The organism is Dermacoccus sp. Tok2021 (assembly GCF_019895135.1).
GTDB lineage: Bacteria > Actinomycetota > Actinomycetes > Actinomycetales > Dermatophilaceae > Dermacoccus > Dermacoccus abyssi.
The window spans coordinates 57672-115342 of record NZ_JAGTHU010000001.1 but is presented as its reverse complement, the minus strand read 5'-3'; the positions used below and the strand labels follow the sequence as shown (position 1 = coordinate 115342).

Sequence of the window (57671 nt, the reverse complement as noted above, 5' to 3'; positions counted from 1 at the left end):
GCTCCTCGTCGACCGAGCTGTCCTCGATGCTGTTGCCGTTGACGACGTAGTTGTCGAGATCGGCGACGAACTGCTGCTTGGCCTCGGACAGCAGGATGCGGTCCTGCGGGCGCTTCGGGCCGGCGATCGACGGGACGACCGTCGACAGATCCAGCTCGAGCTCCTCGGAGAAGCGCAGCTCGACGCTCGGGTCGAGCCACATGCCCTGCTCCTTGGCGTACGCCTCGGCGAGGGCGACCTGCTCGTCGCTGCGGCCCGTGAGGCGCAGGTAGTCGAGCGTGACGTCGTCGATCGGGAAGATCGCACAGGTGGAGCCGAACTCGGGGCTCATGTTGCCGATCGTGGCGCGGTTCGCGAGCGGGATGGAGGCGACGCCCTCACCGTGGAACTCGACGAACTTGCCGACGACACCGTGCTCGCGCAGCATCTGCGTGATCGTGAGGACGACGTCCGTGGCGGTGACGCCCGAGGGGATCTCACCGGTGATCTTGAAGCCGACGACGCGCGGGATGAGCATCGAGACGGACTGGCCGAGCATCGCGGCCTCGGCCTCGATACCGCCGACGCCCCAACCGAGGACGCCGAGGCCGTTCTCCATCGTGGTGTGGCTGTCGGTACCGATGCAGGTGTCGGGGTAGGCCACGCCCTCGCGCTCCATGACGACGCGCGCCAGGTGCTCGATGTTGACCTGGTGGACGATACCGGTGCCCGGGGGGACGACCTTGAAGTCGTCGAAGGCGCCCTGGCCCCAGCGCAGGAACTGGTAACGCTCGTTGTTGCGCTCGTACTCGAGCTCGACGTTCTTCTCGAACGCGTCGTTCGTGCCGAAGGCGTCGATCTGGACCGAGTGGTCGATGACGAGCTCGGCCGGCGAGAGCGGGTTGACCTTGTTCGTGTCACCGCCGAGTTCACCGGCGGCCTCACGCATCGTGGCGAGGTCGACGACACAGGGAACACCGGTGAAGTCCTGCATGATCACGCGCGCGGGCGTGAACTGGATCTCGGTGTCCGGGTCGGCCTTCTCGTTCCAGCCACCGAGAGCGGAGATCTGCTCCTTGGTGACGTTCGCGCCGTCTTCGGTGCGCAGCAGGTTCTCGAGGAGAACCTTGAGGCTGTACGGCAGGGTCTCGTGGCCCTCGACCGTGTTGATGCGGTAGATCTCGTAGCTGTTCGAGCCAACCTCAAGGGTGCCCTTTGCTCCGAAGCTGTCCGTGCTCTGACTCACGCCGACTCCTTCGTCTGTTGCCTGGGAGCGCGCCCCTCGGGCCCGCGTCCCGCGTCATTTATCTTGACGTCAAGATAACTTAATCACACGCTGGGAACGCCCCTCAGCAAAGGCAAACCTAACTTTGCCACCTGCCCTTGCCGAGGCCGTTCTCCTGCCTTGATCGTAGGTCGCCGAGCCCGTCATGTCGCCCCAGTGGGCGAGCCCGATGTCGACGATCTCAGGATGCGTTCGCCTCACCGCGGGGTCGCAGCACCGCGATGCACTCGACGTGCTGCGTCATGGGGAACGCGTCGAAGCCGCGAAGAGCGTCGACGTCGTAGCCGCGTTCGGCGAAGTAGCCGAGGTCACGCGCGAGCGCGGCCGGGTCACACGCGACGTAGGTGACGACGCGGGGCGCGAGGTCGGCGATCGTCGCCACGACGTCGCGGCCCGCACCTGCACGGGGCGGGTCGAGGACGACGACGTCGGCGCCGGTTCCGAGGTTGGCCTTCGCCACGTCGGACGCAAGGAGGTCGACGTGGCGGGCTCCGCCCATGTTCGTGCGGGCGTACTCGATCGCCTCGGCATCCGCCTCGACGCCGAGCACCGAACCGCTCGGGCCCACGAGGTCGGCGAGGGCGCGCGTGAACAGGCCGACGCCGCAGTACAGGTCGACGGCCCGCTCCCCCTCCTGCGGGTCGGTGGCGTCGAGGACGACGTCGAGGAACGTGGAGGCAGCCGCCGGGTGCACCTGCCAGAACCCACGGGCGCTGACGTCGAACTCGGCGCTGCCGTGGGCGGTGTCGACAATCTCGCGCACCGCGGGGGTCTTCTCGCCCTTGGGCTGCGGCAGCTCGATGCCGACGATGTCGCCGACGGAGGGGCGCACGAGGTCGAGGCCCGCGACCGAGGAGTCGAAGCGGTCACGCAGCGCCGCGGTGAAACCCTCGTCCGAGACGACGCAGTCGTCGATCTCGACGAGCCGGTGTGAGCGGTGTTCGCGCAGGCCCGCAACACCGCCGTCGACGGCGAGTTCGAGGCGGGTGCGCCAGCGCAGCCCGTCGGGGTGGCCGGGCAGTTCCTCGACGGTGAAGTCGGGGGCCACCTCGTCGAGGTCGATCTTGGCGATGCGCTGCAATTGCTCACGCACCACACGCGTCTTGAGCGCGCGCTGCGCGGGCAGTGCGACGTGCTGCCAGTCGCAGCCGCCACACATGCCGGGGCCAGAGAACGGGCACGGCGCGGGGACGCGATCGGGCGAGTCGTCGAGCACCTCGACGGCGTCGGCGCGCAGGAACTTCGACTCGCTCGTGCCCTCGGTGATGCGGGCGACGACGCGTTCGCCGGGCAGCGTGTGCCGGACGAAGACGACGCGGCCCTCGTGGCGGGCGACGCAGTGTCCGCCGTGCGCGACGCCCTCGACGGCCAGTTCCAGCCGCTCGCCCTCCATCGGACGGCCCTTGCGGGCCTTGCGACGGTTCATTCCAGAGCGGCGACCGGGTGCAGAACGTGACGTTGCCATGTCGTTCACCCTCCCCCGGATGCCCCGGAACACGCAACGCAGCAGGCCCTCACCTTCGATAGGGTCGCCTCGTGCACTACGTCATCATGGGCTGCGGCCGCGTCGGTTCCTCCCTCGCGCGCACGCTCGAGGACACCGGCCACAGCGTCGCCATCGTCGACCGCGACGAATCCGCCTTCCGCCGCCTGCCGAGCTCGTTCCTCGGACGCCGCATCGTCGGGGTCGGCTTCGACCGCGAGACGCTCGTCGCCGCCGGCATCGAAGAGGCGTTCGCGTTCGCCGCCGTCTCCAGCGGTGACAACTCGAACATCCTCTCGGCCCGCGTGGCACGCGAGACGTACGGCGTCGAGCGCGTCGTCGCCCGCATCTACGACCCGGGCCGCGCCGAGATCTACCAGCGCCTCGGCATCCCCACGGTCGCCACCGTTCGCTGGACCGCCGACCAGGTGTTGCGGCGCATCGCGCCGCAGGAGAGCACCGCGGTGCACCACGATCAGTCGGGCACCCTGGCCATCCTCGAGATCCCCGTCCACACCGCGTGGATCGGGCACGCCTACGACGAACTCGAGCAGGTCACCGCCTCGCGCGTCGCGTACGTCTCGCGCCTGAGCACCGGCATCCTGCCCCGCGCCGGCCTCGTCCACCAGGAGGGCGACATCGTGCACTTCGTCGTCGAATCGGCCCGCCGGGAGCTCGTCGAGGCGTTGCTCTCGCAGGGCCCTCACACCGACCTCACGAACCCGCTCGCGCGCGAGCACTGAGAGGCACGTCATGCGCATCGTCGTCGTCGGGGCCGGAAGCGTCGGCCGATCCATCACCCGCGAACTGCTGAGCAACGAACACAGCCTGCTCGTCATCGACAAGTACGCCCGCGAGGAGCGCGTCAAGGCCATCCCGGACGCCACGTGGCTCCTCGCAGACGCGTGCGAGGTGGCCACGCTCGAGGAGGCACAGCTCGAGCACGCCGACGTCGTCGTCTGCGCCACGGGTGACGACAAGGTCAACCTCGTCGTCTCCCTGCTCGCGAAGACGGAGTTCGGCGTGCCGCGTACCGTGGCCCGCGTCAACAACCCGCGCAACGAGTGGATGTTCGACGAGGGCTGGGGCGTCGACGTCGCCGTCTCCACCCCGCGCCTCATGACGGCGCTCGTCGAGGAGGCCGTCAGCGTCGGCGACCTCGTGCGCCTCTTCGAGTTCCAGCAGGGCAAGGCCACGATGGTGGAGCTCACGCTCCCCCTCGACTCCCCCTACTGCGGCAGTAGCGTCGCCGATCTCGCCCTTCCGCCGGAGTGCGTGCTCGTCGGCATCATCCGCGACCAACTGCCGATGGCGCCGGTGCCCGAGGAGAGCCTCCAGGCACTCGACGAACTGCTCTTCCTCGCCACGCGTGACGCCGAGCGCACCCTCGCGGCGAAGCTCACGGGACGGCGTCGCGACGAGGTGCAGACGGTCCTGAGCGACCGCAACTTCTGAGGTCGCTCAGCACTGCGGGCGAGCGGCGTCAGGCGCCGTGCTCGCGCGCCTCGTGCTCGAGACGTTCGTGGCCTTCGCGGTCGTCGTGCAGTAGCGCGTCGTGGGTGTCCAGCGGGGTCTCACCGCGCAGGAGCAACAGCGCCATGAGGGCGAGGGCGGCGAGGTACAGCGGCCAACCGAGCGCGATCTTGGCGACGCCGAGCATCGTCACCTGGTCGGCCAGGTAGAGCGGCAGCATGACGGCCAGGCGCACGGCGAACAGGGCCGCGAACACCCACGTCAGGCGCGTGCAGACCTTCACCATGGCGCGGCTGCGCTGCCACGCGGTGGGGTCGTCCTTGAGGTTCGGGTCGCCGCCCGCCACGATGAAGCCGACGAGCGGCCAGCGCACGACGATCGACGCGATGCTGATGGCGAGCATGACGCCCGCCTGGATGAGACCGGGCAGGAAGACGTCGGACGCATTGCCGGAACGCTTCGCGAGAAACGCAGCGAAGGCCGTGGCGAACGCCGCAGCGACGACGAACTTCACCGTCTGACGCTGCACGAGGCGCAGCACGAGCGCGACGACGAGCACGACCGCCGCGGCAATGAGCGCTTGGTTGAGGTTCTTCGTCGCGGTCCACACCGCGACAAACGCGACCGTCGGCAATGCCGCCTCGAGCGATCCGCGCCACCCGCCGACCGCGACGGCGAGGCGCTCGCGGATGACGGCCTCGACCGTGTTCGCCGGGGGCTGGTGGTTCTCGGTCACTGGGATTCCTCGTTCTCGAGCAGGAGCTCGTAGGCGGGGTTGAAGATCGTGGGCCGGTTCTTCACGGTCGTCAGGAGCCCTTCGACGGCGAGCGCGGCGCCGACGTGAATACCGACGACCTCACGGCGACCGAGCATGACGAGGGACGCGGGCTGGACCGAGGTGTCGAACGGGTCGAGATCGACAACGAGGTCGGGCACACTCTCGGAGCGCGGCCTGACGGTGACCTCGCTGACGCGCCCCTCGATCCTCACCCGGCGTCGAGCAGGCGCGAGGGCGTAGCGGGAGGCCTCTCGTGCTCGCTGGGCCGCGGCCTCTTCCTCCCCCGACGGGCCGGGGAGGAAACGGGCACGCAGCTTCGCGAGCATCTGCTCCATCAGCGCGTCTCGGTAATCTCCGGGCCACGCTCCAGCGGGCTGACGGCGGGATCGCTCTCACCGGCGGACTGCTCCTGCTCGCGCACCTGGGCGAGCAGCTCCGGCGGCAGGGTGAGTTCGAGCAGTTCGCGCGGCGCGCGTGCCTCACCGCCGCGTCGCACGACGACGGTGCGCACGAACTCCATGGCGCGCTCCGCGGCGTCGTCGTCGAGGGCCGCGTGGCCCGACAGCACGGCGCGCAGGAACCAGCGCGGGCCGTCGACGCCGATGAAGCGTGCCGGCGAGAAGGTGGTGCGGCCGTCGGGGCCCTGGCTGGGCATGCGCACGTGTAGCTCGGTGCCGAGGTCGCCGTCGACCTCGTCGGCCGTGCCGCCACCGGCGAGGATCGACTCGGCGATCTCGCGGCGGATGCCGTACCAGATGCCGCTCGTCTTGGGCGCGGCGAAAACCTGCAGCTGAACCGCAGAGGCACCGCCCTCACCGATGACGGCGGTCATGCCGGTGAGCACCTGCGTGCTCTCGTCGACGTCGAGGCGAAGCTCGACGTCCTCACCGGGCGCGAGCAGCAGCGCACCGAAGTCGATGCGATCGCCCTCGGGGGCGTCGTCGACGTCGAACGGGCCGTTGGAGAGGTCGACGTCCTCACGCGGGCGCAGGCGCGAACGGCGGCGGCGCTCCTCGGGGGTGAGCTCCTCGGACGTCACGTCCGCCGACTCGGTGGCCGTCTCGTCGGTGTCCTCGCTGAGGTCGACCTTCTCGTCGCCCTCGACCTGCGAGGCTGCGTCGTCCTTCTTACGTCGGAACATGGCCATGATCAGTCAGTCTCCTTCTCGGCGCGAGCCTGCGTGGCCGCGAATCCGCCGGTCGAACCGTGCCCACCGGCGCCACGCGACGAGTCGTCGAGGTCGTCGACGACGACGAACGTCGCCTTCTCCACCCGCTGCACGACGAGTTGCGCGATGCGGTCTCCCCTGGAGACGGTGAACGACTCGCGGCTGTCGGTGTTGACGAGGTTGACCTGGATCTCGCCTCGGTAGCCGGCGTCGACGACACCGGGCGCGTTGACGATGGTGATGCCGTGGCGAGCGGCCAACCCCGATCGGGGGTGGACGAAGCCGGCGCATCCCTCAGGAATCGCGACGGCGATACCCGTGGGAACGAGCGCGCGGTGACCGGGCGCGAGCGTCAGGCCGACGCGTGCCCGCAGATCCGCACCGGCGTCACCCGCGTGGGCGTACGTCGGCACCTCCAGCCCCGGATCGAGGCGTCGGATGGGGACGGTGAGATGTCCGTCGTCGTCGCTGCTCGGTGCGTTGTCCATGCCTCAGGCGCAGTCGCGGCAGACCGGAAGGCCGCCGTCCTCTTCAGCGAGCTGGCTGCGGTGGTGAACGAGGAAGCACTTGCTGCAGGTGAACTCGTCCTCCTGGCGCGGCAGAACGCGCACGGAGAGCTCCTCACCCGACAGATCGGCGCCGGGAAGCTCGAAGCCTTCGGCGTGCTCGGTCTCGTCGACGTCGACGCTGCTCGAGGACTTGTCGACCCGACGGGACTTCAGTTCCTCGATCGAGTCTTCGCTGACGTCGTCTTCGTTCTTGCGCGGGGCATCGTAGTCAGTTGCCATCAGTACTCTTTCTTCGATGAGTGTGCGGCGTCGCGCTTGTGGCGCTCACCGCTGATCCCCCGCTGCAACGCGCGGATGACCCGATTTGTGCCCGCATACTAGCGCGCCTCGGGGAAAAGGCAATCCGTGAGGTCGGCAAAGATGCCGGGAGCCGTCGCGATCGCCATCGCCTTGCCCATCTCGCCGCCCGGTGCGCCCCCGATCGAAGCGCCTGCTTCGGTGGCGATGACCTGCCCCGCAGCCTGGTCCCAGGCGTTGATTCCGGACTCGTAGTAACCGTCGAGCCGGCCCGACGCGACGAAGCACAGGTCGAGTGCCGCGGACCCGCCGCGTCGGATGTCGCGCACCTTCGGCAGCAGCTGCGCCACGGCAGCGCCCTGCTCTTCACGCTTGGCCGCTTCGTACCCGAAACCGGTGCCGACGAGAGCGAGCTCGAGACGCTCGCAGTCGCTGACGACGAGGGGTTCGCGTCGTCCGTCGGCCGTGACGAGGTGGGCACCCTGGCCGTGGGCCGCGGCGTAGGTCTCCCCCAGCAACGGTGCGCTGACGGCGCCCGCAACGGGCAGCCAGGCGCCCTCACGCGTCGTGTCGCCGATGCAGACAGCCACGGACACCGCGAAGAACGGGTGACCGTAGAGGTAGTTGACGGTGCCGTCGATGGGGTCGACGACCCACGTCAGACCCGAGGTGCCCTCGCTCGCGCCGCCCTCCTCACCGAGGATCGCGTCGTCGGGACGCTCGGCGTCGATGCGCTCGCGCAGCAACTGCTCGCTGCGCTGGTCCATGACGGTGACGACGTCGACCTCGCTCGACTTCGTCGCTTCGACCCCGAGGGAACGCGGGCGTTCCGTCACGACGAGGCGCGCGGCGTCGTCAGCCATGGCCGTGGCGAGATCGCGCAGACGAGTGAGCTCCTCGGCGTTCAGCCACTCGGGCAGGGCGAGCGGTGCGTCGGTGTCGCGTTCCATCGGGTTCTCCTTCGCGCAGGTGCGCTTTGAGGGTACGGCCTCAGTCGCGACCGCAGAGAGCGGGCTTGGCGGCGCGCAGGTTGGGGCAGCAGCCCGGGGCGCAGATCGACGGCATGGCCTCGCCCGGCCACGCGGGGCGCTCGGGCGACTCGTCACGGGCCTCGGCCGCGCGCTCCTCGACGAGGTCGACGAGGCCGTGCACGAACTCGTCGTCCGTGCCCACGGTCGGCACGCGGCGCATGACGAGCCCGAGGCGTTCGGCGGTTTCGGCGGCCTCGGTATCGAGGTCGTAGACGACCTCCACGTGGTCGGAGACGAAGCCGATCGGCGCGACGACGACGTGCGTCACGCCGCGCTCCGCGAGGTGCTCGAGGTGGTCGTTGATGTCGGGCTCGAGCCACGGCTGCGACGGCGCGCCGGAACGCGAGCAGTAGACGAGCGCGCCCTCGAGGTCACGCGAGAGCGTTGCGTTCGCCTCCGAGAGGATGGCGGCGCCCAGCTCGTCGTGCTGCTGCCAGTAGAGGTTGCCGTCACCGTCGCCGGGGCCGGAGGTGTCGTCCATGCCGAGCGGAATCGAGTGCGTGACGAAGACGACCTGCACCTGCTCGTCGGGCACCCCGGCGAACTCACGCAGGGCGTCGGTGACGAGGCGGACGTTTGCCCGTGCGAAGGACGGGTGGGTGGCGAACTGGCGGATCTTGTCGATCTCGAAGCCCGTGAGGCCCTCGTCCTCGAGGGTGTTGACCGCGGCCGCGAGGTCCTCGCGGTACTGACGGCACGAGCTGTAGGAGGCGTACGCGCTCGTCGTCACGGTGACGATGCGGCGCATGCCCTCGCCGTGGGCGTCGCGCAGGGTGTCGGTGAGGAAGGGCTCGCTGTTGCGGTTGCCCCACAGGATCGGCGTCGTGATGTCACGACGGTCGAGTTCGGCGCGCAGCGCGGCGATGAGGGCCCGGTTCTGGTCGTTGATCGGGCTGCGCCCGCCGAGCTCCTCGTAGTGGTGGGCCACCTCGGCGAGACGCTCGTCGGGGATGCCGCGCCCGGCCGTCACGCGGCGCAGGAACGGCATGATCTCGTCGGGCTTCTCGGGTCCGCCGAACGACGCGAGCAGGACGGCGTCGTACGGTTCGAGCGGGTTGGCGTCGGTCATGACCGGTCTCCAGTTCGAAGGGGCTGAGGGGCATTGAGGTCGAGCACCACGGCGATCATGCGCAGGGCGAAGGCGACGAAGACGCAGCCCCAGAGCACGGGCACCGTGTAGTACGGCGTCTCGTGCGCGATGACGACGAGCGAACTGCCGAGCAGGGCCGGCACGACATAGAGCTCGCGGCGCAGCACCTCGGGCACCTGCCCGACGATGACGTCGCGCATGAGGCCGCCACCGATGGCGGTGAGGACGCCGACGAAGATCGCCGTCGTCGCACCGGCGCCGTAGGCGAGGGCCTTGATCGAGCCTGCGACGCAGAACAGCGCGAGGCCGGCGGCGTCGAGGAGGCGCACGAGTCGAGCGATACGGCTCATCTCGGGGTGGAGCGTGAACGCACACAGGCCCGCGAGGACGCAGACGCCCATGAGGCGCCAGTCGTTGACGCCGACGGGCGGCGTCTGACCGATGAGCAGATCGCGCAGCACACCGCCGCCGAGTCCGGCCATTCCGGAGAGGATGACGACGCCGAGGATGTCGAGCCTCTTGCGTACGGCGACGAGCCCACCGGAGAGCGCGAAGACGAACACGCCGATGAGGTCGAGGAGGAGCTGCAGAGAGCCGCTTTGCGTGAGCACCATGGCAGCGACACGTTACCGCGGGCGGCGCGCCGTCCCTGCATCAGGCGGGCGATAATGGCACAGTAGCGGCTACACAACTGGTAACGGATGGAGTTGCGTCGTGCAGGAATTGCGTTTGATCGGGGTCTCGGAGGACGGCAGCGGCCTCCTTCTCGCCGACGACGACGGGGGTCGCTTCACCCTTCCCATCACCGACGAACTGCGCACCACGATCCGACGTGACCGCCGCGAGCCGGCGTCCGCCGACGGCCAGGCGAAGGCCGAGAACCCGCTGCGTCCGCGCGACGTGCAGGGCCTCATCCGCGGCGGGGTGCCGCTCGAGGAGATCGCCGAGCGTGCCGGGTGGACGCTCGAGAAGGTGCAGCGCTACGAAGGCCCGATCCGCGCCGAGCGCGACTACGTCTCCGGTCTGGCGCAGGGTGTTCAGCTGTACGGGCGCGGTGAGACGACGACGCTGCGTGAGCGCGCCGACCGTCGTCTCGCCGAGCGCGGCGTCGAGGCCGAGCGCGTCGTGTGGGACAGCTGGAAGAACGACGACGCCCACTGGACCGTCACCGTGCGCTTCCCCGCCGGTGGTCGCCAGCGTGAGGCCACGTGGCTGTTCGACCCGGTGAACCGCGCACTGCGCACCGTCGACGACGAGGCCCGTTGGCTCGGTGGCGACGAGATCGCCGCCGCTGACGAGGAGGCTCCCGAGCGTCAGAAGGCCGTCGCACGCAAGAAGGCCGGCGGTTCCGCTCGCGCCGCACGCCCTGCGTCCGTCTACGACGTCGAGGCCGAGGGCGGTCTCGAAGATGCACAGGCTCCTCACCTCGGTGCGACGCTCGGCTCAAGCGACGACGCCGGAAAGCCCGCCGACCTCACCGCCTCTATGCGTGCGCGCCAGGCGAGCCGCAGCCGGTCGAAGGGTTCGGGTCGCTCGAACGCGTCGCGCCCGACGGCGCTGCCGAACGTCACGAGCGGCTCCCCCGACGTCACGCGCGTCGAGCGTCTCGACCTCGGCACGACGCCTCCCCCGGCGCCGAGCCACCCGCGTCCGGAGGAACTGCACGCTCGTTCCGACAGCGACGCCGACAACGCGAACACGAACGCGAACGCTGAGAAGAACGACGACACCTCGCGTCGTGCGACGGCCGGTGTGACGGCGCTGCCGACGCGCAAGACGGCCGATGCGCCGACCGCTGACGAGCCCGACGTCGATGTCCACGCTGCCGACGAATCCGACGATGTGGCGGCCGAGAAGTCGACGTCAACGGGTTCGCGTCGCCGCAAGAGCCGCCGTTCCCGCGCCAACCTCGAGCAGGCGTCCGTGCGCGCGGCGTTGCACGACGACGACGCCGAGCAGGACGAGTCGCTCTTCGGCGAGCTGCCCGGCTTCCACGACGGTGGCGACGTTCACCAGCTGCACGACGTCGAGGACGACGCGTTCGACGAGGCCAACCTCGACGAAGCCGACGACGTTGCCGAGGCCGACGTCGAGGACGCAGTCGACGACGGCGCTGAGACGAAGGCCGCAGGCTCCGCGGCGGCCGACGACGAGGTCGTTCAGGAGGAGTCGCTCTTCGACGAGGCCGACGAACCCGCTGAGGCTTCGGCTCCCGCGAAGAAGAGCACCCAGAAGCGCACCTCGGTGCCCGAGCGTGCGAGCCATTCGCGCAAGAGCAGCCGCCCGAGCGTTCCGAGCTGGGACGACATCATGTTCGGTGGCCGCGGCCCCAAGAAGTGACTTTCAGGGCTGAGCCTCTGCGCCAGACCTGACGGACAGGAGAACGCCCGACCTCGCGCCCCGTGCGCTGAGGTCGGGCGTTCGGCGTTCGCGTGGAGGTTTACCGAGCGGTGTCTGTCGGCGTGAAGGTTCGGTAGCTCGTCGTTGCGAGGCGTCAGCGGTCGCGGCGATCCCAGCCGTCGTGGCCATCCCACTGCGGCCGGTAGGACGACGATCGGCGCTCCTGCTCGGGCATGCGGCGCGTGCGATCGTCGCGCGGCTCCCCGGTGTTTCGGGAATCCGACGTCGGCACCGGAAGCGTCCGGCGGTTCTCCTGCCACGCGTCGTAAGTGTCATATCCGTCGCGGGATCTGCCGCCGAACTCGTCGTACCGGTCGTCGTCCTGGTCGTACCGATCATCGTCGCGATAGCGCTCGCCTCGCAGGCTTTCTGCCGGCTCGTCGCGGCGCCAGCGCCGCGTGCGCGGAGTTGTCGGCAGGTCGTCGGGGGCTCGGGTGAAGGCGTCGTCCGAGGTCTCCGTCACGGTGTCGGCGAAGGCGCCACCGCGTCGGGCGCCACGACCGTCATCGTCCTCGCTGGTACCGCGACGGCGCGGCCACGTCGGCCCGCGTCCGGCGTTCCACAGCATGACGAGCACGGCCCACCCGACGAGGAGGACGGCGGCGGAGTAGAGGCCGATCGTCGCGTCGGTCGGCACGACGCAGGCGTAGATGCCACCGATGACCCAGGCGAGCTGGAGCACCGTCTCGGAGCGCGCGAAGGCGCTCGTGCGCACGGCCTCGGCGAGGTGATCCTGGATGAGCGAGTCGACGGCGAGCTTGCCCAACTGCTGACCGAGACCGGCCACGAGGCCGACGACGATGGCCGTCACGAGGGTGAAGTGCACCGCACAGACCACCATGGCCACTGCGTCGGCCAACAGCGAGCCCACGACGACGGTGCGCGGCGCGAAGTTCTTGACGAGCGAACCGAGCACCGTGCCGAGCGCGTTACCCAGCGCTGCGGCGCCGACGACGAGCGCCAGCAGCGTCGTGGCGCGATCCTCCCAGCCAGGTAGCGGGTGGGTCTTCATGAGGAAGGCCATGAACATCGTGAGGAAGCCGCTGATCCAGCGCAGACCGACGTTGGCGCGCAGCGCGGAGACGATGACGCTCGGCAGGCGCACCTGGGCGCGTCCGGAGCGCAGTGAGTCGGTGCGTTCGGAATCGATGTCAGGCGGCAACAGAATGGCGAGCACCGTGCCGACGACGAAGAGCAGGAACGCGGCACGGAAGGCCCACGTCGCGCCGAACAGGGCCGCGGCTCCACCCGCGAGCGGACCGCCGATCGTCGCTCCCGCCACGCCGGCGAGGCTCATGCGGCTGTTGGCCTTGACGAGCGTCATGCCGTACGGGAGCAGCCGTGGCGTGGCCGATGATCGAGTGACGAGGTAGGCCTTGCTCGAGACGAGGATGGCCAGGGCCGTAGGGAACTGCCAGGTGGAGCCCTTCTCGATGGCGTCGGCGAGCACCCAGCAGAGGAAGCCGCGCAGCGCGAGTGTGCCGCCCATGGCCCAGCGGCGCCCGTGCCGGTAGCGGTCGAGCAGAGGGCCAATGAGCGGCGCGACGATGGCGAACGGCAGCATTGTGAGCACGAGGAACAGCGCGACGTGATCCTTCGCCTCGCCGGGCTGCGCGGAGACGAACAGCGTGCCGGCGAGGCCGACCATGACGGCGGCGTCGCCGGCGTTGGAGAGGGCGTGCACCTCGATGAGGCGCCCGAGGCCACTCTCCCCCGCGCCCTGGGCGTTGCTCGCCCGCCGGGCGGCGCGCAGCGTCGTCTTCGTAGCACCCGCGCTCAGGCGGTAGGCGCCGCGTGCTGCACGCCCGCCCATGACTCCGGCACTGCGCAGGCGTTCGGCGCGTCCGCGGTGGGGCGCTGCCCCGACGCGCTCGCGCCGCTCCTCTCGCTCGTGCCGTTCGTTCATCGCGCTCGCCTCAGCCGGCCGCGCCGCGGGACTGATCGGTGAAGGTCGAGGGCGGCACGGGGCACACGTCGAGGTCGAAGGGCATCTGCTCGGCGCCGATGGCGCGGGCGGCGTGCGACGTCATCCGACGCATGAAGTGACGACGGCACAGCACCTCGTACTCCACCAGCGGCGTCTCGGTCTGGTCGCCGGTGTCACCGACGACGACCTGCTCGCCTTCGACCACCATCGTGCCGTCGACGACGCGGGCGTTGTGGGTGGCGCGCTTGCCGCACCAGCACAGGGCCTCGACCTGGAGCAGTTGCGTGCGGTCGGCGAGTTCGAACAGGCGCCGCGAGCCGGGGAACAGCAGCGTCTTGAAGTCCGCAGTGATGCCGAACGCGAAGACGTCGACGTCGAGTTCGTCGACGACGCGCGCGAGTTGGTCGATCTGCTCGGGCAGGTAGAACTGCACCTCGTCGGCGATGACGTAGTCGAGGCCCCCGAGCGTCACGCCCGCGGAGACGGCGAGATCCCACAGGTCGACCTCGTTGCTCACCTCGATGGCCTCGTGACGCAGGCCGAGGCGCGAGGAGATGACGGCCTCACCGGCGCGGTCGTGCTGGGTCAGCACGATGCCGCGCTGCCCGCGGGCCGCGTGGTTGTGATCCATCTGCAGCGCGAGGGTGGACTTACCGCAGTCCATCGTGCCGGTGAAGAAAACGAGCTCAGCCACGGGCAGTCACCTTAGCGCGGCGGGAGGTGGAGGAAGGGCACGTCGAGTTCCTGCGGCGTCATGGCGCCGTGCTGACCGATGAGGGCGAGCACCTGATGGCTCATGACGCGCGAGTCGACGTAGCCACGGGCCGCGCGCATCGAGACGACGACGTCGCCGAAGCGTCCCGCCGTGCCGGCGTCGAGAGCGCCGACCCAGCCGAGGTCGCTCAGTTCCTCGCGGGTGAGCACGTGGCCGTCGCTGCCGACCTCCTTGCGCCAGGCGGCGAGGACGTCGTCACGCGCGCCGGGCTCGACGTAGAGGTGCAGCGCGCGCATCTCGCCGCCAACGGTGCGCACGCCGTCGCGCAGGTAGGGGGTTTTGGCGATGTCGACGCGGGCGTCGAGCGGCACGTCGACCATGCCGTGGTCGGCCGTCAGCGTGAGGGACGTGCCGACCGGACGCTGGGAGGCGAAGCGCTCGAAACCGCGGTCGAACGCTTCGAGCTCGGCGGCCCACTGCGGCGAATCGATGCCGTGCACGTGGCCGGCCTTGTCGATCTCGCCCCAGTAGAGGTAGACGAGACGATGGCCACGCCGGACGGCGGCGAGCGCTGCGTCGATGCGGTCCTCGAGCGCCTCGGCGCCGTAGAACACCGCGCCGCGCAGGGCGGCATTCGTCAGGCCGGAGCCTTCGAAGTAGTCGGGTCCGATCATCGCCGGGCGCAGGTCGGCCTGGTCGGCGCGTTCGAAGACGGTGGCGTTCGGCTGCCAGACGCGCGGCTCGGGGCCGCGCTGCCACGTCAGCTCGTTGAAGAGCATGCCGGTGGCCGGGTCGACGACCTGGTAGCCGGCGAGCCCGTGCGCACCCGGCGGCAAGCCCGTGCCGAACGTGCCCATGGAGGTGGCGGTCGTCGTCGGGAAGCCTGCCGCGAGCGTCTGGACGTGGTCGAGGTGCTCGTGGAGGAACGGCGCGTGTGCGCTGCGCTTGCGCAGGAGCCGCGCGCCGAGTCCGTCGGCGAGCACGACGATGCCCGCCTTCGCCTGCGGCAGCTTGCGTCCCTCCCCCTCGAACGCGGCGGGCGCGAGCGTGCGCGCAACCGACGGCAGAACGGACGCAAGGCCTTCGGTGTCGTACCGGGGTGCCTTCATGGAGTGGGCCCGGTCAGCGTCGGCCGACGACGGCCGACAGGGCGTTGGCGAAGCTCATGGCCTGGTTGAGGCTGCCTTCACCCTCGGCGTCGGCGGAGATACGCAGGCTGATGTCATCGCCGGTGATCGTGCCGTCGTAGCCGTGGTCGGCGTCGCACTGCGGGTCGCCGCACGTGGCGGGCAGCAGATCGACGCGGCTCACGGTCCCCCACCCGACGGTGAGCGTCACCTCGCGCCCGAGCGTGCCCGGGCGGTAGGTCTCGGCGTCGGCGACGACGTGCGTCAGCGTCACGCCGCGCACGAACGACAGGGCCACGGCCTCCGACGTCGCGGTGACGGCCGAGTGCCCCGAGCCGTGCCCGTGGGTGCGCGGGTCGGCGTGGTCGTCGGCGTGCGCGATGACGAGCTTGTGCGGGGTGAGCGCGAGAACCGTGATGTGGCGGTGGAATTCGTCCTGGTCGAACGTCGTCTCGAGGTGCACGAGGTGGTGACGCACCTCGTCACCGGCGAGCGCCGTGGTGACGACGTCGCCGACGAGAGCCGGGAAGTAACCGGCCTTCTCGATGTCGCGGACGAGGTCGGCGGGCAGGGTGGCAGACATGCGTGCCATCATCCCACCTTCGTCGCCCCCGGCGCGTGTCGGTCGCTCGAACCTCACGTCATGGCCCGGCGCCCGGAATCCTGGCGCAGCGAGTGCGGCGCCAGCGTGATGCGGGCGCCCAGAACGTCGAGGCCGGTGGGGTTGGTGCTCACCGGGTTGAGTTCGAGGTGGGCGATCTCGGGGTTCTCGTCGGCGAGGATCGCGACGCGCGAGACGAGATCTTCGATGGCGGCGCGATCGGCGGCGGTGCCGTGGCTGCCGTCGAGCAGCGGCCACGCCTTAATGGAGCTGACGAGGTCGGAGACGTCGCTCGTCGTCAGCGGAGGGATGCGGTAGCCGACGTCGTCGAGCAGGTCGGTGGGCGGGCCGCTGACGGAGAACGTGACGACGGGGCCGAAGAGCGGGTCCTCCGAGCTCGTCACGACGCAGCCGATGCCCGGCGTCGCCATCGACTGGACGACGAACTGGTCGGCCCCGAACTGGGTGAGGCGTTCCTCGAGCGCTTCGAAGGCCTCGACGACGGCGAGCGGCGAGCGCAGGTCGGCGCGCAGGGAGCTCGCCACCTGGTGGCGCACCTCCGGAGCGATCGACTTCACGACGACGGGGAAGCCGAGCTTCTCGGCTGCAGCGACGGCTTCCTTCGAGGTGCGCACCGGAATCGACTGCCACACGGAGATGCCGGCGAGACCGAGGAACTCGGCGACCTCGTCACCGGTGAGGTCGCGGCCCTCGGGCTGCTCGGTCATGACGCGGCGCACCATGGCGCGCACGCCCTTGCGGTCGATGCCCTCCGGCGCGAGGGGCTCACCGCGGTCGCGCTGGAGCCAGCCAGCGTAGTTCGTCACGGCGGCCAGGGCGCGGATGCCGTCCTCGGGCATGGGGTACGACGGCGTGACGACGCGCTCGCCGTCAGGGCTCGTGGCGGTGAGGGCCTCGGATGCACCGTGGATGCCGAGGAAGGTGGTGATGCACGGCTTGTCGTAGCAGGCGCTCACCTCCGCGACGGCGCGCGCCACCTCGGTGCCGCCGCAGATGAGCGGCGGGATGAACGAGGCGATGACGGTGTCCACCGATTCGTCCTCGAAGGCTGCGACGAGGGCGTCACGGAAGCTCTCGACATCAGCATCGGGCGCGAGGGCGACAGGGCCGCGCGTCACCTCGAGCTTCCAGCTCAGTGCGGCGTCACCGCAGAGCGCGCCGAGGGCGTCGGAGTTCGTCACGACGGCGACGCGGCGGCCCTTGGGCAGCGGCTGGTTGATGACGAGCTGGGCGACGTCGAACAGCTGGTGGACGTTGCCGACGCGGATGACGCCGCTCTGGCGCAGCATCTCGCGGAACGCGGCCGGGCTCGTGCGGGTCTCGCGGACGCGGTGGCCCGGGGGCACACCGAACGCCGAGACCTCGGGCTTGACGACGATGACGGGCTTGCGCAGCGCGAGCTGACGGGCGATGCGCGTGAACTTGCGCGGGTTACCGACCGACTCGAGGTAGAGGCCGACGGCGTGGGTTTCGTCGTCATCGATCCAGTACTGCATGAGGTCGTTGCCGGAGACGTCGATGCGGTTGCCGGCGGAGGCGAAGTCCGAAAGTCCGAGGCCACGACGCCCGGCGCTGGCGAGAACCGCGATGCCGAGCGCGCCGCTCTGGGCGAAGAGGCCGAGGTGACCGGCGGGCGGCATCTCGTAGGCGATGGAGGCGTTGAGGCGCGTGTCGGCGCGGGTGTTGATGAGGCCGAAGCTGCTCGGGCCGACGACGCGCATGCCCTGGCTACGGGCGAGGCTGAGCAGTTCGGCCTGACGCTCGGCGCCCTCGGCGGAGCCGGTCTCGGCGAACCCGGAGGAGACGACGAGCAGCGCCTTGACGCCAGCCGGGCCGCACTCGCGCACGACGTCGAGCACCTGCGCGGCAGGCACGGCGATGATCGCAAGATCGACGCGGCCCTCGATGTCGCCGAGGCTGCGCACGGTGCGGTAGCCGTCGATCTCCTCGACGCTGGGGTGGACGACGTCGACGCGACCGGTGAACCCACCCTCACGCAGGTTGGCGAGCACGCGCCCACCGACCGACGGGCCCTTGCTCGAGACGCCGATGACGGCGACGGACGACGGGTTGAGCAGGGCGCGCACCGACTGCGATTCGCTGCGCTGCTCGCGCGCGAGGCGCACAGCCTGCGACTTCTCGTTCGGTTCGATCTCGAACCGCACGGAGATGACGCCGTCGTCGAAGTTGCGCTTGACGTCGTAGCCGGCCTCGGTGAAGACCTGGATCATCTTGCGGTTCTGCGGCAGCACGTCGGCCACGAACTCGGCGACGCCGTTCTCGGCGCCGATGGCGGCGAGGTGTTCGAGCATGACGGAGCCGACGCCGCGGCCCTGGAAACTGTCGGCGATGTTGAACGCGACCTCCGCCGAGGGAGCATCCGGCCCACCGAGGCGGTCGTAGCGGCCGATGCCGATGATGTCGTCACCCACGAGACCGACGAGGGCGACGCGCTCGACGTGGTCGACGTGGGTGAAGCGCGTGACGTCACGGTCACTCAGGCGCTTGATGGGGGCGAAGAAGCGCAGGTAGATGGACTCTTCGCTCTGGGCCGCGTGAAAGCGGTGAAGGCGTTCCGCGTCGTCAGGGCCGATGGGGCGCACGTGCGCCACGGAGCCGTCACGCAGGACGACGTCGGCCTCCCACTCGCGCGGGTAATCGGCTGACGCGGACTCCACCTCATCGCTCATGACTTCATTCAACCACCGTGGCCTGCGACGGACGTGTGAGTCCAGCGGCCTCCTCGATCGCTCGATCGCCACAGCTCGCCGTCGGTGCGTGAGAGGGCGAGGAACTCCTGGCCGAGGGTGCGCACATCATCCATGCCACCGGTGGGCGCGTCGTCGCCGCCGCTCGATTCGCTCCAGCTGCGGCCACCGTCGGAGGAGACGCGCAGCGGGTTGTCGTCGGAGGTGCGCGTCGTGGCGTCGGCGGCAGTACGCGGGCCGCCGGAGGCCGCGACGATGTGTTCGCCGTCGGACGTGGCCAGCGAGATGCCGCCCTGGGTGGGCAGCGACAGGTTGCCGGTGCCGAGAAGTTGCCAGGTGCCACCGCCGTCGGTGCTCGTGACGGTGGTGAAGCTCGTCGTCTTGGCGGAGACGGCCTCGTCGCAGACGGCGACAAGACGGTTGGTGCCGTTGCCCGCGATGGCGCTGAACGGCTTTCCGCTGCAGGCTGATCCGGGGTTGAGCGGGGCGAGGCTGTCGCCGGCCAGACGCCAGGCACCGGGAGCGTCCCCGCTGCCGGGTTCGTTGCCGGCGAGGACGATGAGGCTGTCGCCACCGACGACGAGGTCCGCGGCGTCGATCTGGCTCGTGGGCGTCGCGGCGGCGATCGTCTGGGCCAACCGCGGGGTGTCTCCGCCGCCGAGGCGGGAGATCTCGAGACGCCCCGAGCAGGTGCCCTGGATGCAGCCCGACGCCGTGAGCGCGAGGGTTTGTTCGTCGTGGACGACGACGTCGAGGACGGTGCTGCCGGGGTGGTCGACGTGGGTGAAGGTGCGTCCGCCGTCGCGCGTGACCCACAGGTCGCCGCCGTAGACGTAGCCCGTGGTCGGCGAGGTGAAGAGCACTTCGCTCAGGGCACCGGCGGGCTGGACGCGCGGCTGCGTGGCCCCGGTCGCCGCGGACGTGTCAGCGGAGCTGAAGGTGTGCATCTGCGTCCACGTCTTGCCGTCGTCGGTGGAACGCACGAGGGCGGGGCACGGCGTGCCCGAGCAGTCGCCTTCCCCGAGGCCGAAGAGGGTGTCGTCACCTGCGTTGGTCACCGACCAGAGGACGAACTTCTCATCGACCGCCGAGATGGTCTGCTCGCCTTCGACTTCCGCGGCGCCACCGGGCGCCGGGGGCTGAGCCTGTTGGGCATCGGCGACGGTCTCCCCCTGGGCGACGCCGGTGGGCGCGAAGGGGTCGCGCACGATGGTCCACGCGCCGATGAGGCAGAGCCCGATGGCGCCGAAGGCTGCCAATTGGGCGATCCACGAACGTTGCGGTGCGAGACCACGCAGCCAGCGGGGCACGCGGCGTTCACGCGCGGGGGTGCGCGGGGCCTGCTCGCTCGGCGGTGTCACGGGGAAAGGGTATCGAGCCGCGGGGGGGGGCCCCCCCCCCCCCCCCCCCCCCCCCGGGGCGCCCCCCCCCCCCCCCCCCCCCCCCCCCCCCCCCGGGGCGGGGGGGCCCCGCTCCTCGTTCGTGCGTGAGGCGATCAGCTGTTCGGCTTCTCCACGACGACCGAGTTCATGATCTTGTCGGCGAAGGTCTGACGCTTGGTGTCCCACAGCGGCCACAGGTAGCCGATGTTGCACGGAAGCGAGTCGAGGAAGTGTGCGAGCCCACGCACGAACGTCATGCCGGCGCCGAGGGGCTGACCGGTCTGCTCCGAGAGGAGCGTGATACCGGTCCACTTCTTGCCGAGGCTCTGGCCCGTCTTGCCCTGACGGAACACAAGGTTCCAGATGGAGAACGCGAAAACCACGAGATAGCACAGCATCCCGAGAGCCAAGGCGCCCGTGCTCGGGCTGCCCGTGGTGGTCGTGTTGCCGTACACGTCGGTGGAGGGTTCGAGGTCGCTCATCGACGTGCCCATCGCAATGGCGGCGATGATGATGAACGGCATCATGATCAGGGTGTCGAGGAGGTACGCGAGGACGCGCTTGCCCCAGTGCGCGTAGGGCATCGGGGCCTGGGCCATGGCACCGAACTGCTGCTGGCCGTAGCCAGGCTGCGCGCCGTACGCGGGCTGGCCGTACTGCTGGCCGCCCTGGCCGTACGCGTCGTGCCCTTGCTGGCCGTACTGCTGCTGGCCGTATGGCTGCTGCCCGTAGTGCTGGTTGCCCTGCTGACCGTACGCGTCGTGTCCCGGCTGCTGGCCGTGAGGCTGCTGCCCGTACTGACCGCCGTTGTTCTGGCCGTGCGCATTGGCGTTGAACTGGTCTCCGAGGCCGCCCGGACCGTGCGGATCGTTGGTGCTCACTGTTCCTCCACCCTTGTGGTTCGTCATGTCCTGGCGCACACGCTAGCCCGTTCGGGCTGGCCTTGGCCGAAGGCGTACCGCACTAGGACGCACGGATCAGGGGTTGAGATCCATCTGCATCGGTGTCGTGTCGGGCGCGATGACGTTCTTCTCGTCCGGCTTCGTGGGAAGGATGTGCTTCACGTAGTCGACGACGGCCTGTTCGATCGTCACGTCGTGGCGCTGTCGCTCCGACATGTACCAGCGGTGCTCGAGCACCTCGTGGAAGATCTCGGCGGGCTCGAGTTTGCCGCGCATCTCGGGCGGTACGGAGCGCGTGACGGGCTCGTAGATCGTGGCCAGCCAGTCGCGGGCGACGGCCTCCTCGTCGTCGTTCTGACGGTTCTTGCTCGCGGTGAAGCTCACGAGGTCGTTGAGCAGGCGACGCGCCTGGTTCTCGCCGACCTCGAGGCCCGTGAGGTGGCGCAGACGGCGTGAGTGGTAGCCGGCTTCCACGATCTGCGGTTTGATCTGCATCGTCGTGCCGTCGATGTCGGTGGTGATGTCGAGTTCACCGACGTCGAAGCCGAGCTCGTTGAGAGCCCGGATGCGTTCCTCGACACGCCAAGCCTCGCTGGCGTCGAAGCGTTCTGTGTCGGTGATCGCCCGCCAGAGCTCGTGATAGCGCTCGACGATGGTGTTGCTCACCTCGATGGGGTCCATGTCCTCCGGAAGCATGCCGCCGGCTTGGAGATCCATGAGTTCGCCGGCGATGTTGACGCGGGCGATGTCGAGGTCGTGCTCACGCTGACCGTCGGAGAGCTGATCGCGCAGTTCGCCGGTCTCGGCGTCGACGAGGTACGCGGCGAACTCACCGGCGTCGCGGCGGAAGAGGGCGTTCGACAAGGAGACGTCGCCCCACCAGAAACCGACGAGGTGCACCTTGACGAGCAGCACGGCGAGGGAGTCGATGAGCCGTGTGGCGGCGTCGGGGCGCAGCGTCTGGCTGATCATCGCCCGGTAGGGCATGGAGAACTGCAGGTGACGGGTGAGCAGGCAGGCGTCGAGGGGAGAGCCGTCGGGGGCGGTTCGGCCGGTGACGACGGCGATGGCTTCCACACACGGCAGGTGCAGGCGGCGCAGCTGCTTGAGCATGTTGTACTCGCGCAACGCGATGTCGCTCTTGATCTCCTTGACGGCCAACACGCGGCCGTCGACGCGGGCGAAGCGCACGATGTGACGCGAGATGCCGCGGGGGAGGGCAGCCAGACGGTCGGCGGGCCACGCCTCGAGCGGGGTGCTCCACGGCAGACTGAACAGCGCCGGGTAGGGCCGTGAGGCCTTGATGTCGAGTGCCACCGCGTCATTCTCCCATCTGGCATAGGTGTGCCGGTTCCGCGCGCTCCGCGTGTCCACCAGCCGAGCTCCGAACGCGCGTGAGGGGCGCCGCAGGCTGCGGCGCCCCTCACCTCGTGCAGTGCGGTTCAGTCGTTGACGCGCTCGCCCGTCTCGACGTCGAAGAGGTGGATGTGGTCGGTCTTCGGCGCGAAGAAGATCGTGTCGCCCTTCTTCGGGGGACGGCGGCCGTCGACGCGAGCCATGACCTGGTACTCCTCGCCGTCTGCCTGCGTCTTGCCGTAGACGTATGCGTCGGCGCCGAGCTCCTCGACCATGACGACGTCGACCTTGAGCCCTTCGTCGGCCGGCGCGAGAACCTCGGGTCGAATGCCGAGCGTGACGCGGTTGGCCTTCGGGTTGGCGCTCGCCGGCATCGGGATGCTGCTCGTGCCGAGAAGCACCTTGCCGTCCTTGATCGGCACCTCGAAGAGGTTCATGGCAGGCGAGCCGATGAAGCCGGCGACGAAGACGTTGGCCGGGCGGTCGTACATGTTGCGCGGGGTGTCGCACTGCTGCAGCAGGCCGTCCTTGAGGACGGCGACTCGGTCACCCATCGTCATGGCCTCGACCTGGTCATGCGTGACGTAGACCGTCGTGACGCCGAGGCGACGCTGCAGGTCCGCGATCTGCGTACGCGTCTGCACGCGCAGCTTGGCGTCGAGGTTCGACAGCGGCTCGTCCATGAGGAACACCTGCGGCTGACGGACGATGGCGCGGCCCATGGCGACACGCTGACGCTGACCACCCGAGAGGTCCTTCGGCTTGCGCTCGAGGAACTGGGTGAGGTCGAGGATCTGGGCGGCCTCTTCGACGCGCTTGCGGATCTCGGCCTTGTCGACACCTGAGATCTTGAGCGCGAAGCCCATGTTGTCGGCGACGCTCATGTGCGGGTAGAGCGCGTAGTTCTGGAAGACCATGGCGACGTCGCGGTCCTTGGGGGACAGGGCGGTGACGTCCTTGCCGTCGATGAGGATGCGGCCGCTCGTGACCTCCTCGAGGCCGGCCAGCATGCGCAGGGAGGTCGACTTACCGCAGCCCGAGGGGCCGACGAGGACGAGGAATTCACCGTCGGCGATCTCGATGTTGAGGTCGGAGACGCTGGGGCGCTCGGCGCCCGGGTACGTGAGGGAGACGCGGTCGTACGTAACAGTTGCCATGGTTTTCCTTTGACGCTCACCGGCAGGAACGTGCCGGACGATCCGTTGTGAACGGGTGTCGCACGGAATGTGACGACGCACACATCATGCCCGACGCGGGTGGTCCCTGCCTAGACCTCCACGCACATTTGTTTTCGTGGCGCTCAAACGAGCGATGCTCTGTGGCGCGAAGCTCGAGGTTGCTTGCGTTCGGCCTGTCGACCCCTGGCGCCGACGCCAGCGAGGGCAGTGATGAAACCGTTATCTGAAAAGCTTTGCAAAGAGTGAAAACGTCTTCACACTGTGAAGCGGACCACACGTTCTCGTCCGAGAGCGTTCCTCACGTAACGGAGTACCTATGACCAAGCGCAGTGTTGCGGTCGCCCTCGCCGGCGTCGTCGCCTTCTCGCTGTCCGCCTGCGGTGGCGGAGACTCGTCCTCGAGCAAGAGCAGCTCGAAGTCGTCCGGATCGTCCGCGTCCAGCTCGGCCGCCGCGACCGGCGCAGTCAACGCGAAGGACCCGAAGCGCGACGCCAGCGCCGACCTCGTCATCTGGGCCGACAGCACCGCTGCCCCCACCGTCGCGAAGCTCGCGTCGGAGTTCGCCAAGCAGAACGGCGTCAAGGTCTCCGTCCAGACCGCGACGGACGTGCGCGGCAACTACAACACCGCCTTCAAGGCCGGTCAGGCTCCCGACATCATCGTCGGCGCACACGACTGGATGGGCGAGCTCGTCGCCAATGGTTCCGTCGCTCCCGTCCAGCTCTCCGCCCAGACCGCCGCCGGCTTCAACCCGGTCGCCATCACGGCGTCGAAGTACAACGGCCAGACCTACGGCGTGCCCTACGCCGTCGAGAACATGGCCCTCGTGCGCAACACGGCCTACGCCAAGGACGCCCCCAAGACGCTCGACGAGCTCATCGCCACGGGCCAGAAGGCCGTCGACGCGAAGAAGGCCACGAACGTCCTCGCCCTCGAGATGGGCAAGGTCGGCGACGCCTACCACGGTTACCCGTTCCTCTCCGCGTTCAAGGGTGGCATCTTCGGCACCAAGGCCAACGGTGACTACGACGCGAGCAAGCTCATGGTGAACTCGCCGGAGACGCTCAAGGGCGCGAACCTCCTCGCCGACCTCGGCAAGAAGAAGGTGCTGTCGACCAACATCGACAAGACGAACGCCGACAACCTGTTCGCCAACGGCAAGGCCGCGTATGCCATCACGGGCCCCTGGTCTCTCCCGACCTACGACAAGGCCGGCGTGAAGTACGCCGTCAGCGCCATGCCGACCGTCACCGGTGGCGGCAAGATGACGCCGTTCCTCGGCGTGCAGATGTTCTACGTCTCCTCGAAGGCCAAGAACGCCACCGTCGCCCAGACGTTCGCGACGTCCTTCCTCACCACCGAGGCCGCGCAGAAGCGGCTCTTCGAGATCGGCAAGCGTCCGCCGGCACTCAAGGCCGCCTACGACGCGGTCGCGAAGACGGACCCGCAGGTCGCCCAGTGGGCAGCCGCCGGTGAAGGCGCGCAGCCGATGCCGAACATCCCCGCGATGAACGCCGTCTGGCAGCCGCTCGGCCAGGCCCTGGCCGACGTCATCTCGGGCAAGTCCGCACCGGACGCCCGTTTCAACAAGGCGCAGTCGGAGATTCAGGCCGCTATCAAGGCCGGTAACTGACCCTCCTCCCGTGAGCCGGTGACCGTCCCTCGGTCACCGGCTCACGGCACGCTCACCCCTTCGCCTCACACCCTGGAGTTCGTTCATGGCGACGCCTGCCGCCCCCACGCAGAGCGCGGCTCTGCCTCCCGCGAAGAGCGCCCGTTGGGCGATCGTCACCAAGTGGGTGGCCATCGCCGCGGCCCTCGCGCTGTGCCTCTACCTCGTGACGAAGCTGGCGTCCGCCGGCTACGGTCTCGCCATCGTCGGGGTCGCCTTCGTCGCGATGGCGGTGCTCGTCGTGTACGGCACGCGCCGGAGCGTCCCGGCCAAGTACCTGCTTCCTGGCCTGCTCCTGCTCGTCGGCCTCCAGGTATGGCCGATCGTCTACACGGCAGCCACGTCGTTCACGAACTACGGCCAGGGCCACCTCGTCTCCAAGGAGGAGGCGACCAAGCAGAACATCGCCTATTCCGTTCAGCAGGTGCCCGGATCGCCGACCTACTCCCTCTCGGTGGCGGTCAAGGAGGGGCAGGACGTCGAGAAGGGCGAGCTGTACTTCCTGCTCGCCGACGAGAAAGGGGAGAAGCTCGTCGGTGACGTCAAGGGAACCGCGCCGTTGACGGGCGCAACCGAAATGAGCCTCGGGCGCATCACCTCCGCCGAGGGGTTTCACATCCTCAACCTCGGCGAAGCCAACCGACGCAAGGATCTGAGCGCCTTCGCGGTGCCCACGGACGACGGCGGCGGGATCAAGGCCAGCGGCGCAACCCAGGCCTTCGAGGGCAAGCCGGCGCTGCGTCTCGACGAGGCCAAGGACGAGCTCGTCGACAGCTCCACCGGCACCGTCTACGTCGCGAAGAACGCGCGGTGGGAGCCGAAGAACGGCAACGGTTCTCCGCTGGCCGTCGGGTGGAAGGAGAACGTCGGTCTCAAGAACTACACGAGCCTGTTCACCAACCCGACGCTGCGCTCGGGCTTCCTCGGCATCTTCGCTTGGAACATCGCCTTCGCCGTGCTCTCGGTGCTCACGACGTTCGTGCTCGGCATGCTTCTCGCACTGCTGCTCAACGACCCGCGCATGAAGGGCAAGGCCATCTACCGCAGCCTGCTCATCCTGCCGTACGCCGTGCCCGTGTTCGTCTCGGCGCTCGTGTGGGCCTCGATGTTCAACCAGGAGTTCGGCCTCATCAACACGATGACGGGCCTCGACATCGACTGGATGGGTGACCCGTGGGCCGCGCGCGCCGCCATCCTGCTCGTCAACCTGTGGCTCGGCTTCCCCTACATGTTCGTCGTGTGCACGGGTGCGCTGCAGTCGTTGCCCGGTGACATCATGGAGGCCGCCCGCATCGACGGCGCCGGCCCGATCCGCACCCTGCGCTCGATCACGATGCCGCTGCTGCTCGTCGCCGTCGGCCCGCTGCTCATCGCATCGTTCGCCTTCAACTTCAACAACTTCGGCCTCATCTACCTCGTGACGAAGGGTGCTCCCTTCGTCGGCGGCGACACCCAGATCGGTTCCACGGACCTGCTCATCACGTACGCCTTCCGTCTCGCGATGGACGGCACGAGCCCGAACTTCGGCTTCGCCTCCGCGATCGCCGTCGTCATCTTCATCATCGTCGCGCTGCTGAGCTTCCCCGGCTTCCTGCGCAGCAAGGCCCTCGAGGAGGTCAACTGATGTCCGTCAGCCCCGTCAACGGGCCGGTCGCTCCCTTCGAGCCGATCGGTGACGCCGCCCGCACCGCCAACGAGGCCAAGGGCGCCCGCGCGAAGAAGCCGGTGGTTCGCGGAAGCTTCCGGGACGTGTGGTGGCGCCACGCCCTCGCGCTGCTGGCGCTCGCCTTCGCGCTGTTCCCGATCGTGTTCCTCATGTCGGCCGCATTCAACCCGGCCGGCACGCTGAGCTCGACGGGCCTGCTGCCGAGCGGCTTCTCGCTCGACAACTTCACGGCGCTGTTCACCGACGAGTCGCACCCGTTCGTCACGTGGTACAAGAACGCGCTCATCATCGCGTTCGTCGGGTCGACCCTGTGCGTCTTCATCGGCGCCTGTGCGGCCTTCGCGTTCTCGCGCCTGCGGTTCAAGGGCCGGCGTGCGATGCTGCTGGCCCTCCTGCTGCTGCAGATGTTCCCGGCACTGCTCGCCTTCGTCGGCCTCTACATCACCTTCACGAAGATCGGCGAGGTGCTGCCGCCGTTCGGCCTCAACACGCTGTGGGGCCTCATCCTCGTCTACATGGGCGGTGCGATGGGTTCCAACGTGTGGCTGCTCAAGGGCTACTTCGACACCGTGCCGAAGGAACTCGACGAGGCCGCGCACGTGGACGGTGCCTCACACGCCCGCGTCTTCTTCTCCCTGACGCTGCCGCTCGTGCGACCGATCCTCGTGACGGTCTTCATGGTGACGTTCGTGGGCCTGTTCGGTGAGTTCCTGCTCGCGAGCATCTTCCTCACCGACGTGTCGAAGCAGACGCTCGGCGTGGGTCTGTACGGCATGACCTTCGGTCAGCAGCGCAACGCCCTGTTCGGGCAGTTCGCTGCGGGCGCGCTCCTGTGCTCGCTGCCCATCATGGGCCTCTACCTCGCGTTCCAGAAGCAGCTCATCGGAGGACTCACCTCGGGCTCCGTCAAGTGAGTGTCCCGCCACCCGCCACTGCCGCCGGGCGCCTCACGGCCTCGGCGGCAGTGGCGTCTCCCGTCGAAGGTCGAGACACATCATTTCGGAGGGAGGCGCGAACTGTACGGTCGACGTACGCGTCGAGTTCTGGGGGAGACATGGCGAACGTGCATGGCGAGGGGGGCTCGCCGCTGCGACTGTTGGAGATCGCGGAGGCGGCTGGGGTGTCGCAGGCGACCGTGAGCCGAGTGCTCAACAACAAGTCGGGCGTCGCCGAGGCCACCCGACAGAGCGTCCTCACCGCGGTCGACGTGCTCGGGTACTCGCGCCCCTCGAACCTGCAGCGTGCGGGCACTGGGGCGATCGGCCTCGTCGTGCCCGAGCTCGACAACCCGATCTTTCCGGCCCTCGCTCAGGCCGTGACGACCCGACTCGCCGCGGAGGGGTACACGGCGGTTCTGTGCCCGACGAGCGCGGGCGGCGTGCAGGAGGACGAGTACCTCTCGATGCTGCTCGAGCGAGGCGTCGCGGGCATCGTCCAGGTGAGCGGGCGCCACGCCGACACCACGGCGTCCGTGGCGCGCCAGCGCGAGATGCTCGAGGCCGGTCTGCCGCTCGTGCTCATCAACGGACACCGCGAGGATCTGCCGGCGCCGTCGCTCTCGACCGACGACGGCGCGGCGATCCATCTCGCCGTCGAACACCTGCGTCGCCTCGGCCACGACCGCATCGGGTTGGCCGTCGGGCCGGCTCGCTACATTCCCTCGATCCGCAAGACGCAGGCCTTCCGTGAGATCGCGGCCGCCCAGACTTTCGAGGCGCTCGTCGAGCACACGTGGTTCACGCTGGAAGGCGGTGAACTGGCGACTCGTCGGCTCGTCGCGCGCGGGGTCAGCGCGATCATCTGCGGTTCGGACCTCATGGCGCTGGGTGCCATCCGAGCGGCACGCCTCGAGGGTCTCGACGTCCCCGGTGACCTGTCGGTCGTCGGCTACGACGGTTCGATGATGTGCGAACACACCGCACCGCCGCTGACGACGGTGCGCCAGAACGTCGCCGCACTGGCAGCGGGCGCCGTCGACATCCTCGTGCAGCAGATCAAGGGGCAGGCGAGCGAACACGACGAGGTGGTGTTCGCCCCCGAACTCGTCGTGCGCGCCTCGACAGGTCCGCACACGGGCGCCGTGAGGGTTCACTCGAGCACCTGACGCAGGGGGGGCGCCTGACGCACTTCGAGTCAGCTCAGACCGCATCACGCGAACCGGACTGCGCACACCCCCTGGCACGGCGTGACCACCCGGCTGACCTCTGCCCCCCGCGTGACCGGCACCCTCCTGCGCCACCTCCCCCACACAGCCACCAAGTTGCACCGGCTCTGCCACCTAGCCCTCCTAACCTCCTCCCCCACGGCCAGCCCGACCCGCCGCCAGCTGCGCACCCTGCAAGCGGCCCTCACCCACCTCCAGTCCCTGGGACTAGCAGAGTGCCAAGCCGACGGCCGGTGGCGCCGGACTGCTGCCTCGGTCCCTCGAGAGGTGCTGACGGCTGACCAACAGGCACAAGACAACCTGCGGTCCAGGATCGAAGCTGAGCGCGCAGCATGGCGTTCGCGGCGGTGCACCAGCTGGGACGCCGCACGGGCGGCGGCGACAAAGCGCGACAAGGTCAGGCAGCAGGCGTGGTGGGACAGTCTGTCTGGGGCTGAGCGGGAAGCACGGCAGCAGGCATGGTCGACGCGTTTCGCGTCCCTGCCCCTGGTCGAGCAGGACCGGATCCGGAATGAGCTTGCGGCGCGATCTCTGGCTGCGGGCAGGCACCCCGAGCAACGGCGTCGACAATGGCTTCGTGACACGCCTTCGCGGGTACTCGAGGAACGATCGGCCCGGCGTGCCGCGGAGTTTCGGCACCTGCCTGAACCTTTGCAGGCTGCGTACGTGGCGTCGTGGGCGGCTTACAGGGCTCGGTGGGGTGTTCAGCAGTCGCTGTCGCCTGGGCGTGCGACGTCGCGGACCGAACGGCAAGAGGATAACGAGTCAATCCTGACGGCAAAGTAGCCCTTTTGAGCGCACGGTCACCGGTTCCCGAAGGCGCGATTGGGGTCAGCTGGAACGGGACGCACGCTCTCGGCGGGTACCCACCGCTGCACGATCACCGGGTCGCCGGCGTCGGTTTCAACGACGATGACGACCATAGCGAGCCACTGCCACCCAACTTTCTTCCACGACACGGAACCCCGAGAGTTCACGGACACTGAAGGATCGTTAAGGAGAACACGGGTGGGTTCGCGACGGTTGTGGGTGAACCAACTTGGGAAGGCACGGAACCCGGCGAATCGTCGCGTTGTCGAAGAAGGTCAACTCTCGACAGACAGTGCGCTCTCTTCTTATGTCGTGCCATCTATGGTGACGGGCATGAGCACCTTCACGGGTTTCGAGGCAGTTTGGGCTGAGCGGCTGGGCAACTTGCGCAACGTCGTCCGCCAACATGTGATTGCCCATCAGCTGGCCGAACACCTCGGCACCGCGCGGACCGCGCTCGATGTCGGTTGCGGCCAAGGCACCCAAACGATCCAGCTCGCTCGGCGTGGGATGGCTGTGACCGGGGTGGATCCTTCGTCCGACCTGCTGGCCCAGATGACGACAGCCGCTGAGGCCGCAGGACAGCCAGTTCGAGCTGTCCAGGGCACGATCGACGACCTCGATGATGTAATCGACGACGAGCAGTTCGACCTCGTCTGCGCGCACGGGCTGTTGATGTACCTGCCTGACGCTGCTGCAGCGATCAAGACGTTGGCCGAACGGCTGGTCGACGGTGGCGTGCTGTCGTTCACCATTCGGAATGGCGATGCGCTGGCGTATCGTCCGGGGATCCGCGGTGAGTATCGCGCTGCCCTTGCAGCTTTCGAAGGCGGAGACCGCTACCGCAGCGAACTTGGCGTCGACGCGGCGGCGCACTCGCGCACCCAGATCGAACAGTGGTGCGTTCGCGCTGGCCTGGCGATCACGGCGTGGTACGGCGTGCGAGTCCTGACCGATGGGGTTCCCGCCGACACCACAGCCGGCGAGGTCGACCTGGATGCATGCCTGGCGGCCGAGGTCGAAGCTGGTCGCCGGGATCCCTACCGCGCCTTTGGCTCCCAACTGCACTTCCTCGCGACCAGGCGACCGCCACAGTGATGCGTCATCGACGGTGACGATCTGGCCGAGGAGGTGCAGTCGGCCGGTTTCACAGTGCGTAAGCGCGTTGAGCGCGACCCGATACCGAAGGCGGAGTATCCGGGTCGCCGCTGTTGTCTCCTGGCTGTCCGTAAGTGAACTGGCCGCTCCGGTGGGCGTGCGCGGGCGGCTACGTCAAGGGTGAGTTGGCTACACGCGTGACCGTCAGACCCGCGCTCCAGCGAATCCGTGCGTGGTGCTCGGTGGGAGTGTGTTGTTGTGCCAGCGCTGAAGGACGAAGCTCTCGTAGCCGGGGATGTCCGGTGGGAGGTTGCTGAGGTCATACCACTGCAAGCCGACGCATTTGTTGGGTTCGGAGATGTGGGGGTCGCCGGTCCAGCCGGTGGCAGTCCAGAACCAGTCGCCACGCGGACGCAAGGCGCCTCAGCGGGCGCTGAGGGCTGCAAGCAGTGTGTCCAACAGCGTCGGCATGACCTCGCACGTCTCGACGCGGTGGGTGGCGGCCGTATCGCCCTCACCCACCTTGACCGTGACGTGGCCCTCGGCTGCGTCGAGTGCCTCGAAGACCGTTTCGTCCGTGACGTCGTCACCGAAGTATGCGACGGCGTCCGCGCCCACCTTCTGGGCCAGTGCGGCCAGTGCGCTGCCCTTCGTCACGTCGAGCACCGACAGTTCTACGACCGACTTGCCGCGCATGGCCCGCACGCCGGGCACGTCCTCGGGCACGGCCAGCGCAGCGGCGGTGGCGCGAGCAGCTTCGGCGTCGTCCATGCCGCGCGTGTGCAGCACGACGCCGGCGGGCTTGTGCTCGACGCGCGCGTCGCCGAACCGCTCGACGACGGCCTCCAACGCGTGGGTGGCACCCTCGAGTGCCGCTTGCTCGGCCTCGCCCAGGCCGGAGGACGGCGTCGACGAGCCGTCGGTGAGCGGCTCGCTCGACTCGCCACCGTGGCTTCCGACGAGCACGATCCCGTCAGACGCCGCGAGCCCCGTCAGCTCGCCCAGCGTTGCGAGGTCGCGCCCCGAGACGACGGCCACGTCAACCTCGGGCAGCTCCGCCAGCGCGCGTAATGCTTCGACGGTGCCCGGCTGCGGGCGCGAACTCATCGGGTCGAGGACGAGGGGGGCGAGCACGCCGTCGAAGTCCGAGGCCACGAGCACTCGAGGCTCTCGCGCGAAGTGCTCGATCGCCGCGCGCAGGTCGGCGGGCAGCCCGGCGTCGGACCGCTGATCCTTGATCGGGGGCGTCGACTCGCTCACGAGTTGTCGCTCTCGTCCTCGGGCCGCGCTGGTGCGGCCTCGAGAGCCGCGAGGTAGTGCTTGGCCCACTCCTGCACCGTGGCGGTGGACACGGTCGAACGCAACGCGTCCATGCGGCGCTCGCGGTCCTCCTCCGTCGCCGTGATGGCCCGCATGATGACCTGCTTGAGGCCGGCCAGATCGTGCGGGTTGCACGTGTAGGCCTCGCTCAGTTCGGTTGCCGCGCCGGTGAACTCCGAGAGCACGAGTGCGCCGTCGGCGGGGCAGCACGTGACGTACTCCTTCGCGACGAGGTTCATGCCGTCGCGCAGCGGCGTGACGAGCATGACGTCGGCAGCGGCGAACATCGCGGCCATCTCGGCGCGGTCGAACGACTGGTGCATGTAGGTGAGCGCCGTGGCGCCGATGCTCGAGAAGTCACCGTTGATGCGCCCGACGGTGAGTTCGACCTGATCGCGCAGATCCATGTACGCCTTGACCCGCTCACGGCTCGGCGTCGCGACTTGGATGAGCTTGTGACGCTTCGGGTCGAGCTGACCGTCGGCGAGCAGCTCGCCGAAGGCCTTGAGGCGATGACGGATGCCCTTCGTGTAGTCGAGGCGGTCGACGCCGAGCAGGATCTTGTCCGGGTTGCCGAGCTGTTCGCGGATCTCGCGGGCGCGTGCCTGCACCTCGTCGCTCTCGAGCACCTCGCGCAGGCCCGCGGTGTCGATCGAGATCGGCACCGCCGTGGCGCGCACCGCACGGTCACCGAGGTCGACGACGCCACCGGTGACCTCGAGCTCGAGGTACTGACGCACGGCGCGCAGGAAGTTGCCCGCGTCCTCGGTGCGCTGGAACCCGAGGAAGTCGGCACCGAGCAGGCCCTCGAGGATCTCCGCGCGCCCCGGCAGCTGCGCGAACAGTTCGACGGCGGGGAAGGGGATGTGGTTGAACCACCCGATGCGCAGGTCGGGGCGCAGCTCACGCAGCATCTGCGGCACGAGCTGGAGCTGGTAGTCGTGCACCCACACGGTGGCGCCTTCGGCGGCCACGTCGGCGCACGCCTGGGCGAAGCGCTTGTTCACCGTGCGGTAGGCCGAACGCCAGCTCCGCTTGAACGTCGGCGTGACGATGACGTCGTGGTAGACGGGCCACAGCGTGTCGTTGCTGTGCCCTTCGTAGTACTCGGCGATCTCCTGCTCCGACAGCGGCACGGGGTGCAGGTGCATGCCGGCGTCGTCGAAGGGCTCCGGAGCCTCGCCTGGGTCACCCGCCCAGCCGACCCAGGCGCCTTCACGCCCGCGCATCACGGCGTCCATGGCGGTGACGAGACCGCCCGGCGAACGGCGCCACTCCTCGTTTCCGTCCTCGCCGGTGACGCGGTCGACGGGTAGGCGGTTGGCGGCGACGACGAAGTCGTACGTGTGGCTCATCGGATTGCTGGCTCCCCGTGTTCGCTGGTGCTCGCCCGGCGACGAACTCCCGCTCGATCACCGGTGATTCGAGGTTATCGCGCCTCGGTGACGAACGGGTTGCCACCGCGTGACACGGGCACGCCGATACAGCGGAAGTTCAAGGAGGCGCCCTACGGTGGGGTCATGACGCCTCTCGACAACGCTGGTGACGCCCGACGCGGCGGGCACCGTCTGCCCCGTCCGCGCCGCGCCGAAGCCGACGAGTCGACCCAGCGCACCACGTGGGGAGCAGCAGCGGATGGCGACGCCACGCGGGCGGCGCCGCCGCGCGATCGTGACGACGAGGCCACCCACGTCAGTTCACGCCGCCCGGAGGGGAACGACCGGATGGTGGGGCGCTTCGAGCTCGCGGAGAAGATCGGTGAGGGCGGCATGGGCGTCGTGTACCGAGCGATCGACACCGCCGACCCGCGTCGTCGTGAGGTCGCCGTCAAGGTTCTTCGCCCGCACATCGCCTACGACCCCGATGCGCGCACGCGTCTCGCGCGCGAGGTCGACACGCTCGAGCGCGTCCACCACCCCAACGTCGCTGCCGTCATCACCGCCGATCCGCACGGCGAGCGTCCCTACATCGCCACCGAGTACGTACCCGGTGACCCCCTCGACAAGGTGGTCGACGAGCGCGGTCCCCTGGGCGCGGAGGAGATGGCCGACCTCGGGCGCAGCCTCGCCGACGCCATTCGCGCCATCCACGCCGCAGGTGTCGTCCACCGCGACCTCAAGCCGAGCAACGTGCTCATGGTGGGTCGACGCCCCGTGCTCATCGACTTCGGCATCGCGCACATCGCCGACGATGCGCGCCTCACCTCGACCGGCCTCGTCATGGGTACCCCCGGCTACCTCTCGCCGGAGCTCGTCGAGGGCGCCCCGGTCTCCACGTCCACGGACTGGTGGGGGTGGGCGGCAACGCTCGCCTTCGCCGCCCAGGGGGAGCCGCCCTTCGGGCGCGGGCCGATGCCGGCCGTCCTCGACCGCGTGACGCGGGGGCAGGCCAACCTCATCGGCGTCGACGCGCGTCTTAGGCCGCTGCTCGCGGCCGCACTCAGCCCCGTGCCGGGGGAGCGACCCTCGGCCGGCCAGGTCGTCGACCAGATGGAGCGCTACGCCCGCGGCGAACCGACGACCGTGGTTCCTGTGCGCGAGCCCGCAGCCCCGGCGCCCGCCGCCCCAGGCCCGGCCGCCACCTCCGTCATGCCGGTCGTCGACGCTACCCGTGTCGCTCCCGTGAGCGAGCGCCCCGTCGCATCGCGACCGCAGCAGTTGGCGTACGACGGCCCGACGCAGCGTTCGGGCGGGGCGCCCCAGGCGGCGCCTGCCTACGGCCAGTTCGGTCAGTCGCGTGGCGCGAACGGGCAGCCGCAACCGGCGCGGGCCGTGCCGCCGCAGCAGGGCCCGTACGGCGGCGCGCCGCAGAACGGTGCGCGCCCCTACCGCCCGGGTTCGGCGGTCAAGGCGCAGAGCCGCCCCGGCGAGCACGATCCGCGGATCAACCTGCCACACCGCTCGGGCACGCTGCAGGCGATGTTCCTGCTCTGGGTCGGCCTCACGGCGCTCGTGCCCGTCGTCGGACTCGTCCTGCTCATCGTGTGGAACGTCGCGGCGCGTTTCAGCGACTCGACGATCACGCAGACGGTCCTTCGCCGCTACGAGGCCGGGCGACGAAAGAGCGACGGCGCCGTCGCCGTGGCCAGTTCGCCGTGGCACCTGCTGCGCGCTCTCGTCTCGACGCTCGCGGCCCTCGTGCTCCCCGCACTCGTCTTCGCGTGCGTCGGTTCGCTCGTGGCCATCGGCTGGGCCATGGTGCGCGGTGACGGCGTCGCACGGGCGTGGTGGGCACTGCCCATCGTCGCGGGGACCGTGGCGGGTCAGTGGACGATGTGGCGCGGCGCCGGGTCCGTCGGCTATCGCCGGGGTTCACGTTCGGTCGTGCGGGCGCTCGTCCCGGAGTCGGCCGGCAGGATCGTGGCGCCCGCGCTCGCCGGTCTCGGCCTGTTCATGCTCGTCGGCTCGTTCATGCAAGGCGGCGACATCTCCTGGGTTCCGCTCACCGGCGGCATCACCGATCCGCTCGCGGAGTACCTGCCGGCGTCCGGCCTCGGCAACTGATCCGTTGACGCTTCGGGCCCCGTTCCACAGCCCACCCACAGCGCGGGCCCACGGTCGGTCGAGGCCCACGAACTATTCTTCGAGGCATGGCGCAGTACGGACGGGATCAGTCGAGCACGGGGCCCAACCCCTCGAGTGACTCGTCCAGCACGCCGACCCCGGGGTTGCCGCCACGGATGCGCTTCCTGCGCAGCGAGCCGGTCACCGAGCCGCTGCCCATCGCCGACGCGCTCAAGCGCACGCCCTATCGCGACCCGAACGTCATGGGCGGGCCGGACGACGACACCGAGCAGCAGAAGGCGCTCGACATCGCCGCCCGTGTGGGCGAGTTGCTTCTCCGCTGTGGCGCGAGCACGCGTGACGTCGAGGCGAGCGTCGTCGCCGTCGCGGCGTCCGCGGGCCTGCGCCGCCTCGAGGTCGACATCACGAACCAGTCCTTGTTGTTGCAGAGCCCGTCGACGAACGGCCGTCAGCCCCTCACGATGTTGCGTGTCGTGCGCTCCTCGACGCGCGACTTCTCTCGGCTCATGGCCGTGCACCAGTTCGTCGAGTCGCTCGTGTCCGGTGGCCTGGATCTCGACGAGGCGACGAAGGAACTGAAGCGCATCCAGAGGATGCCGCGCCTCTACCCGCGGTGGGTCGTCTCGGTAGCCTTCGGTGGTCTCGCGGCATCCGTCGCGACGATCCTCGGCGGCGGGTGGATGGCCGTCGTCGTCGCCTTGGTCTCGGCCGTGCTCGTCGACCGCGTGGGCCGCCGCCTGAGCAACGCCGGCGTTCCCGCGTTCTACGGCGCCGCCGCCGGCGGTCTCATCTCGACGGCGCTCGCGTGGTTCGCGTACATGTCGCACCAAAGCCGCGTCGTGGGGGAGTTCGTCGCCCACAACCTGCCCGGCACGATGTCGACGGCCGACTTCGCGTACGCGATCTCCGGCGGCATCGTGGCGCTCCTGCCCGGTCGTCAGATGGCGTCCGCGGTCGAGGACGCGGTGACGGGTTATCCCGTGACGGCGTCGGGGCGTGTGCTCACCGTCATCCTCGACTGCGCGGGCATCACGGTCGGTGTCGGTGCCGGCCTGGCGCTGACACTGAACCTCGACCGGGCGCTCGACCTCAGCCTCCAATCGCCCGGCTCCCTGCGCTTCGACATGCCGCCCACGGCCCTGCTCCTGCAGGTGGCGTGCGGTGCCATCGGTGCGGCGTGTGCCGCCGTCACGATGCGCTCCCGCGTGCGGATGCTCCTGCCGACAGCTGCGGCGGGAGCCCTCGGCGTCGTCGGGGTTGCGCTGTTGACGCGTTATGTCGGGATCGGGGCGACGACGGCCACGGCGGTCGCTGCCGTCAGCGTCGGGTTCTCCGCGCGGCTCGTGGCGCTGCGCCTCGGTGCGCCCGCCCTCGTCATCGTCATGCCGGCGGTCTCGCCGCTGCTGCCGGGCCTGCGGATCTTCCGGGGCATGTACGAGTCGGTCTCCGGGTCGGTCATCGGCGCCACCAAGGTGGCCCAGTCCGGCGTGGGTGTGACGACGATGCTCGGCGCCGTCGGAGTGGCCCTCGCGATCAGCACCGGACTGGTGCTCGGCGACGTGCTCTCGGCCCCGCTCGACAAGCCGCTGGTACGCCGTCGACGAGCCCGCCGGCGCTGACATCACCGATTTTGTGTGATCTGCATCACATTTCAGGCCCGAAAGGCCTGATCTGTCAAGAAGTTACCGCGACCTGATTGTTACGCAGGTCTCTCGTCCCGTAACGTTCCCTTCGCTGTGCACGATGTATTTCTCGTGTCGTCACGGCGACATGAGAACTCAACACAACCACTTATTCAGTGGGCGGTGCACACGCCAAACCTCGTCTGGCACCGCCGTTTCACCCGCAGATCGCGGGCTGAAGACGAGGGTGGGGGACCCACTTCCGACGCTCGCCGCACGGTGAGCGTCTCGGGGTGAAGCCGGTCCTCGCCGGCCGGGCACCTGACTGCCCGAACCCGACAGCTCACCTCACAGGCGTACGTCAGGAAAGGACACTCTCCATGGGTTACACCCCCAAGCACGTCGCTGCTTCCGAAAGCACCACCGGCCGCAAGGTCGCCGGCGTGGCTCTCGCCGGTGCCGCCACCGTCGGTGCCGGTCTCACCCAGGCCTCCTCGGCCTCCGCCGCCTCGGTCTGGGACCGCGTCGCTCACTGTGAGTCGACGGGCAACTGGCACATCAACACGGGTAACGGCTTCTACGGCGGCCTCCAGTTCACGCAGCAGACGTGGCGTGGCTTCGGCGGCGGTCAGTACGCCTCGTCCGCTCACCTCGCCACACGCGAGCAGCAGATTGCGATCGCCCAGAAGGTACTGCGCGTGCAGGGCCCCGGCGCATGGCCGGTCTGCTCGGTTCGCGCCGGTCTGACCCGCGCCAACGGTGGCGCTGCTGCCGCTGCCCCGGTTTCGCGCGCCGCCGCCCGTCCGGCCGTGAAGTACTCGGCCCCGGCCGCGTCGCAGGGCGGCAAGCTCGCCGTCGACGGTGTTCTCGGCCCGCGCACGGCCCGTGAGCTCCAGGCCTGGGTCGGCACGTTCCGCGACGGTGTCGTCGGCGTCCAGACGAAGAAGGCCCTGCAGCGCAAGGTCGGCGTGTATGCCGACGGCATCGTCGGCCCGCGCACCGTTGCTGCGCTCCAGACGAAGGTCGGCATCTCGCGCGACGGCGCCAGCTACCTCAACGCCCGCACGGTTCGCGCTCTGCAGGCTTACCTGAACAACCACTGATCGGTTGATCCAGGGCTGACGGGCCCCGCCGCTTTCGAGCGGCGGGGCCTGTCGGCGTTTCCTGATGCAGATCTGTCGATCTGGCCGCGATGTTTCGTCACCGGGACCACCGAATTGCACTGGAGAGCGGGCCTGGTCGTGGCCTGGCGGGCGGGCCCCGTGCAGGTTCGGTAGGATCGCGTGGTCGCCCGGCACGGGCGGCGTGCTGGAGTGGCGCAATTGGTAGCGCACCTGTCTTGTAAACAGGTGGTTGTGGGTTCGAGTCCCATCTCCAGCTCTGTGAATTCCGCTCGCAGTGTGCCCATCGGTGTGCCCATGTCCGCGAGATCCTCCGGGTGACGCGTGCCTTCTGGTGAGCTGGGGGCGTCAAGGCACGGTTCAGACTCGTTTCCTACGATGTCGTCATGAACCTCAAGCCCGCAGCAGACGTCCAGACCGCACCCCTCGCAGCGCTCGGCCTCCTCGGGGGCTACGTCACCGCCCGCGAGACGCAGATCCGCCCGCTCGGTGGCGTGGTCCTCGCCCTCGCCGGTGCTTACGCCGGACGCACCTGGGTCGCCAAGGCCGGTGCCGCCAAGGCCGCCGCCCTCGGCGCCGTGTACCTCGGCGGTTTCGGTGCGTCCCACCCCCTCGCCAAGAAGGTTGGCGCCTGGCCGTCCGTCCTCGGTGTTGCGGCGGCCTCCGCCGCTGCGTCGTACGCCCTCGTCGACCGCAGCTGATACCCGTGCGCACGCGCCGCCCGCACCGTCTGTTGACGCGATGCGGGCGGCTCGTCGTGACCCTGCCCGATAGACTCGGGCGATCCGTTCTCCGGCACGAGGAGGTGCCCACGTGAGTGCCGAGCGCCCCTCGTCGGAGGCATCCGCCTCCCCCCGCGAGCGCATCGGGGCCTCGGACGACGAACTGCTCGGCGAGGACACCGCCGCACCGCCACGCTGGGTGCGCAACCTCGCGAAGCCCGTCGGTGGGCGTCCTGCGCTGCTGCTCGAGCTGTTCATCTTCTGGATGTTCTTCCAGTACTTCAGCTACGCGCAGGAGCACATCCGCGGAGGCCCGATCGAGTCCGTGCGCCACGCGCACGAACTGTTCGATCTGGAGAAGACGCTCCACATCGACGTCGAACTCTGGCTCAACGCCGGCCTCGCCGCCGTGCCGCCGCTCGCCATCGCCGCGGGCTACTACTACGGCATGGTGCTCGCCACCGTGCCCATCACCCTGGCGCTCGTCTGGTGGTTCAACCCCCAGGGCTTCCGAAGACTGCGCAGACTTCTCATCGCGACGACGCTGCCCAGCCTGCTCGTCTTCTGGCTCCTGCCCATGGCGCCGCCGCGCTTCGCGGTGCCCGGCGTCGTCGACATCAACGCCGTCTACAACATCCTCGGGGGAGCGCTCGCGCGCGACCCGTCACGCTCGGCCAACCTCTACGCGGCCATGCCCAGCCTGCACTGCGCGTGGTCGACCTGGGTGGCCTACGCGCTGTGGGAGACGTGGCGTCACACCCGTCCGACGTGGGCGCGCCTCGCGTGGCTGTTCCCCGCCATGACCTACTGGAACGTCATGGCCACGGGCAACCACTTCGTGCTCGATATCGTCGGCGGCGTCGCGCTGTTCCTCATCGCCCTCGTCATCGTCCGGGTGGTCAAGGGCGCCGAGGAGCGGATCTGGCGCGACGACGCCGACAGTCGGGTTGGTGTCGTTGCGCCAGCAGTCACAGCTGACGCCGGCGTCGCTACTTCGGGGGCATCCGCAGAGCCCCGTCGAGGCGGATGACCTCGCCGTTGAGCAGCCCGTTATCGACGATGTGGGCCACGAGCGAGGCGTACTCGTCCGGGCGGCCCAGACGCGACGGGTGCGGCACGGCCTGACCGAGCACCTCGCGCGCGGCCTCCGGCAGCCCGGCGAGCATCGGCGTCTCCATCGTGCCGGGCGCGATCGTCATGACGCGCACACCGAGGCCGGCGAGGTCGCGCGCGGCCGGCAGCGTGAGGCCGACGACGCCGCCCTTGCTCGAGGCGTAGGCCGCCTGGCCGATCTGGCCGTCGTAGGCGGCGGCGCTCGCCGTCATGACGACGACGCCGCGGTCGCCGTCGACCGGCTCGTTCTTCGCCATCGCCTCGGCGGAGAGGCGAAGCACGTTGAACGTGCCGACGAGGTTGATGTCGATGACCGTCTTGTACTGCTCGAGTGCGTGCACGCCCTTGCGGCCCAGGATGCGGCCCGGCGTGGCCACGCCGGCGCAGGCCACGGTGATGCGCAGTTCACCGAGCTCGGTGGCGGCGGTGACGGCGGCCTGAACCTGAGCCTCGTCGCGCACGTCGGTGGCGACGAAGCGGACGCGCTCGCCCAACTCTGCGGCGAGTGCTTCGCCCTTCGACGAGGGCAGGTCGACGATGACGACGCCCGCTCCGGCGTCGTGCAGGCGGCGGGCGGTGGCCTCCCCGAGGCCCGAGCCGCCACCGGTGACGAGGGCGACGGTGTTCTGCGTGATGTTCATGCCTCGAACCCTATCGACTGGCGAAGCGGCTTTGTGGGCTGCGTCACGCCCGCCCGAACCTCAGTGGTAGAGGGTCACCTCGGTGGCCTTCACCGTGGCGTGGACGGGTACTCCGGGTGCGAGTGAGAGGTCGGCGACGGCGTCGAGCGTCACGTCCGCGACGAGGTCCGCGTCCCCCGTGAGGTGCACGCGCGCCGAGGTGCCGGTGTGCTCGATCTGCGCGACGCGCACCGCCCACGTGTTGCGCGGGGAACCCTCGGGACGGCTCGGCCACAGAGACACGGAGCTCGGTGCGAATGCGGCGAGGTGCTCAAGATCGCCTGCCGGGGGGTGCTCGCCCCCGGCGGCCGTGATGCGTGCACCGTCAGCGGTGACGAGCGCCGCGCCGTCGACGACGCGCCCACGCCACAGGTTGAGCCCCACGAGGCGCGCAGCGAACGGGCTGCGCGGACGGCGCACGACCTCGCTCGGCGTGCCGCCGTCGCTGAGGTGACCGCCGTCGAGGAAGACGAGGCGATCGGCGAGGGTGAGCGCTTCGACGGCGTCGTGCGTGACGAGAAGGGTCACGACTTCCTGTTGGTCGCGCAGGCGCTCGCCGAGGAGCGCCCGTAGGTCGTCGCGGCCCCGTGCGTCGATGGCGGACAGCGGTTCGTCGAGCAGGAGGACGCTCGGGTCGAGCGCCAGAGCACGCGCGAGCGCGACTCGCTGGGCTTGGCCGGAGGAGAGTGCGTCCGGACGTCGCCCGGCGAGGTCAGCGGCAAGGCCGACGCGGCTGAGTTCTTCACGCGCTCTCGCTCGCGCAGCCTCTTTCGAGGCCCAGCGGGCCCGCAGCCCGAACGCGACGTTGTCGAGGGCGCTGAGGTGGGGGAACAGGTCACCGCGAGCCGTCATCATCCCGACGCGGCGGGCGCGTGGCGGAAGGTGCCGTGCGCCGTCGTCCCAACGCTCGCCGCCGACGTGGAGGGCGCCCTCGGCGAGGGGCGTGAGTCCGGCGAGCACCTCGAGCAGCGTCGTCTTGCCGCTGCCGTTCGGCCCGAGAACACCGATGACCTCACCGGGTGCGGCGTCGAGCGCAGCGTGGAGGACGAAGTTGCCGCGACGGGTGGTGCCGGCAAGCGAGAGGCCGGTCATCGGCGCTCACCTCCCGCGCCCACCCAGTGACCCCGCAGCAGGGCGAGCAGGACAACGCAGAGGGCGAGCATGAGCGCCGCGAGCGCCGTCGCGGCGTCCTGGCTGATGTCGAGGGCTTGGTAGACGGCGAGCGGCCCCGTCTGAGTGCGCCCGGGGTAACTGCCCGCAAACGTGATCGTGGCCCCGAACTCGCCGAACGCGCGCGCCCACGCGAGCGTCAGTCCGGCGAGGAGGCCGGGCAGCGTCATCGGCACGAGGACGTGGCGCAGCGTGAACCAGCGGGAGGCGCCGAGCACTTCGGCGGTGCGGCTCCAGCGCGCGTCGAGGCCGCGGAACGCGCCCTCGGCGGCGAGGACGAAGAACGGCATCGCGACGAACGTTTCCGCCATGACGACGCGGACCCACGAATAGGGCACCGGCTCGCCCGTCACAGCCGTCACGGCGCGCCCGAGCAGCCCCGAGCGCCCCCACGCATCGAGCAAGGCAACGCCCGCGACGACCGGCGGCAACACGAGGGGCACGGTGACGACGGCCCGCGTCCAGGCGGCGGCGCGGCCACGCAGGCGGGAGAGCCACCAGGCGAGCGGAGTGCCGAAGAAGGCAGCGAGCAGCGCCGACGTCACGGTGGTGCGTAGCGAAAGCCACAAAGCCTCGCGGGCACCGGCAGTCGTGAGGTCGTCGAGGAGGCTGCCCCAGCGCACCTGCGTGAGCAGCGCGACGAGGGGGAGGACGATGAAGAGCAGAGCGACGACGGCGAGTGTCACGAGCACGATCCCGCCGCGGTCACCCGTGCCTGCGCTCCTGCGTGCAGGCGGGGGAGCGCTTGCCGTCTCGTCGCTCATCGTCGTCAGCCGGGCAGGCCGAAGCCGTTGCCCTGCAGGACTCGTCGACCTTCGTCGCTGCGCACGAACTGCGCGAAACCCTTCGCGTCGGCAGTGTCGCTCCACGCCGTGATCGGCAGTGTCGTCGTGACGTTCGAGGCCGTCGGTACCTCGACGCCGCTCACCTTCGAGCGTGCGCTCGAGGCGTCGGTGGCGTACACGAGCGCCGCCTCTGCGTCACCGGCGACGACCTTGGCGAGCGTTGCCTTGACGTCCTTCTCGTAGCTGACGATGTGTGGCGCGACCTTCGCCTTGGTGAGGGCCTTGTGGGCAGCGCGCCCGCACGGCACCTCCTTGGCGCACAGAACGGTGTCGACCTTCGCGAGGTCGGCGAGACCCGTGACGTGCGCTGGGTTCCCGCGGGGCGTGACGATCTCGAGGCGGTTCGTGGCGAACGGCGTCCACGCCTTGCCCTCGGCCAGATCCTTCGGCAGCTTCTTCGGTGCCTCGGTGTCGGCGAGAGCCACCACGTCGGCCGGGGCGTCGTGGGAGAGCTGGGTGACGATCGTCGAACTGGCCGCGAAGCTCACCTCGACGTGGGTGCCGGGGTGGGCCTTCTCGTAGGCGCGCGCCAACGTCGTGAACGACTCCGTGAGCGACGCGGCGGCAAGCACCGTGACGGTCTTGTCGTCGCCCTCCGACGCACGGCAGCCGCCGGCACCCATGGCGAGCGCTGCTGCAACCGGCACACTCATGAGGCGCCATGCCCGTGCCGTCACGCCTCGTCGTCGACCATCAACGAGCGGGCCGTCAGAAGATCCACGGGCGTGAGTTCGGGACGCTTCGGGAGGCGACCGTCACCGGAACTCGTGCCCTTGATACGACGTTCCACCCACGGCGCGAGGTACTGACGCGCCCACTCGGCGTCCTCGGCGACGCGCTGGCGCACCGGCTTCGGAGCCTGCGCCGGCAGGTGGGCGAGCCACTCGCCGGTCGTCGGAAGCCCGAGCGTCCATGCCGCCTGCTGCGCGACGCGCTTGTGGCCTTCGGCGGAAAGGTGCAGACGGTCGACGGACCACATGCGCGGATCGCGCAGGGGGGTCATCGACCACAGATCGAGCACGTAGCAGTCGTGCCGCTGCGCGATACCCCACAGGTTCGCAAGGTGCCACGTGATGCGCGGGCGCAGGCGCGTCATGATCTTCGACGCGGCGGGGTTGACGAGCGTCGCCAGCAGGACGTCGGAGCCGGCCTCCTTGAGGCGGACGACGGCGTCCTCGATGCCGGCCGCGAGATCGTCGAGGTTGACCGACGGGCGCATGATGTCGTTGCCGCCACCCACCATGCTCACGAGGTCGGGCTTCATCGCGAGGGCCGCGTCGAGCTGGGGGCCGATGACGTCCGCGAGTAGTCTGCCGCGCACCGCGAGATTGGCGTACTCGAGCTTCGCGCCCCGCTCCTCCTGCTGCATCGCGATGTCGACGGCGAGGCGATCAGCCCACCCGAGGTAGGCGTCGTCCTCGCGGGGGTCGTGGTCGCTCATGCCCTCGGTGAAGGAGTCACCGATGGCGACGTACCGGTGCCAGAGCAGACCGTGGTGCGTCTGTTCGGATGCCTGAGCCCCGGGCGCGGGGAGGTCGTTCGTCATGCAATACGCCAATCGATCGTGTGGGTTCCGAGCTGCTCCAACAGCTCGTTCGTGCGGCTGAAGGGCTTGCTGCCGAAGAAGCCGCTGCGCGCGGAAAGCGGTGAGGGATGCGCGGATTCGACGGTCGGGGTGTCGCCGAGGTGCGGGGCGAGTGAGCGGGCGTCGCGACCCCAGAGAATGGCGACGAGGGGCTGCTTGCGCTCGACGAGCGCCGTGATGGCCTGCGCCGTGACGTTCTCCCAGCCGTGACCGCGGTGGCTTGCGGGCTTGCCGGGCTGAACGGTGAGGCAGCGGTTGAGCAGGAGCACGCCCTGGTCGGTCCACGCGCTCAGGTCACCGTGTTCCGGCGGCTCGATGCCGAGGTCGTCCTTGAGTTCCGCGTAGATGTTCTGCAGGCTGCGCGGGATCGGGCGGACGTGCGCATCGACGGCGAAGCTGAGCCCGATCGGGTGCCCCGGCGTCGGGTACGGGTCCTGGCCGACGATGAGGACGCGCACGTCCTCGAACGGCTGGGTGAACGCTCGCAGGACGTTCTCGCCCGCCGGCAGGTACCCGCGCCCGGCGGCCACTTCGTCGCGCAGGAACTGCCCGGCAGTGGCGATGTGGTCGGCGACCGGCGCGAGGGGTTCCACCCAGCTGGGATGTACGAGTTCGTCATACGGCTGCGGCATGCCGCCAAATCTATCGCGAGTCGATTCACCGCGCGGCGTGCTCCGAACGGGCCGGAGGCTCGAGCGTCTTGCACGTGGATGGTCGGTTTGGGTGAAGATGCGCGCGACGTCGGCGTCATCTTCAGCCAAACCCGCCATCCACGCGCCTTTGTCCTGGCCCTCGTGTTCGGGCGGGCAGGAGGCGACGATCTACCCTGGTCGCATGCCCGTCATCGAGACCCCTGCAGGTGCCCGCGTCCCCGGTGACGACGAGGCGCCCGGGCTGAGTGAACGAGACCGCGCCATGCTCGCCTTCGAGCGCGAGTGGTGGAAGCTGCCCGGCGCCAAGGAAGCCGCCATCAAGGAGCGCTTCGGCATGAGCGCGACGCAGTACTACCAGCAACTCAACGCCCTCGCCGACACGGCCGAGGCGCTCGCGGCCGACCCTCTGCTCGTCAAGCGCATCCAGCGCCGTCGCGCCTCACGCCGTCGCACGAGCTGAGCGCCCACCCCGACGTGCGTCTGCCGCTGTGAGCGAACACGGCGGTCGCAGCCCCGTCGCCGTTTGCACTCGCAGGGGGCGAGTGCTAATCATGGCCTTAGCACTCTGAACATGAGAGTGACAAAGACCTGACTGCATGAGTGAGGGTTCGGGGCTCGCGCGACATGACCGCGCGAACGATCGGGCTCGTCCGTCGCGGGCGCTGGTGCGGTCACTACGTACGTCACGTGGAGGAGCCACGCACATGGCCAAGACCATTGCTTTCGACGAGGAGGCCCGTCGCGGCCTCGAGCGCGGCATGAACACCCTTGCCGACGCGGTGAAGGTGACGCTCGGCCCCAAGGGCCGCAACGTCGTCCTCGAGAAGAAGTGGGGCGCACCCACGATCACCAACGACGGTGTCTCCATCGCCAAGGAGATCGAGCTCGACGACCCGTACGAGAAGATCGGCGCGGAGCTCGTCAAGGAGGTCGCCAAGAAGACCGACGACGTCGCCGGTGACGGCACGACGACGGCCACCGTCCTCGCGCAGGCCATGGTGAAGGAGGGCCTGCGCAACGTTGCGGCCGGCGCCAACCCGATGGCGCTCAAGCGCGGCATCCAGCAGGCCGTCGACGCCGTGAGCAAGCAGCTGCTCGACCACGCCAAGGAGATCGAGACGAAGGAGCAGATCGCTGCTACCGCGTCCATCTCCGCCGCTGACCCGCAGATCGGTGAGCTCATCGCCGAGGCCATGGACAAGGTCGGCAAGGAAGGCGTCATCACCGTCGAGGAGTCGAACACGTTCGGCCTCGACCTCGAGCTCACCGAGGGTATGCGCTTCGACAAGGGCTACATCTCGGGTTACTTCGTCACCGACACCGAGCGTATGGAGGCCGTCCTCGACGACCCGTACATCCTCGTCGTCAACTCGAAGATCTCGAACATCAAGGACCTGCTGCCGGTTCTCGAGAAGGTCATGCAGTCGGGCAAGCCCCTCATGATCATCGCCGAGGACGTCGAGGGCGAGGCCCTGTCGACGCTCGTGGTCAACAAGATCCGCGGCACGTTCAAGGCCGTTGCCGTCAAGGCTCCGGGCTTCGGTGACCGCCGCAAGGCCATGCTCGGCGACATCGCCATCCTCACGGGCGGCCAGGTCATCTCCGAGGAGGTCGGCCTCAAGCTCGAGACCACCGAGCTCGACATGCTCGGCCGCGCCCGCAAGGTCGTCGTCACGAAGGACGAGACGACGATCGTCGAGGGCGCCGGCGACGACGAGCAGATCAAGGGCCGTGTTGCTCAGATCCGCGCCGAGATCGAGAACTCCGACTCCGACTACGACCGCGAGAAGCTCCAGGAGCGCCTCGCGAAGCTGGCCGGTGGCGTCGCCGTCATCAAGGCCGGTGCCGCGACGGAGGTTGAGCTCAAGGAGCGTAAGCACCGCATCGAGGACGCCGTTCGCAACGCGAAGGCCGCCGTCGAGGAGGGCATCGTCGCCGGTGGTGGCGTCGCGCTCATCCAGGCCACGAAGGACGCCGAGTCGGCCTTCGCCGGTCTCGAGGGTGACGAGGCCACGGGTGCGAACATCGTGCGCGTCGCCGCTGAGGCTCCGCTCAAGCAGATCTCGCTCAACGCGGGTCTCGAGCCGGGCGTCATCGTCGAGAAGGTGCGCGGTCTGACGCCGGGCCACGGTCTCAACGCCGCCACGGGCGAGTACGTCGACATGATCTCCTCGGGCATCATCGACCCCGCCAAGGTGACGCGTTCGGCTCTGGAGAACGCTGCGTCCATCGCGGCGCTGTTCCTCACGACCGAGGCCGTCATCGCCGACAAGCCCGAGAAGAACGCCGGCGGCGACGCTGCGGGTGCGGGTATGGACGGCATGGGTGGCATGGGCTTCTGACGAAGCGCGCATGCGTAGGTTGAGGGTCGTCCGAGCGAATGCGAGGGCGGCCCTCGGCCGTAGCGGAGTGCGAGGAAGAAGCCCAGATAGACATGGGCTTCTGACCCTGGGAGGCGAAGCTTGGGGCTCGGCGAGCGAAGCGAGCTCAGCCCCGGCAGGTGTCAGAAGCCCGAGAAGGAATGGCTTCTGACACCTGCCGGGCTCATCTCTGACGAAGCGGGCGATCACCTTCGGGTGGTCGCCCGCTTCGCTGTGCGCGTCGACCGGCGTGGTGGCGGCACAGTGACGCGTGCCTCACAGCCTATGTGCGACGTCGTCGCACCAGGGCGTTAGGGTAGGCCTGCGCCTCGGCGCTGGGGATTCTGGATCACAAGGAGTACGCACATGGTTCGCACGGCGAACAGGACGACCATCGCTGCGGCTGCGGCCGCGCTCGGAGTGGCTCTGGCGGGGTGCTCGGCGCCCGGGGGCTCCGACGGTGACAAGGCGTCGTCGTCGACGAACCAGATCACGCTGGCAGATGCCGAGCCGGTCGGTCAGTACTACCCGGTAGCCGGTTACGGCGCGACGGGCGTTTCACCTGTGTTCGAGGGTCTCCTGCGTCCGTCGGCGCCGAACGACAAGGAACTTCCCGACCTCGCGCCCGCGCTGGCCGAGTCGAAGCCGAAGGTGAGCGACGGCGGCAAGACGTGGACGGTGCGCCTCAAGAAGGGCGTGACGTTCCACGACGGCAGCGCCTTCGACTCCAAGGACGTTGCGGCCACCTACCGCGCGGTGCTCGACCCGAAGTCCGCGTCGCCGATCGCCGACGACTACCGCCTCATCGACAAGGTGGAGACGCCGGACGCCTCCACGGTCGTCTTCCGCCTCAAGGCGCCGAACGGCGGCTTCGCCTCGCGCCTGCTCCTCGGCATCGCGCCGAGCGAGAAGGTCACCTCGGGTGACGCGGCGAACTCCGAGCTCAACACCAAGCCCGTCGGCACGGGCCCGTTCAAGCTCCAGAAGCTCGCGCCGAACGAGGCCACGTTCGTGGCCAACGACAAGTACCGCAGCGGCAAGCCCGAGGTGGACAAGGTCGTCATCCGTCACGTCGAGGACGACAACGCCCGCATGCAGCAGGTCGTCTCCGGGCAGGTCGACGGCTCCGCGCTGCCGCCGCGCCTGGCCAAGAGCGTCGAGGGGCGTGACGGCCTCAAGGTCACCGGTGTGCGCTCCGCCGACTGGCGTGGGGTTTCGCTGCCGGTGTCCGTGCCGATCACCTCCCAGCCCGAGACGCGCCGTGCGCTCAACATCGGGGTGGACCGCGAGGCGCTCGTCGAGAAGGTGCTCGCCGGGCGCGGCACCCCGGAGGTCAGCCCCATCACGAAGGTCTTCCCCCAGCACGCCGACGTCGACTTCACGAAGGCCAAGGGTGCAGCCCGCAAGGCCGAGGCCGAGAAACTCCTCGACGAGGCGGGGTGGAAGAAGGGCGCCGACGGTGTCCGCACGAAGGACGGCAAGCGCGCCGAGCTGACGCTCGCCTACCCCGCGTCCGACACCCTGCGCCGCGAACTGGCCTCCGCCTTCGCCGACCAGTTGCGCGGCCTCGGCGTCAACGTGAAGCTGTGGGGCGGCAGCTGGGACGACATCGAACCCAAGATGCGCACGACGGCCGTCATGCTCGGTGGTGGCGACAACCCGTACACCGTCGACACCCAGGCCCACCGCGCGCTGCACTCGCGCGGTTCCGCGTCCGGGCCGTTCGACAACCCCGGCAACTACAAGAACGCGAAGGTCGACGCAGCTCTGGAGGCGGCACAGTCGACCTCCGACGAGACCGAAGCGACGAAGCAGTACCGCGCCGCGCAGGACGAGTACGTCAAGGACCCGGCGTACGTCGTGCTCGCCACGCTGCACCACACGTACGCCTCGCGCGACAAGGGTTTCTCCGGCCCGGCGCCGATCGTCGAGCCGCACTCTCACGGCACGACGTGGGGCCCGTGGTGGTCGCTGGGCGCGTGGAAGAAGAACTGATCGCGTGAAGGAACTTCGTCGTCGGTTCGGGGAACGGCGTCACGAGATCGGCGTGCTCACGGCACGCCGTGCCCTCGCGACGCTGTTCGTCGTGCCCGCGGTGACGCTGGCAACTTTCGCGCTCGCGGCGCTCTCGCCGCTCGACCCGCTCGTCACCTACCTCGGGGACGGCTTTGAGCACACGGGTCGCGCCGAGCGCGACGCGATCAGCGACTCGCTCGGGCTTGACGTGCCGTTCTGGCAGACGTGGTGGAACTGGATGGCGAACGCCTTCACCGGCGACTTCGGTGCGAGCCACAGCCTCAAACAGCCCGTGACGACGGTGTTCGCCGAGCGCTTGCCGTGGACGCTGGGCCTGTCGGTCGTCGCGCTCGTCATCGCGCTGCTCGTCGCGTTCGGCGTCGCCGCTGTCGCCGCGTTGCGCCCCGACGGTCTGCTCGATCGCGCGCTCGGACGGGTGACGCTCGCCCTCACCGGAATGCCCCCGTTCGTCATCGGTCTGCTCGCCGTCGCGCTGTTCGCGGTGACCCTGCGCTGGTTCCCGGTCGGCGGGCTCACCGAGCCCGGGCAGCCGGTGACGTTCGGCGGCGTGGTGCACCACATCGTCATGCCCGCGGTCGTGCTCGCCCTGAGCCAGGTGCCCTGGTTCGCCCTGGCCCTGCGCGAGTCCGTGCGTGAGGCGCTCGGGAGCGGCGCCGTACGTGAGGCCCAGGTGCGCGGCCTCTCGCGCGGTGAGGTGCTGCGCGGCCACATCGCCCCGGTCTCTGCGGCCGCTCTCATCGCCCTCATGGGGGCGCGGCTGCCCGAGCTCGTCGTCGGCGCCCTCGTCGTCGAGGAGGTCTTCAGCTGGCCCGGCCTCGCCGACGCCACCGTGGAGGCGGCCCTGACGGCCGACTTCGCGTTGCTCGCCGCGGTCACCGCTGCCACGACGCTCGTCATGATGCTCGGCTCGTGGCTCTCGGACTGTGCCCTGCTCGTCGTCGACCCGCGAGCGCAGGTGGAGCGATGAGCCCCCGAAGCGTCTCTGCTGGTTTGCGGCCACGGCGCGGCCCGGCGATCGTTCTCGCCCTCATCGCGGCCTACGCCGTGCTGTGGCCGCTGCTCGCGTCGTCGGGGATGCGCGAGTCGAACTACGACACCGCCCGCACGGCCCCCGGCTGGCCGCACGTCATGGGCACCGACACGCTCGGTTTCGACGTGTCGGTCCAGGTGGCCGAGGCGCTGCGGGTCTCGCTCGTCGTCGCGCTGGGTGCGGCGCTCGTCGCGACAGTGCTCGGTCTTGCCGTCGGGACGGCGGCGGCCAGCCTCGGCGGGCGGGCGGATCGTCTGCTCATGCGCGTCACCGACGCCGTGGCCTCCGTGCCGCACCTTCTTGCGGCGATCGTCGTCGTCGCCATGTTCCGTGGCTCCGTCACGGCCATCCTCATCGCGCTCGCGCTGACGCACTGGCCCACCGTCGCCCGCGTGGTGCGGGCCGAGACCCAGGCCGTGCTCGCGTCCGACTACGTCGCGTGCTCCCGCGTCGCCGGAGCATCGTCGACGCAGATCGTGCGCCACCACGTGCTCTCCGCGGTGGCCCCGCAGACGGCGCTCGCCGTGACGATGCTCGTGCCGCACGCGATCTGGCACGAGTCGACCCTGTCGTTCCTCGGCATCGGTCTGCGCCCCGAACAGGCCAGCCTCGGCACGCTCATCGCGACCTCGCGCGCGGGGCTGCTCACCGGGCAGTGGTGGCCGCTCGTCTTCCCGTCGATCTTCCTCGTCGTGCTGACGTTGGCGCTGTCGTCGTTGTACGCGAAGCGCACACGTCGGGCTTCTGCGCCGCCCGCTCTGGTCGAGGCCGAGCAGGCCGGGTCGGAAGAGCCTTCTGACGAGGCGTCCGGCGCTCGCGATTCAGGCCACCGCGCTGCGCTGCGCCTCGAGCACGTCAGCGTGCGCCGTAGCCGCGGCGAGCAGACGACGCTCGCGTGCGACGACATCAGCTTCGCGATCGCGGCGGGGGAGGTGACGGCCCTCGTCGGTGAGTCCGGTGCTGGCAAGTCGACGCTCGTGGCGGCCTGCTGCGGTTTGGTGCCGCGTGACGCGCGCGTCGAGGGGCGCATCGTCGCGGGCGACATCGTCGTCGACCCGCACCGTCCGGGTTCGGCCTCCGCGCAGGTGGGCCACGTTCCGCAGGACGTCTCGGACGCGTTCACCCCGACCCGGCGCCTTCGCGGGCAGATCGAGGAGGTGCACCGCCGTCATGACGGTGCACGCGCCCTGGCCGAGCTCTGCGAGCTCGCGCACCTCGACGAGAACCTGCTCGAACGCTTTCCGCACCAGCTCTCCGGCGGTCAGCTGGCCCGCGCGGCGCTCGTCGCAGCGCTCGCCTCCGAACCGCGGGTGCTCGTGGCCGACGAACCGACGGCCGGCCTCGACCCCGAACTCGCCTCGCAGTTGCTCGCCGTGCTGCGCGGCATTGCGGACGACGCCGGCGTCGCCGTCCTCGTCGTGACGCACGAGATCGACGCCGTGCTGAGCGGCGACCTTGTCGACCGCGTGGCGGTGCTGCGTGACGGCGTCCTCGTGGCGCACACCGAGCCTGAAGCGTTGGCCGCCGAGACGTCCGACGACTACCTGCGGGCACTCACGGCGACGGCGGCGCGCGTCGGGCAGGGGGAGCGATGAGTCTCGTGGCACGCCAGGTGGCGTACACCTACCCGGGCGCGAACGGCGCGCAGGTCGGTCCGCTCAACCTCGAGGTGCTCCCGGGCACCGTCACGGCCCTCGTGGGCCCCTCGGGTAGCGGTAAGTCGACACTCACGCGACTGCTCGCCGGGCTCCTCGCCCCGAGCGCCGGTGAGGTGCGCTGCGACGACGAACCCGTGCGTTCCGGGGGGCGGTTGAGTGGCCACACCGCTCTGCTCACCCAACACCCGCTCGCGGCGGCCGATCCGCGCATGCGCCTTGGCGACGCGATCCAGCTGGCGGCCCGTCTGCGCGGTCGGCAGGTCGATGCCGTGGCGCTCGCGGAGGAGGTGGGCCTCGACGGCTCGGTGCTCGACCGGTTGCCGCGTGAGGTTTCCGGCGGGCAGCTCCAGCGGCTGCTTCTCGCCCGAGCCCTCGCTCAGGGGCCGCGCTACCTCCTCGCCGACGAGGCCACGGCCCACCTCGACCCGATCACGTCGACGGCCATCGCTGACGCTCTCCGGCGCCGCGCGGCTGACGGGTTGGGCATCCTGCTCGTCACGCACGATCACGCCCTCGCCGCGTCGCTCGCCGAGTACCGCTACGCCCTCGACGCAGGGGGCCGCACGCTCTCGGCGTGAGTCGCTGAACCCTTCAACCCAGCCCTGGGTGGCTTCACGCTGCCCGCGTTGACATGCACCTGTGCGCATATGAAACTAAGTGCATGTCGTTGCAGCACGCGCTCCTCGTCTCCCTCGCGGAGCAGGAGGCCACAGGGTACGACCTGACGCGTCGCTTCGACCGCTCGCTCGGCTTCTTCTGGCGAGCCACGCACCAACAGATCTACCGCGTGCTCGGGCGCATGGCCGAGGACGGCCTGCTCGCCGTCCGCATCGAACCGGGGGAGGGGCGCCCGGATCGACGGGTTTACGCCGTCACCGATCTCGGTCGCGAAGAGTTGCTGCGCTGGACTCGGGAGCCCACTCCGAGCGAACAGCTGCGCTCGGAGTTCGCCGTCAAGATCCGCGGCATGGGCTTCGGTGACGAGGACGCCGTCGTCGCCGACATTCGACGCCGGCGCGCCGAGCACGCCGAACAGCTCGCCTACTTCGAGGCGAACCGTGCCAAGCACTACCCGGACGTCGAAGCGCTCACCGACGAGGAGCGTCCGCTGTACGCGGTGCTGCGCGGCGGCATCCTCACCGAGCAGTCCCTGCTCGCCTGGTGCGACGAGATGCTCGATCTGTTCGGAGCCTCCGCCGCACCCGCTGCCGACACCCCACCGACTGCCATCCGACACGAGACCACCGAGGCGCCCGAGGCGTCACGTACATCGAGGAGAACCGCATGAGTTACGAGCACCTGCTCAGCCCGCTCGAGGTGAGCGGCGTGACGCTGAAGAACCGCGTCATGATGGGCTCGATGCACACCGGCTTCGAGGACAAGAAGCGTGACTTCCCGCAGCTGGCACGCTACTTCGCCGCCCGCGCCGAGGGCGGCACCGCGCTCATGGTGACGGGTGGGTTCGCGCCGAACACGACCGGTCAGCTCAGCCCGTTCGGGTCGATGCTCACCGGAAAGCGTCAGGTCGATCGCCACAAGATAGTCACCGACGCGGTGCACGAGCACGACAGCCGCATCCTCATGCAGATCCTCCACGCGGGTCGTTACGGCTACACGCCCTGGAGCAAGAGCGCGTCGAACAAGAAGTCGCCGATCACGCCGTTCCGCCCCAAGGCGATGACGACCAAGGACGTCGAGCGCACGATCCGCGACTACGCGACGTCGGCGCGCCTGGCGAAGGAAGCCGGCTACGACGGCGTCGAGATCATGGGTTCCGAGGGCTACCTCATCAACCAGTTCCTCGCCGCGCGCACGAACGACCGCACGGACCGCTTCGGTGGCAGCGCCGAGGCGCGTATGACCCTGCCGCGCGAGATCGTCCGTGCCGTGCGTGACGCCGCGGGTGAGGACTTCATCGTGCTGTACCGCATCTCGGTGGCGGACCTCGTGGGCAACTCGCAGACGTTCGAGGAGATCGCGACGCTCGCGCAGCACCTGCAGGCCGACGGCGCGTCGATGTTCAACTCGGGCATCGGCTGGCACGAGGCTCGCATCCCGACGATCGTGACGTCGGTGCCGCGCGCCGCGTTCGCGTGGGCCACCGGCAAGCTGCGCGCCGAGGTCGACATCCCCGTCATCGCGAGCAACCGCATCAACACGCCCGAGGTGGCCGAGCAGCTGCTCGCCGACGGCCTGGCCGACATGGTCTCGATGGCGCGCCCGCTGCTCGCCGACCCGGACTTCGTCAAGAAGACCGAGGCCGGGCGTACCGACCTCATCAACACCTGCATCGCTTGCAACCAGGCCTGCCTCGACCACACCTTCGGCGGCAAGAAGGTGAGCTGCCTCGTCAACCCGCAGGCCGGGCGCGAGGGTGAGCTCGTGCTCCTGCCGGTGCCGAAGCAGCGCACCAAGAGCGTTGCCGTCGTCGGCGCCGGCCCCGCCGGTCTCGCCGCCGCGACGAACCTCGCCGAGCGCGGCCATGCCGTCACGCTGTTCGAGACGCGCGATCACCTCGGTGGCCAGTTCCGTCTCGCGATGAACATCCCCGGCAAGGAGGAGTTCGCCGAGACCCTGCGCTACTTCACGCGTCGCCTCGAGGAGCTCAAGGTCGAGGTGCGCCTCGGCACGAAGGCCGACGCCGACGTGCTGGCCGAGTTCGACCACGTCGTGCTCGCCACGGGCGTCGTGCCGCGTCGCCCGCAGATCGAGGGCCTCGACCACCCGAAGGTCATCATGTACGACGAACTGTTGCGCGGCGAGAAGGCGGCCGGCGCGAGCGTCGCCGTGGTCGGCGCCGGAGGCATCGGTTTCGACGTGAGCGAGTTCCTCCTGCACGAGCCGCACGAGACGCTCAAGCACTGGATGGAGCGCTGGGGCGTCACCGACTCCGAAACGGTGCCGGGCAACATCACCGAGAAGGTGATGGAGGATCCGCGCCGCCAGGTCTACCTCGTGCAGCGCAAGCACACGGCGCTGGGCAAGGGCCTCGGCAAGACGACCGGTTGGGTGCACCGGCAGACGCTCAAGGACTCGAAGGTCGAGTTCATCGGCGGCGCCACGTACGACCGCATCGACGATGACGGCCTCCACCTGACGCTCACCGCCGCGCCGCCGCGCCCCGTGGGCCCGGTGACGAAGCTGTCGAAGAAAACCGGCCTGCCGCTCGGCATGGTGCCGCAGCTCAAGGCGCTCGACAAGCGTCTGGGCAAGGTGTCGAGCGAGGCGCAGGAGAAGTTCGACGCCGCCGAGCCGGTCACGCGGGTGCTCGACGTCGACACCGTCGTCATCTGCGCCGGCCAGGAGTCGGTGCGCGACCTCATCCCAGGCCTCGACGAGAGCAAGGTGACCGTCATCGGCGGCGCCGATGTGGCCGCCGAGCTCGACGCGAAGCGTGCCATCAAGCAGGCGACGGAGGTTGCCGCCGCCTTGTGAGCCTGCAGGTCCGAAGCGCGCCCGCACGTTCTTCCACGCTAGGTCGTGGAGGTTCGCGCGGGCGCGCTTCGTGCGTGAGTGGGCTGTCAGGCGCTGATCCAGCGACGCATGTTGGTGTCCTCGGCCGTCGAGTACTCGTTGCTCGTGAGGTGAAGCGTCGAGCTGATCGAGCTGAGGGTGCCCTTGAGCTTCGTCATGTCGGTGTGCCACGTCGTCATGAGGGACGAGAAGTTGGTCGACGCCGAGCCCTTCCACTGCGTCTGCAGGGTCGTCAGCTTCGTGTTGAGGTTCGTCAGGGACGTCTCGAGCTCGGTGACGAGGGTAGCCGTGTCGGTGCCGTGGGTGGAGATCGCGTCGGAATCGACGGTGTACTGCGATGCCATGGTGCTGCCTTTCGAACGGGGGAGGCGAGGGGGTTCGTCTCCTCGAGTTCGACGGTAGACAGGACGCTTCAAGCGGTGCGTTCGGTCATCCACAGGCGCGCCCAGCCGTCACACCTGTGGACGGTGCGCACCCCCGACACGTGACTGCCCCTACCTTCCCTTGCCCCGGGTATCCCGTTGATGCCGTAGCCCATTGCCTTGTCTGTGACCACCGCCGGCTCGTGGTCTCGACGGCGCGGCCGTTTCCACCCCTTGTCAGTGCGGCGCGCTAGGTTGGCGGCATGAGCGAACGCACGATCGCGGCCGAGGCCGACGGCCTGACGATGGCGTACGGCGAGGGCGACGCGCGTGTCCTCGCGCTCGACGGGGTGAGCCTCGATCTTTACGAGGGCGAGTTCACCGCCGTCATGGGCCCGAGCGGATCGGGCAAATCCACCCTCATGCACTGCCTCGCTGCGCTCGAGACGCCCACCGACGGCAAGGTCTACATCGGTGACGCCGAGGTCAGCGGCCTCGACGACAAGCGCCTCACCGCGCTGCGCCGCGACCGCATCGGCTTCATCTTCCAGTCGTTCAACCTCGTGCCGACGCTCACGGCCCGCGAGAACATCCTGCTGCCCGCCTCGATCGCCGGGCGCAAAGTCGACCAGGAACTGTTCGACGACGTCATTCACGCCGTCGGGCTCGAATCGCGACTCGGGCATCGCCCCAGCCAGCTCTCCGGCGGCCAGCAGCAACGCGTCGCGTGTGCGCGCGCCCTCGTCACGCAACCCGACATCATCTTCGCCGACGAACCCACCGGCAACCTCGACTCCCGCTCCGGCGAGGAGGTCCTGAGCTTCCTTCGTCGCAGCGTCGACCGGCTCGGGCAGACCATCGTCATGGTCACCCACGACGCGTTCGCCGCCGGCTTCACCGACCGAGTCGTCTTTCTCGCCGACGGCCGCGTCGTCGACGAGATGCGCGACCCCACGTCGGAGCGCGTGCTCGACCGCATGAAGCAATTCGAGTCCCGCGCCGGGCGGCGATAAGGGTGCTCGCCACCTCGCTCAAGACGGTGTGGGCGCGCAAACTGCGCCTGCTGTTGAGCACGTTCGCCATCGTGCTCGGCGTCGCCTTCGTCGCCGGCTCGCTCATGTTCACCGACTCCCTCGGCAAGGCCTTCACCGGCATCATGAACGGCACCGTCGGTGACGCCAACGTCCGCCTCGCCCAGGAGAACGGCGGCCACGGCTCGCGCCTCGGCGCTCGCATCATCCCGCCGAGCGCGCTCGAGAAGGCCCGAGCCGCCGACGGCGTCAAGCAGGTCGACGGAGTCGTCACCTCCATTTCGGCCACCGTCCTGGCCCAGGACGGCAAGGTCATCGGCGGGCAGGGGGCGCCTGCGTTCGGCGTCAACTTCCACACAGCCAAGGCCGCCGAGGGCGCCGAGGGCCTCCACATCACCGGGGGCCGGGCACCGGCGAAGAACGGTGAGATCGCGCTCGATCCGAAAACGGCAGAGCGCGGCGGCTACCGAATCGGCGACACCGTGAGCATCCTCACCACCGGTGAGACGCCGCGCTACTCCGGCAAACTCGTCGGCTTCGCCTC

Annotated in this window: 51 protein-coding genes, 1 tRNA gene and 1 riboswitch (2 of these 53 cut by a window edge); of the genes, 24 read left to right on the top strand and 28 right to left on the bottom strand. The window is 69.5% G+C overall.

The features are described from left to right. Both acnA and K9D12_RS00505 read right to left on the bottom strand, forming a co-directional pair. Positions 1-1225, bottom strand: partial view of an aconitate hydratase AcnA gene (gene acnA, locus K9D12_RS00510; protein WP_223059217.1) — the 5' end (the start) only. The gene continues 1586 nt to the left of window position 1, outside the view; only the first 1225 of its 2811 coding nucleotides appear in the window; it begins with the start codon at positions 1223-1225; its stop codon lies off the left edge, out of view. 220 nt (positions 1226-1445) lie between these two features. After that, on the bottom strand, positions 1446-2729 hold the full coding sequence (locus tag K9D12_RS00505; RefSeq protein WP_223059216.1) for a class I SAM-dependent RNA methyltransferase: 1284 nt from the start codon (positions 2727-2729) through the stop codon (positions 1446-1448). 71 nt (positions 2730-2800) lie between these two features. Here K9D12_RS00505 and K9D12_RS00500 point away from each other — a divergent pair, with 71 nt between their 5' ends. Both K9D12_RS00500 and K9D12_RS00495 read left to right on the top strand, forming a co-directional pair. After that, positions 2801-3490 carry a TrkA family potassium uptake protein gene (locus K9D12_RS00500; RefSeq protein ID WP_231579555.1) on the top strand — a complete coding sequence of 230 codons (690 nt, stop codon included), beginning with the start codon at positions 2801-2803 and terminating at the stop codon, positions 3488-3490. A 10-nt stretch (positions 3491-3500) separates the two neighbouring features. Further along, entirely contained in the window at positions 3501-4202 is a 702-nt protein-coding gene (locus tag K9D12_RS00495; protein WP_047311519.1) for a TrkA family potassium uptake protein, read from the top strand. A gap of 28 nt (positions 4203-4230) precedes the next feature. Here K9D12_RS00495 and K9D12_RS00490 read toward each other — a convergent pair whose 3' ends face one another. From K9D12_RS00490 to K9D12_RS00455, 8 genes are all read right to left on the bottom strand, one after another. Next, positions 4231-4956 (bottom strand): DUF3159 domain-containing protein, encoded by a 726-nt coding sequence (locus K9D12_RS00490; protein ID WP_223059215.1) that lies wholly within the window; start codon positions 4954-4956, stop codon positions 4231-4233. Further along, positions 4953-5333, bottom strand: a complete 381-nt coding sequence (locus K9D12_RS00485; RefSeq protein WP_047311517.1) for a hypothetical protein — start codon at positions 5331-5333, stop codon at positions 4953-4955. The genes K9D12_RS00490 and K9D12_RS00485 overlap by 4 nt, the downstream gene beginning before the upstream one ends. After that, on the bottom strand, positions 5333-6145 hold the full coding sequence (locus tag K9D12_RS00480) for a DUF3710 domain-containing protein (protein ID WP_047311516.1): 813 nt from the start codon (positions 6143-6145) through the stop codon (positions 5333-5335). The genes K9D12_RS00485 and K9D12_RS00480 overlap by 1 nt, the downstream gene beginning before the upstream one ends. A gap of 2 nt (positions 6146-6147) precedes the next feature. Further along, a complete protein-coding gene (dut, locus tag K9D12_RS00475; protein WP_223059214.1) occupies positions 6148-6654 on the bottom strand; it encodes a dUTP diphosphatase in 507 nt (168 codons plus the stop codon). A 3-nt stretch (positions 6655-6657) separates the two neighbouring features. Further along, positions 6658-6954, bottom strand: coding sequence for a DUF4193 domain-containing protein (locus tag K9D12_RS00470; RefSeq protein WP_047311514.1), 297 nt, complete (start codon positions 6952-6954; stop codon positions 6658-6660). Positions 6955-7052: 98 nt separating this feature from the next. Continuing rightward, entirely contained in the window at positions 7053-7922 is an 870-nt protein-coding gene (locus K9D12_RS00465) for an inositol monophosphatase family protein (RefSeq protein WP_223059213.1), read from the bottom strand. Positions 7923-7962: 40 nt separating this feature from the next. Beyond that, positions 7963-9072: a ferrochelatase gene (locus tag K9D12_RS00460; protein WP_223059212.1), complete on the bottom strand. Its 1110-nt coding sequence runs from the start codon at positions 9070-9072 to the stop codon at positions 7963-7965. Then, positions 9069-9707 carry a trimeric intracellular cation channel family protein gene (locus K9D12_RS00455; protein WP_129663793.1) on the bottom strand — a complete coding sequence of 213 codons (639 nt, stop codon included), beginning with the start codon at positions 9705-9707 and terminating at the stop codon, positions 9069-9071. Before K9D12_RS00455 ends, K9D12_RS00460 begins: the two co-directional genes overlap by 4 nt. A gap of 100 nt (positions 9708-9807) precedes the next feature. Between K9D12_RS00455 and sepH the strand changes: the two genes are divergently transcribed. After that, on the top strand, positions 9808-11433 hold the full coding sequence (sepH, locus tag K9D12_RS00450; protein WP_223059211.1) for a septation protein SepH: 1626 nt from the start codon (positions 9808-9810) through the stop codon (positions 11431-11433). Positions 11434-11587: 154 nt separating this feature from the next. Here the strand turns inward: sepH and K9D12_RS00445 are convergent, their stop codons facing one another. From K9D12_RS00445 to K9D12_RS00405, 9 genes are all read right to left on the bottom strand, one after another. Further along, positions 11588-13399, bottom strand: coding sequence for an MFS transporter (locus tag K9D12_RS00445; RefSeq protein ID WP_223059210.1), 1812 nt, complete (start codon positions 13397-13399; stop codon positions 11588-11590). 10 nt (positions 13400-13409) lie between these two features. Then, the gene (locus tag K9D12_RS00440) at positions 13410-14114 is read right to left on the bottom strand and encodes a thymidine kinase (protein ID WP_223059209.1); all 705 of its coding nucleotides are present in this window, start codon (positions 14112-14114) and stop codon (positions 13410-13412) included. A gap of 11 nt (positions 14115-14125) precedes the next feature. After that, complete coding sequence (locus tag K9D12_RS00435; RefSeq protein ID WP_223059208.1) at positions 14126-15244, bottom strand: alkaline phosphatase family protein; 1119 nt, start codon at positions 15242-15244, stop codon at positions 14126-14128. Between the two features lie 13 nt (positions 15245-15257). After that, on the bottom strand, positions 15258-15854 hold the full coding sequence (locus K9D12_RS00430; protein WP_187035301.1) for a DUF5998 family protein: 597 nt from the start codon (positions 15852-15854) through the stop codon (positions 15258-15260). Between the two features lie 44 nt (positions 15855-15898). Next, complete coding sequence (locus tag K9D12_RS00425) at positions 15899-18574, bottom strand: GNAT family N-acetyltransferase (RefSeq protein ID WP_223059207.1); 2676 nt, start codon at positions 18572-18574, stop codon at positions 15899-15901. 8 nt (positions 18575-18582) lie between these two features. Next, positions 18583-19953, bottom strand: a complete 1371-nt coding sequence (locus K9D12_RS00420) for a hypothetical protein (RefSeq protein ID WP_223059206.1) — start codon at positions 19951-19953, stop codon at positions 18583-18585. 134 nt (positions 19954-20087) lie between these two features. Beyond that, a complete protein-coding gene (locus K9D12_RS15165) occupies positions 20088-20855 on the bottom strand; it encodes an RDD family protein (RefSeq protein ID WP_223059205.1) in 768 nt (255 codons plus the stop codon). 96 nt (positions 20856-20951) lie between these two features. Continuing rightward, positions 20952-22193, bottom strand: coding sequence for a DUF4032 domain-containing protein (locus tag K9D12_RS00410; protein ID WP_223059204.1), 1242 nt, complete (start codon positions 22191-22193; stop codon positions 20952-20954). Between the two features lie 125 nt (positions 22194-22318). Next, positions 22319-23389 (bottom strand): ABC transporter ATP-binding protein, encoded by a 1071-nt coding sequence (locus K9D12_RS00405; RefSeq protein ID WP_223059203.1) that lies wholly within the window; start codon positions 23387-23389, stop codon positions 22319-22321. Between the two features lie 337 nt (positions 23390-23726). On the opposite strand from K9D12_RS00405, the gene K9D12_RS00400 reads away from it, so the two are divergent. From K9D12_RS00400 to K9D12_RS00380, 5 genes are all read left to right on the top strand, one after another. Continuing rightward, positions 23727-25043, top strand: a complete 1317-nt coding sequence (locus tag K9D12_RS00400) for a maltose ABC transporter substrate-binding protein (RefSeq protein WP_223059202.1) — start codon at positions 23727-23729, stop codon at positions 25041-25043. 85 nt (positions 25044-25128) lie between these two features. Beyond that, entirely contained in the window at positions 25129-26706 is a 1578-nt protein-coding gene (locus tag K9D12_RS00395) for an ABC transporter permease subunit (protein WP_223059201.1), read from the top strand. Next, positions 26706-27662 carry a sugar ABC transporter permease gene (locus K9D12_RS00390; protein ID WP_187037437.1) on the top strand — a complete coding sequence of 319 codons (957 nt, stop codon included), beginning with the start codon at positions 26706-26708 and terminating at the stop codon, positions 27660-27662. The genes K9D12_RS00395 and K9D12_RS00390 overlap by 1 nt, the downstream gene beginning before the upstream one ends. Before the next feature lie 140 nt (positions 27663-27802). Beyond that, positions 27803-28852: a LacI family DNA-binding transcriptional regulator gene (locus K9D12_RS00385; protein ID WP_129665587.1), complete on the top strand. Its 1050-nt coding sequence runs from the start codon at positions 27803-27805 to the stop codon at positions 28850-28852. A gap of 1203 nt (positions 28853-30055) precedes the next feature. Further along, the gene (locus K9D12_RS00380) at positions 30056-30820 is read left to right on the top strand and encodes a bifunctional 2-polyprenyl-6-hydroxyphenol methylase/3-demethylubiquinol 3-O-methyltransferase UbiG (protein WP_223059200.1); all 765 of its coding nucleotides are present in this window, start codon (positions 30056-30058) and stop codon (positions 30818-30820) included. A gap of 423 nt (positions 30821-31243) precedes the next feature. Here K9D12_RS00380 and otsB read toward each other — a convergent pair whose 3' ends face one another. Continuing rightward, positions 31244-32080, bottom strand: a complete 837-nt coding sequence (gene otsB / locus K9D12_RS00375) for a trehalose-phosphatase (RefSeq protein ID WP_370633428.1) — start codon at positions 32078-32080, stop codon at positions 31244-31246. Beyond that, complete coding sequence (locus K9D12_RS00370) at positions 32077-33495, bottom strand: trehalose-6-phosphate synthase (protein ID WP_223059199.1); 1419 nt, start codon at positions 33493-33495, stop codon at positions 32077-32079. Before K9D12_RS00370 ends, otsB begins: the two co-directional genes overlap by 4 nt. Positions 33496-33660: 165 nt before the next feature. Between K9D12_RS00370 and K9D12_RS00365 the strand changes: the two genes are divergently transcribed. The 6 genes from K9D12_RS00365 (at position 33661) to K9D12_RS00340 (ending at position 40159) form a co-directional block, all read left to right on the top strand. Next, positions 33661-35643 (top strand): serine/threonine-protein kinase, encoded by a 1983-nt coding sequence (locus tag K9D12_RS00365; RefSeq protein WP_223059198.1) that lies wholly within the window; start codon positions 33661-33663, stop codon positions 35641-35643. 86 nt (positions 35644-35729) lie between these two features. Further along, complete coding sequence (locus K9D12_RS00360) at positions 35730-37283, top strand: threonine/serine exporter ThrE family protein (protein WP_223059197.1); 1554 nt, start codon at positions 35730-35732, stop codon at positions 37281-37283. 203 nt (positions 37284-37486) lie between these two features. Next, a riboswitch (cyclic di-AMP (ydaO/yuaA leader) is annotated at positions 37487-37658 on the top strand. 8 nt (positions 37659-37666) lie between these two features. Continuing rightward, positions 37667-38389 (top strand): transglycosylase family protein, encoded by a 723-nt coding sequence (locus K9D12_RS00355; RefSeq protein ID WP_223059196.1) that lies wholly within the window; start codon positions 37667-37669, stop codon positions 38387-38389. Positions 38390-38593: 204 nt separating this feature from the next. Then, positions 38594-38666 (top strand) — tRNA-Thr (locus K9D12_RS00350). Positions 38667-38793: 127 nt separating this feature from the next. Further along, on the top strand, positions 38794-39108 hold the full coding sequence (locus K9D12_RS00345; protein WP_047312313.1) for a hypothetical protein: 315 nt from the start codon (positions 38794-38796) through the stop codon (positions 39106-39108). A gap of 112 nt (positions 39109-39220) precedes the next feature. Further along, the gene (locus K9D12_RS00340) at positions 39221-40159 is read left to right on the top strand and encodes a phosphatase PAP2 family protein (protein ID WP_223059195.1); all 939 of its coding nucleotides are present in this window, start codon (positions 39221-39223) and stop codon (positions 40157-40159) included. On the opposite strand, the gene K9D12_RS00335 is transcribed toward K9D12_RS00340, so the two are convergent. From K9D12_RS00335 to K9D12_RS00310, 6 genes are read right to left on the bottom strand one after another with little or no spacing between them, the layout of a single operon-like run. After that, complete coding sequence (locus K9D12_RS00335; RefSeq protein ID WP_223059194.1) at positions 40119-40883, bottom strand: SDR family NAD(P)-dependent oxidoreductase; 765 nt, start codon at positions 40881-40883, stop codon at positions 40119-40121. The two genes, K9D12_RS00340 and K9D12_RS00335, sit on opposite strands and share 41 nt — an antisense overlap. A 60-nt stretch (positions 40884-40943) precedes the next feature. Further along, positions 40944-42014 carry an ABC transporter ATP-binding protein gene (locus K9D12_RS00330; RefSeq protein WP_223059193.1) on the bottom strand — a complete coding sequence of 357 codons (1071 nt, stop codon included), beginning with the start codon at positions 42012-42014 and terminating at the stop codon, positions 40944-40946. Next, positions 42011-42856, bottom strand: coding sequence for a molybdate ABC transporter permease subunit (modB, locus tag K9D12_RS00325; RefSeq protein ID WP_223059192.1), 846 nt, complete (start codon positions 42854-42856; stop codon positions 42011-42013). The genes K9D12_RS00330 and modB overlap by 4 nt, the downstream gene beginning before the upstream one ends. A gap of 5 nt (positions 42857-42861) precedes the next feature. Then, entirely contained in the window at positions 42862-43614 is a 753-nt protein-coding gene (gene modA / locus K9D12_RS00320; protein ID WP_223059191.1) for a molybdate ABC transporter substrate-binding protein, read from the bottom strand. Then, on the bottom strand, positions 43611-44483 hold the full coding sequence (locus K9D12_RS00315; RefSeq protein WP_047312309.1) for an SGNH/GDSL hydrolase family protein: 873 nt from the start codon (positions 44481-44483) through the stop codon (positions 43611-43613). Before K9D12_RS00315 ends, modA begins: the two co-directional genes overlap by 4 nt. Continuing rightward, positions 44480-45154 (bottom strand): uracil-DNA glycosylase, encoded by a 675-nt coding sequence (locus K9D12_RS00310; protein ID WP_223059190.1) that lies wholly within the window; start codon positions 45152-45154, stop codon positions 44480-44482. Before K9D12_RS00310 ends, K9D12_RS00315 begins: the two co-directional genes overlap by 4 nt. Before the next feature lie 202 nt (positions 45155-45356). On the opposite strand from K9D12_RS00310, the gene K9D12_RS00305 reads away from it, so the two are divergent. The 8 genes from K9D12_RS00305 to K9D12_RS00270 all read left to right on the top strand — a co-directional run bounded on the left by K9D12_RS00305 (position 45357) and on the right by K9D12_RS00270 (position 55695). Then, positions 45357-45635: a DUF3263 domain-containing protein gene (locus K9D12_RS00305; RefSeq protein ID WP_047312307.1), complete on the top strand. Its 279-nt coding sequence runs from the start codon at positions 45357-45359 to the stop codon at positions 45633-45635. Positions 45636-45879: 244 nt separating this feature from the next. Next, positions 45880-47517 (top strand): chaperonin GroEL, encoded by a 1638-nt coding sequence (gene groL, locus K9D12_RS00300; protein WP_047312306.1) that lies wholly within the window; start codon positions 45880-45882, stop codon positions 47515-47517. 384 nt (positions 47518-47901) lie between these two features. Next, entirely contained in the window at positions 47902-49530 is a 1629-nt protein-coding gene (locus K9D12_RS00295; RefSeq protein WP_223059189.1) for an ABC transporter substrate-binding protein, read from the top strand. Positions 49531-49534: 4 nt separating this feature from the next. Beyond that, positions 49535-50539 carry an ABC transporter permease gene (locus K9D12_RS00290; protein WP_223059188.1) on the top strand — a complete coding sequence of 335 codons (1005 nt, stop codon included), beginning with the start codon at positions 49535-49537 and terminating at the stop codon, positions 50537-50539. Then, complete coding sequence (locus tag K9D12_RS00285; RefSeq protein WP_223059187.1) at positions 50536-52197, top strand: ATP-binding cassette domain-containing protein; 1662 nt, start codon at positions 50536-50538, stop codon at positions 52195-52197. Before K9D12_RS00290 ends, K9D12_RS00285 begins: the two co-directional genes overlap by 4 nt. Continuing rightward, positions 52194-52838, top strand: coding sequence for an ATP-binding cassette domain-containing protein (locus tag K9D12_RS00280; RefSeq protein ID WP_223059186.1), 645 nt, complete (start codon positions 52194-52196; stop codon positions 52836-52838). The genes K9D12_RS00285 and K9D12_RS00280 overlap by 4 nt, the downstream gene beginning before the upstream one ends. A gap of 83 nt (positions 52839-52921) precedes the next feature. Beyond that, entirely contained in the window at positions 52922-53548 is a 627-nt protein-coding gene (locus K9D12_RS00275; RefSeq protein WP_223059185.1) for a PadR family transcriptional regulator, read from the top strand. Continuing rightward, the gene (locus K9D12_RS00270) at positions 53545-55695 is read left to right on the top strand and encodes an NADPH-dependent 2,4-dienoyl-CoA reductase (protein ID WP_223059184.1); all 2151 of its coding nucleotides are present in this window, start codon (positions 53545-53547) and stop codon (positions 55693-55695) included. The genes K9D12_RS00275 and K9D12_RS00270 overlap by 4 nt, the downstream gene beginning before the upstream one ends. 86 nt (positions 55696-55781) lie before the next feature. On the opposite strand, the gene K9D12_RS00265 is transcribed toward K9D12_RS00270, so the two are convergent. After that, on the bottom strand, positions 55782-56078 hold the full coding sequence (locus K9D12_RS00265) for a WXG100 family type VII secretion target (RefSeq protein WP_047312300.1): 297 nt from the start codon (positions 56076-56078) through the stop codon (positions 55782-55784). 281 nt (positions 56079-56359) lie between these two features. Here K9D12_RS00265 and K9D12_RS00260 point away from each other — a divergent pair, with 281 nt between their 5' ends. Together K9D12_RS00260 and K9D12_RS00255 are read left to right on the top strand one after the other, a co-directional pair. Further along, a complete protein-coding gene (locus K9D12_RS00260) occupies positions 56360-57109 on the top strand; it encodes an ABC transporter ATP-binding protein (protein ID WP_223059183.1) in 750 nt (249 codons plus the stop codon). 2 nt (positions 57110-57111) lie between these two features. Beyond that, positions 57112-57671 carry the 5' portion of an FtsX-like permease family protein gene (locus K9D12_RS00255; RefSeq protein WP_223059182.1) on the top strand. It continues 1981 nt past the right edge of the window, so 560 of the gene's 2541 nt are visible here — the first part of the coding sequence; the start codon lies at positions 57112-57114; its stop codon lies off the right edge, out of view.

Bases quoted from the DNA above. Each gene is read 5' to 3' on its own strand.
- groL (WP_047312306.1), top strand. From the start codon at position 45,880: ATGGCCAAGACCATTGCTTTCGACGAGGAGGCCCGTCGCGGCCTCGAG.
- K9D12_RS00315 (WP_047312309.1), bottom strand. From the start codon at position 44,483: ATGACGAACGACCTCCCCGCGCCCGGGGCTCAGGCATCCGAACAGACG.
- K9D12_RS00385 (WP_129665587.1), top strand. From the start codon at position 27,803: ATGGCGAACGTGCATGGCGAGGGGGGCTCGCCGCTGCGACTGTTGGAG.
- K9D12_RS00295 (WP_223059189.1), top strand. From the start codon at position 47,902: ATGGTTCGCACGGCGAACAGGACGACCATCGCTGCGGCTGCGGCCGCG.
- K9D12_RS00360 (WP_223059197.1), top strand. From the start codon at position 35,730: ATGGCGCAGTACGGACGGGATCAGTCGAGCACGGGGCCCAACCCCTCG.
- K9D12_RS00335 (WP_223059194.1), bottom strand. From the start codon at position 40,883: ATGAACATCACGCAGAACACCGTCGCCCTCGTCACCGGTGGCGGCTCG.
- K9D12_RS00330 (WP_223059193.1), bottom strand. From the start codon at position 42,014: ATGACCGGCCTCTCGCTTGCCGGCACCACCCGTCGCGGCAACTTCGTC.
- K9D12_RS00485 (WP_047311517.1), bottom strand. From the start codon at position 5,333: ATGGAGCAGATGCTCGCGAAGCTGCGTGCCCGTTTCCTCCCCGGCCCG.
- K9D12_RS00405 (WP_223059203.1), bottom strand. From the start codon at position 23,389: ATGGCAACTGTTACGTACGACCGCGTCTCCCTCACGTACCCGGGCGCC.
- K9D12_RS00495 (WP_047311519.1), top strand. From the start codon at position 3,501: ATGCGCATCGTCGTCGTCGGGGCCGGAAGCGTCGGCCGATCCATCACC.
- K9D12_RS00460 (WP_223059212.1), bottom strand. From the start codon at position 9,072: ATGACCGACGCCAACCCGCTCGAACCGTACGACGCCGTCCTGCTCGCG.
- K9D12_RS00280 (WP_223059186.1), top strand. From the start codon at position 52,194: ATGAGTCTCGTGGCACGCCAGGTGGCGTACACCTACCCGGGCGCGAAC.
- K9D12_RS00285 (WP_223059187.1), top strand. From the start codon at position 50,536: ATGAGCCCCCGAAGCGTCTCTGCTGGTTTGCGGCCACGGCGCGGCCCG.
- K9D12_RS00480 (WP_047311516.1), bottom strand. From the start codon at position 6,145: ATGGCCATGTTCCGACGTAAGAAGGACGACGCAGCCTCGCAGGTCGAG.
- K9D12_RS00445 (WP_223059210.1), bottom strand. From the start codon at position 13,399: ATGAACGAACGGCACGAGCGAGAGGAGCGGCGCGAGCGCGTCGGGGCA.
- K9D12_RS00400 (WP_223059202.1), top strand. From the start codon at position 23,727: ATGACCAAGCGCAGTGTTGCGGTCGCCCTCGCCGGCGTCGTCGCCTTC.
- K9D12_RS00430 (WP_187035301.1), bottom strand. From the start codon at position 15,854: ATGGCACGCATGTCTGCCACCCTGCCCGCCGACCTCGTCCGCGACATC.
- K9D12_RS00390 (WP_187037437.1), top strand. From the start codon at position 26,706: ATGTCCGTCAGCCCCGTCAACGGGCCGGTCGCTCCCTTCGAGCCGATC.
- K9D12_RS00435 (WP_223059208.1), bottom strand. From the start codon at position 15,244: ATGAAGGCACCCCGGTACGACACCGAAGGCCTTGCGTCCGTTCTGCCG.
- K9D12_RS00260 (WP_223059183.1), top strand. From the start codon at position 56,360: ATGAGCGAACGCACGATCGCGGCCGAGGCCGACGGCCTGACGATGGCG.
- K9D12_RS00355 (WP_223059196.1), top strand. From the start codon at position 37,667: ATGGGTTACACCCCCAAGCACGTCGCTGCTTCCGAAAGCACCACCGGC.
- K9D12_RS00265 (WP_047312300.1), bottom strand. From the start codon at position 56,078: ATGGCATCGCAGTACACCGTCGATTCCGACGCGATCTCCACCCACGGC.
- K9D12_RS00365 (WP_223059198.1), top strand. From the start codon at position 33,661: ATGACGCCTCTCGACAACGCTGGTGACGCCCGACGCGGCGGGCACCGT.
- K9D12_RS00370 (WP_223059199.1), bottom strand. From the start codon at position 33,495: ATGAGCCACACGTACGACTTCGTCGTCGCCGCCAACCGCCTACCCGTC.
- K9D12_RS00505 (WP_223059216.1), bottom strand. From the start codon at position 2,729: ATGGCAACGTCACGTTCTGCACCCGGTCGCCGCTCTGGAATGAACCGT.
- dut (WP_223059214.1), bottom strand. From the start codon at position 6,654: ATGGACAACGCACCGAGCAGCGACGACGACGGACATCTCACCGTCCCC.
- K9D12_RS00275 (WP_223059185.1), top strand. From the start codon at position 52,922: ATGTCGTTGCAGCACGCGCTCCTCGTCTCCCTCGCGGAGCAGGAGGCC.
- K9D12_RS00425 (WP_223059207.1), bottom strand. From the start codon at position 18,574: ATGAGCGATGAGGTGGAGTCCGCGTCAGCCGATTACCCGCGCGAGTGG.
- K9D12_RS00455 (WP_129663793.1), bottom strand. From the start codon at position 9,707: ATGGTGCTCACGCAAAGCGGCTCTCTGCAGCTCCTCCTCGACCTCATC.
- modB (WP_223059192.1), bottom strand. From the start codon at position 42,856: ATGAGCGACGAGACGGCAAGCGCTCCCCCGCCTGCACGCAGGAGCGCA.
- K9D12_RS00465 (WP_223059213.1), bottom strand. From the start codon at position 7,922: ATGGAACGCGACACCGACGCACCGCTCGCCCTGCCCGAGTGGCTGAAC.
- K9D12_RS00310 (WP_223059190.1), bottom strand. From the start codon at position 45,154: ATGCCGCAGCCGTATGACGAACTCGTACATCCCAGCTGGGTGGAACCC.
- K9D12_RS00270 (WP_223059184.1), top strand. From the start codon at position 53,545: ATGAGTTACGAGCACCTGCTCAGCCCGCTCGAGGTGAGCGGCGTGACG.
- K9D12_RS00380 (WP_223059200.1), top strand. From the start codon at position 30,056: ATGAGCACCTTCACGGGTTTCGAGGCAGTTTGGGCTGAGCGGCTGGGC.
- K9D12_RS00470 (WP_047311514.1), bottom strand. From the start codon at position 6,954: ATGGCAACTGACTACGATGCCCCGCGCAAGAACGAAGACGACGTCAGC.
- K9D12_RS00345 (WP_047312313.1), top strand. From the start codon at position 38,794: ATGAACCTCAAGCCCGCAGCAGACGTCCAGACCGCACCCCTCGCAGCG.
- K9D12_RS00305 (WP_047312307.1), top strand. From the start codon at position 45,357: ATGCCCGTCATCGAGACCCCTGCAGGTGCCCGCGTCCCCGGTGACGAC.
- K9D12_RS00395 (WP_223059201.1), top strand. From the start codon at position 25,129: ATGGCGACGCCTGCCGCCCCCACGCAGAGCGCGGCTCTGCCTCCCGCG.